At 58.3% G+C, this 57,671-nt stretch carries 46 protein-coding genes and 1 tRNA gene (1 of these 47 running past the window's edge); 31 read left to right on the top strand and 16 right to left on the bottom strand.

Annotated elements, in window-relative coordinates; translation table 11 throughout:
* The 3 genes from K5845_RS02930 to K5845_RS02920 form a co-directional block, all read left to right on the top strand.
* Positions 1 to 604, top strand: partial view of an HpcH/HpaI aldolase family protein gene (locus K5845_RS02930; RefSeq protein ID WP_046477305.1) — the 3' portion only. Its footprint begins 182 nt before the window's first position; 604 of the gene's 786 nt are visible here — the last part of the coding sequence; the start codon falls outside the window, past its left edge; it ends in the stop codon at positions 602 to 604.
* A 276-nt stretch (positions 605 to 880) separates the two neighbouring features.
* Positions 881 to 1,801 carry a LysR family transcriptional regulator gene (locus K5845_RS02925; protein ID WP_280136725.1) on the top strand — a complete coding sequence of 307 codons (921 nt, stop codon included), beginning with the start codon at positions 881 to 883 and terminating at the stop codon, positions 1,799 to 1,801.
* 124 nt (positions 1,802 to 1,925) lie between these two features.
* The gene (locus K5845_RS02920) at positions 1,926 to 3,830 is read left to right on the top strand and encodes a sodium/substrate symporter small subunit (protein WP_287958366.1); all 1,905 of its coding nucleotides are present in this window, start codon (positions 1,926 to 1,928) and stop codon (positions 3,828 to 3,830) included.
* 18 nt (positions 3,831 to 3,848) lie between these two features.
* On the opposite strand, the gene K5845_RS02915 is transcribed toward K5845_RS02920, so the two are convergent.
* The 4 genes from K5845_RS02915 to K5845_RS02900 form a co-directional block, all read right to left on the bottom strand.
* Entirely contained in the window at positions 3,849 to 5,171 is a 1,323-nt protein-coding gene (locus K5845_RS02915; RefSeq protein ID WP_287958365.1) for an extracellular solute-binding protein, read from the bottom strand.
* A 123-nt stretch (positions 5,172 to 5,294) separates the two neighbouring features.
* On the bottom strand, positions 5,295 to 7,157 hold the full coding sequence (locus K5845_RS02910; RefSeq protein WP_287958364.1) for an AsmA family protein: 1,863 nt from the start codon (positions 7,155 to 7,157) through the stop codon (positions 5,295 to 5,297).
* 356 nt (positions 7,158 to 7,513) lie between these two features.
* Positions 7,514 to 9,241, bottom strand: coding sequence for an ABC transporter permease (locus tag K5845_RS02905; RefSeq protein WP_287958363.1), 1,728 nt, complete (start codon positions 9,239 to 9,241; stop codon positions 7,514 to 7,516).
* Between the two features lie 146 nt (positions 9,242 to 9,387).
* Positions 9,388 to 10,182, bottom strand: a complete 795-nt coding sequence (locus K5845_RS02900) for a sensor histidine kinase (RefSeq protein ID WP_287958362.1) — start codon at positions 10,180 to 10,182, stop codon at positions 9,388 to 9,390.
* A gap of 298 nt (positions 10,183 to 10,480) precedes the next feature.
* Between K5845_RS02900 and K5845_RS02895 the strand changes: the two genes are divergently transcribed.
* Positions 10,481 to 10,557: transfer RNA gene (locus K5845_RS02895), tRNA-His, on the top strand.
* A gap of 49 nt (positions 10,558 to 10,606) precedes the next feature.
* The gene (locus tag K5845_RS02890; protein WP_046477310.1) at positions 10,607 to 11,071 is read left to right on the top strand and encodes a nucleoside deaminase; all 465 of its coding nucleotides are present in this window, start codon (positions 10,607 to 10,609) and stop codon (positions 11,069 to 11,071) included.
* Positions 11,072 to 11,139: 68 nt separating this feature from the next.
* On the opposite strand, the gene K5845_RS02885 is transcribed toward K5845_RS02890, so the two are convergent.
* Positions 11,140 to 11,817, bottom strand: coding sequence for an SH3 domain-containing protein (locus K5845_RS02885; protein ID WP_076605287.1), 678 nt, complete (start codon positions 11,815 to 11,817; stop codon positions 11,140 to 11,142).
* Positions 11,818 to 12,074: 257 nt separating this feature from the next.
* Between K5845_RS02885 and K5845_RS02880 the strand changes: the two genes are divergently transcribed.
* The gene (locus tag K5845_RS02880) at positions 12,075 to 12,707 is read left to right on the top strand and encodes a COG3650 family protein (RefSeq protein WP_287958361.1); all 633 of its coding nucleotides are present in this window, start codon (positions 12,075 to 12,077) and stop codon (positions 12,705 to 12,707) included.
* Positions 12,708 to 12,713: 6 nt separating this feature from the next.
* Here K5845_RS02880 and K5845_RS02875 read toward each other — a convergent pair whose 3' ends face one another.
* Entirely contained in the window at positions 12,714 to 13,658 is a 945-nt protein-coding gene (locus K5845_RS02875; RefSeq protein ID WP_287958360.1) for a LysR family transcriptional regulator, read from the bottom strand.
* A gap of 120 nt (positions 13,659 to 13,778) precedes the next feature.
* On the opposite strand from K5845_RS02875, the gene K5845_RS02870 reads away from it, so the two are divergent.
* Complete coding sequence (locus tag K5845_RS02870; protein WP_090226917.1) at positions 13,779 to 14,114, top strand: hypothetical protein; 336 nt, start codon at positions 13,779 to 13,781, stop codon at positions 14,112 to 14,114.
* 564 nt (positions 14,115 to 14,678) lie between these two features.
* Positions 14,679 to 15,923, top strand: coding sequence for a zinc metallochaperone GTPase ZigA (zigA, locus tag K5845_RS02865; RefSeq protein WP_287958359.1), 1,245 nt, complete (start codon positions 14,679 to 14,681; stop codon positions 15,921 to 15,923).
* Between the two features lie 116 nt (positions 15,924 to 16,039).
* On the opposite strand, the gene K5845_RS02860 is transcribed toward zigA, so the two are convergent.
* On the bottom strand, positions 16,040 to 16,426 hold the full coding sequence (locus tag K5845_RS02860; RefSeq protein WP_287958358.1) for a hypothetical protein: 387 nt from the start codon (positions 16,424 to 16,426) through the stop codon (positions 16,040 to 16,042).
* A 180-nt stretch (positions 16,427 to 16,606) separates the two neighbouring features.
* Here K5845_RS02860 and K5845_RS02855 point away from each other — a divergent pair, with 180 nt between their 5' ends.
* Both K5845_RS02855 and K5845_RS02850 read left to right on the top strand, forming a co-directional pair.
* Complete coding sequence (locus tag K5845_RS02855; protein ID WP_287958357.1) at positions 16,607 to 16,999, top strand: hypothetical protein; 393 nt, start codon at positions 16,607 to 16,609, stop codon at positions 16,997 to 16,999.
* Between the two features lie 64 nt (positions 17,000 to 17,063).
* Complete coding sequence (locus K5845_RS02850) at positions 17,064 to 17,660, top strand: AbiU2 domain-containing protein (protein WP_287958356.1); 597 nt, start codon at positions 17,064 to 17,066, stop codon at positions 17,658 to 17,660.
* Between the two features lie 12 nt (positions 17,661 to 17,672).
* Here K5845_RS02850 and K5845_RS02845 read toward each other — a convergent pair whose 3' ends face one another.
* On the bottom strand, positions 17,673 to 19,667 hold the full coding sequence (locus K5845_RS02845) for a PhoX family protein (protein ID WP_287958355.1): 1,995 nt from the start codon (positions 19,665 to 19,667) through the stop codon (positions 17,673 to 17,675).
* Positions 19,668 to 19,874: 207 nt separating this feature from the next.
* Here K5845_RS02845 and K5845_RS02840 point away from each other — a divergent pair, with 207 nt between their 5' ends.
* From K5845_RS02840 to ada, 4 genes are all read left to right on the top strand, one after another.
* Positions 19,875 to 20,354, top strand: coding sequence for a DUF3617 domain-containing protein (locus K5845_RS02840; RefSeq protein ID WP_287958354.1), 480 nt, complete (start codon positions 19,875 to 19,877; stop codon positions 20,352 to 20,354).
* Positions 20,355 to 20,413: 59 nt separating this feature from the next.
* Positions 20,414 to 21,415, top strand: coding sequence for an NADPH-dependent aldehyde reductase Ahr (gene ahr, locus K5845_RS02835; protein ID WP_046477318.1), 1,002 nt, complete (start codon positions 20,414 to 20,416; stop codon positions 21,413 to 21,415).
* A 170-nt stretch (positions 21,416 to 21,585) separates the two neighbouring features.
* Positions 21,586 to 23,016 carry a short-chain fatty acid transporter gene (locus K5845_RS02830; protein WP_046477320.1) on the top strand — a complete coding sequence of 477 codons (1,431 nt, stop codon included), beginning with the start codon at positions 21,586 to 21,588 and terminating at the stop codon, positions 23,014 to 23,016.
* Positions 23,017 to 23,122: 106 nt separating this feature from the next.
* Positions 23,123 to 24,202 (top strand): bifunctional DNA-binding transcriptional regulator/O6-methylguanine-DNA methyltransferase Ada, encoded by a 1,080-nt coding sequence (ada, locus tag K5845_RS02825; protein WP_287958353.1) that lies wholly within the window; start codon positions 23,123 to 23,125, stop codon positions 24,200 to 24,202.
* 55 nt (positions 24,203 to 24,257) lie between these two features.
* Here the strand turns inward: ada and K5845_RS02820 are convergent, their stop codons facing one another.
* Positions 24,258 to 24,563 carry a hypothetical protein gene (locus K5845_RS02820; protein WP_046477321.1) on the bottom strand — a complete coding sequence of 102 codons (306 nt, stop codon included), beginning with the start codon at positions 24,561 to 24,563 and terminating at the stop codon, positions 24,258 to 24,260.
* A gap of 875 nt (positions 24,564 to 25,438) precedes the next feature.
* Between K5845_RS02820 and K5845_RS02815 the strand changes: the two genes are divergently transcribed.
* Positions 25,439 to 26,554 carry a DUF1236 domain-containing protein gene (locus K5845_RS02815; RefSeq protein WP_287958352.1) on the top strand — a complete coding sequence of 372 codons (1,116 nt, stop codon included), beginning with the start codon at positions 25,439 to 25,441 and terminating at the stop codon, positions 26,552 to 26,554.
* A gap of 53 nt (positions 26,555 to 26,607) precedes the next feature.
* Here the strand turns inward: K5845_RS02815 and K5845_RS21185 are convergent, their stop codons facing one another.
* Positions 26,608 to 26,952, bottom strand: a complete 345-nt coding sequence (locus tag K5845_RS21185; RefSeq protein WP_170832406.1) for a PilZ domain-containing protein — start codon at positions 26,950 to 26,952, stop codon at positions 26,608 to 26,610.
* Between the two features lie 484 nt (positions 26,953 to 27,436).
* Here K5845_RS21185 and K5845_RS02810 point away from each other — a divergent pair, with 484 nt between their 5' ends.
* From K5845_RS02810 to K5845_RS02785, 6 genes are all read left to right on the top strand, one after another.
* Positions 27,437 to 28,096 carry a response regulator transcription factor gene (locus K5845_RS02810; RefSeq protein ID WP_046477324.1) on the top strand — a complete coding sequence of 220 codons (660 nt, stop codon included), beginning with the start codon at positions 27,437 to 27,439 and terminating at the stop codon, positions 28,094 to 28,096.
* A gap of 278 nt (positions 28,097 to 28,374) precedes the next feature.
* Positions 28,375 to 28,638, top strand: coding sequence for a hypothetical protein (locus K5845_RS02805; RefSeq protein WP_287958350.1), 264 nt, complete (start codon positions 28,375 to 28,377; stop codon positions 28,636 to 28,638).
* 141 nt (positions 28,639 to 28,779) lie between these two features.
* Positions 28,780 to 29,736, top strand: coding sequence for an HpcH/HpaI aldolase/citrate lyase family protein (locus tag K5845_RS02800; protein WP_090226889.1), 957 nt, complete (start codon positions 28,780 to 28,782; stop codon positions 29,734 to 29,736).
* Positions 29,737 to 29,791: 55 nt separating this feature from the next.
* Positions 29,792 to 30,970: a malate--CoA ligase subunit beta gene (locus K5845_RS02795; protein ID WP_046477327.1), complete on the top strand. Its 1,179-nt coding sequence runs from the start codon at positions 29,792 to 29,794 to the stop codon at positions 30,968 to 30,970.
* Positions 30,971 to 30,986: 16 nt separating this feature from the next.
* The gene (sucD, locus tag K5845_RS02790; RefSeq protein ID WP_046477328.1) at positions 30,987 to 31,886 is read left to right on the top strand and encodes a succinate--CoA ligase subunit alpha; all 900 of its coding nucleotides are present in this window, start codon (positions 30,987 to 30,989) and stop codon (positions 31,884 to 31,886) included.
* Between the two features lie 58 nt (positions 31,887 to 31,944).
* Positions 31,945 to 34,812 carry a phosphoenolpyruvate carboxylase gene (locus K5845_RS02785; protein WP_287958346.1) on the top strand — a complete coding sequence of 956 codons (2,868 nt, stop codon included), beginning with the start codon at positions 31,945 to 31,947 and terminating at the stop codon, positions 34,810 to 34,812.
* 196 nt (positions 34,813 to 35,008) lie between these two features.
* Here K5845_RS02785 and prmB read toward each other — a convergent pair whose 3' ends face one another.
* Both prmB and K5845_RS02775 read right to left on the bottom strand, forming a co-directional pair.
* On the bottom strand, positions 35,009 to 35,926 hold the full coding sequence (prmB, locus tag K5845_RS02780) for a 50S ribosomal protein L3 N(5)-glutamine methyltransferase (protein ID WP_287958344.1): 918 nt from the start codon (positions 35,924 to 35,926) through the stop codon (positions 35,009 to 35,011).
* 112 nt (positions 35,927 to 36,038) lie between these two features.
* Positions 36,039 to 37,262 carry a DUF2541 family protein gene (locus tag K5845_RS02775; protein ID WP_287958343.1) on the bottom strand — a complete coding sequence of 408 codons (1,224 nt, stop codon included), beginning with the start codon at positions 37,260 to 37,262 and terminating at the stop codon, positions 36,039 to 36,041.
* Positions 37,263 to 37,396: 134 nt separating this feature from the next.
* On the opposite strand from K5845_RS02775, the gene K5845_RS02770 reads away from it, so the two are divergent.
* Positions 37,397 to 38,809, top strand: a complete 1,413-nt coding sequence (locus K5845_RS02770; protein ID WP_046477331.1) for an FAD-binding oxidoreductase — start codon at positions 37,397 to 37,399, stop codon at positions 38,807 to 38,809.
* Between the two features lie 234 nt (positions 38,810 to 39,043).
* Positions 39,044 to 39,847, top strand: coding sequence for a phytanoyl-CoA dioxygenase family protein (locus K5845_RS02765; RefSeq protein WP_287958341.1), 804 nt, complete (start codon positions 39,044 to 39,046; stop codon positions 39,845 to 39,847).
* Between the two features lie 52 nt (positions 39,848 to 39,899).
* Here K5845_RS02765 and K5845_RS02760 read toward each other — a convergent pair whose 3' ends face one another.
* Positions 39,900 to 41,321, bottom strand: a complete 1,422-nt coding sequence (locus tag K5845_RS02760) for a thermonuclease family protein (RefSeq protein WP_287958340.1) — start codon at positions 41,319 to 41,321, stop codon at positions 39,900 to 39,902.
* Positions 41,322 to 41,637: 316 nt separating this feature from the next.
* Here K5845_RS02760 and K5845_RS02755 point away from each other — a divergent pair, with 316 nt between their 5' ends.
* Positions 41,638 to 42,168 carry a tetratricopeptide repeat protein gene (locus tag K5845_RS02755; RefSeq protein WP_287958338.1) on the top strand — a complete coding sequence of 177 codons (531 nt, stop codon included), beginning with the start codon at positions 41,638 to 41,640 and terminating at the stop codon, positions 42,166 to 42,168.
* A gap of 120 nt (positions 42,169 to 42,288) precedes the next feature.
* Positions 42,289 to 42,471 (top strand): hypothetical protein, encoded by a 183-nt coding sequence (locus tag K5845_RS02750; protein ID WP_046477334.1) that lies wholly within the window; start codon positions 42,289 to 42,291, stop codon positions 42,469 to 42,471.
* Positions 42,472 to 42,528: 57 nt separating this feature from the next.
* Here K5845_RS02750 and ubiG read toward each other — a convergent pair whose 3' ends face one another.
* Positions 42,529 to 43,293: a bifunctional 2-polyprenyl-6-hydroxyphenol methylase/3-demethylubiquinol 3-O-methyltransferase UbiG gene (ubiG, locus tag K5845_RS02745; RefSeq protein WP_090226873.1), complete on the bottom strand. Its 765-nt coding sequence runs from the start codon at positions 43,291 to 43,293 to the stop codon at positions 42,529 to 42,531.
* Positions 43,294 to 43,574: 281 nt separating this feature from the next.
* Between ubiG and K5845_RS02740 the strand changes: the two genes are divergently transcribed.
* From K5845_RS02740 to K5845_RS21180, 5 genes are all read left to right on the top strand, one after another.
* Entirely contained in the window at positions 43,575 to 44,837 is a 1,263-nt protein-coding gene (locus K5845_RS02740) for an aspartate kinase (protein ID WP_287958335.1), read from the top strand.
* Between the two features lie 231 nt (positions 44,838 to 45,068).
* Positions 45,069 to 47,354 carry a phosphoenolpyruvate--protein phosphotransferase gene (ptsP, locus tag K5845_RS02735; protein ID WP_046477337.1) on the top strand — a complete coding sequence of 762 codons (2,286 nt, stop codon included), beginning with the start codon at positions 45,069 to 45,071 and terminating at the stop codon, positions 47,352 to 47,354.
* Between the two features lie 1,125 nt (positions 47,355 to 48,479).
* The gene (gene prfA / locus K5845_RS02730; RefSeq protein WP_046477339.1) at positions 48,480 to 49,568 is read left to right on the top strand and encodes a peptide chain release factor 1; all 1,089 of its coding nucleotides are present in this window, start codon (positions 48,480 to 48,482) and stop codon (positions 49,566 to 49,568) included.
* Positions 49,561 to 50,454 (top strand): peptide chain release factor N(5)-glutamine methyltransferase, encoded by an 894-nt coding sequence (gene prmC / locus K5845_RS02725; RefSeq protein ID WP_287958333.1) that lies wholly within the window; start codon positions 49,561 to 49,563, stop codon positions 50,452 to 50,454. Before prfA ends, prmC begins: the two co-directional genes overlap by 8 nt.
* 596 nt (positions 50,455 to 51,050) lie before the next feature.
* On the top strand, positions 51,051 to 51,761 hold the full coding sequence (locus K5845_RS21180; RefSeq protein WP_353736529.1) for a DUF4167 domain-containing protein: 711 nt from the start codon (positions 51,051 to 51,053) through the stop codon (positions 51,759 to 51,761).
* Between the two features lie 71 nt (positions 51,762 to 51,832).
* On the opposite strand, the gene K5845_RS02715 is transcribed toward K5845_RS21180, so the two are convergent.
* Positions 51,833 to 52,603 (bottom strand): MOSC domain-containing protein, encoded by a 771-nt coding sequence (locus K5845_RS02715; RefSeq protein ID WP_287958331.1) that lies wholly within the window; start codon positions 52,601 to 52,603, stop codon positions 51,833 to 51,835.
* Between the two features lie 230 nt (positions 52,604 to 52,833).
* On the opposite strand from K5845_RS02715, the gene clpB reads away from it, so the two are divergent.
* Positions 52,834 to 55,431 (top strand): ATP-dependent chaperone ClpB, encoded by a 2,598-nt coding sequence (clpB, locus tag K5845_RS02710; RefSeq protein WP_287958329.1) that lies wholly within the window; start codon positions 52,834 to 52,836, stop codon positions 55,429 to 55,431.
* Between the two features lie 201 nt (positions 55,432 to 55,632).
* On the opposite strand, the gene K5845_RS02705 is transcribed toward clpB, so the two are convergent.
* Positions 55,633 to 57,666, bottom strand: a complete 2,034-nt coding sequence (locus K5845_RS02705) for a M23 family metallopeptidase (RefSeq protein ID WP_052743733.1) — start codon at positions 57,664 to 57,666, stop codon at positions 55,633 to 55,635.
* Positions 57,667 to 57,671: the final 5 nt, after the last annotated feature.

The raw sequence follows: 57,671 nt of genomic DNA, 5'->3' as shown, positions 1-57,671 counted from the left end.
CTCGACAACCGTCGCCGTTCCTTTTGCACGCGTTCCCTCGCACGAGAGCGGCCTGATGATGAAGCTCCTGGACGCTGGCGCTTATGGGCTCATTTGCCCATTGGTAAATACGCGCGCCGACGCTGAGGCGTTTGTCGCCGCGTGCCGGTATCCGCCTATTGGGCAGCGCTCCTATGGCCCGAACCGAGCGACACTTTATGCTCAGGCGGGAGCGAGCGCTGCCTACGCCGCCGCAGCGGATCGGGAGATCGTGTTGCTAGCTCAGATCGAGACCCGGGAAGCTATTGAGAACTTGCCCGATATATTGAGCGTACCGGGGCTCGATGGCGTCTATGTCGGACCTGGCGATTTGTCGCTTTCGTTCGGTTCGCCGCCGTCCATGGCGCCGAAAGATCCCGAGGTCCTCGCCGCCATGGCGCGCGTTGTAACTCAAGCTAAAGCCGCCGGCCTGTTTACCGCCTGCCACACCGATGGTGTTGAGACGGCGTTATGCCGTTTCGAGGATGGCTTCGGCATGTGCACCCTGCCGAACGACGTCAGATTGCTCATTGACGGAGCACGAGGCCAAGTCATGGCCCTAAGGGCACAGATCCCAGCGAAGTGAATCCCAGCGAAGTGACGGGCCTTAGCCCAATTCAGGGTACAATCTTAGATCAGCCTCTCGCCGACGCCGTTTTTTTACGAAGCGTCGTTGTCTGCTCAAGAGATCCGCATCTATAGGGGATTTAATACTATATCAATTTTATCAAAAATTTGAATTGATCCCGAGACGGAGTATCTTGTTAATTAAGCCAAGCCAAAGCCCATAATTTCAAAGAATAAACCGCAATCGAGAAAAGATGTTTTCAGGAATCAGCTACAAAAATTCGAGGGAACTGCTGTGAAGAAGAGAGCAGATCCCCGGCAGGACCTAAATTTGTTTATAGTCTTTGACGCAGTTATGGATGAAGGATCTCTCTCTAAAGCTGGAAAGCGTTTAGGGCTAACCCAACCTGCAGTAAGTCATGCCTTGCGGCGTTTGCGTGTAATGACGGGGGGCGAACGTCTGTTCGAGCGTACAGGGCGCGGCGTCAGACCAACAGCGCGCGCACACGCGATTGCAAACAATGTACGTCCAGCTCTAGACGCGCTCCGCTCGACTTTGCGCCACACAGGCGTGCCGTTTGATCCGAAAACAAGCCGGCAAACTTTTTTGCTCGATTTCCCGTTCGGGATCGACGCAATCCTTGTTCCCGAATTGTCGGCAAGGGTGCGCGACTGTCCCAATATTGAATTTCGAATTGCTGGCGGCCGGGCCCGGGATATGCTTCGCGATCTTCGGTACGGCGAAACATGGCTCGCGCTTGATTATGAACCCATGAACGCGCCGGACTTTCATTCCGAGTTATTATATGAGGATCCGCTTGTTCTGATTTCACGGCGCAATCATCCGCTTTTGAACAAGCCATTGGACCTTGGGGATGTGAAAGCGCTGCCTCACGTAGTCGTTGGCCGTACTGAAGAGGAAGGGAAAGCCGCGACGTCTCTCCATCTCGAAAAGCACGGTGTCTTGCGGCGCATAATGTTTTCTGTGCCCACGATCGCAACGTTGCCCTTCGTCGTCGAGAACCAACACTACGTGGCTACGACAACTCAAAAGGTCGCGCGCTATTTCTCTCGTCTCTGTGAGATCGACATCCACCCTCTGCCGGCAGTTGTTCCCCCGCTGCCGACCTACATGGTCTGGCATCGCTGCTTTGACAGCCACGAGGGGCACGGCTGGCTGCGCAACATGCTGAACGATATCTGCACGGCCTTGTAACAATCAGTCTAGCCGAAGACATGTAACTGCCTTTGCCATAGACCGGCCCACAATTGTTTGCCATGTCCCTCATCTAGCTTGGCAAGCGTCGGCTCCAAGCCGTTCGAGGTCGGGGGACATTTACATGGCCGTGACATCACGCGAGAACGCACCACGATCAAAGCGCGCCCTGTGGATACCACTTTTGATCTGGAGCATTTTCGCATTCGCGTTGCATTTCGCTGCCCCGCTTCTGAATGGCGTGCGTATACTCGGCTTTCCTCTTGCCTATTATTTGGCAGCGCAGGGGGCCCTCATCATTTTTGCGATGCTTGGGTTCTGGGTAGCTCTACCTTGGCGCGGCGCGCCACGCGCAAACATTGCCCCCCTCTTCGTTGGTATGAGTACCGCAGGGTTGTGGATGTCGGGCGCGGCACCGGTTGCGCTCATCGGAGCGCTCTATGCCTACGGCTACGATGGGCTCGCTTTTGCGCTTGGCCTTACGGGAGGCTTCGTGCTCGTCGGCTGTGTGGTTGCGCCAGCGTTCGCCCGCGCGCAATCTGCATCGCTAGAGGATTTTCTGGCGAAACGTACCGGCGGCATTGCTGCGCCTTACGCTGCCACCGCCATGCTTCTGGTTTGTCTGACTCTATTGGTCAGTGCGGAGTTTGAGGTTGTACGCCGGCTTGTGTCCCCGATCTTCGCGAACACGCGCTTTACGGACGCAAGCGGCGCGCTCGGAGAAGCTTGGGTTTTGGTGCTACCCGTCATCATGGCAACAATCATCGCTGTTATCCAAACGAGAGTTACGCTCTCGCTCCAGGCAGTGAGTTATGTCGCGATCCTCTGTCTCGTCGGCGGAGCCGCCGCCCTGATGTCCCTGGTGGCGTTCGACATCGCCATACCTCAGTTGGCGTACGGACACGGGTTGCAAGACCTGGCAGTATTGGAACGCAGTCTAATTCTCGATGGCTTATCCGACCCCGCCGTTGTCCAGCCCTTCGCGAAATCAAACAACAGCTTTTCGGCAGAGAACTTTGCTGCGCTTTCAATATCTTTGATGCTCGGCGCTGCCGTCGCACCCCATCTCTTAACTCGGATAAGCTCATCCGGGCCAGACCCGATTGCACGTCAAGCGAGCGCGTGGAGTCTGTTCTTTGTTGTTCTGCTGGTCATCACGCTGCCAGCGATCGCAACGCTCACCAAGCTGGATATCTACTCGAGTATCGCGCGCGGCATGACAATGAGCTCCGTGCCAAACTGGCTGGAGCAATCTGCGTATTCGACAACTCCTCCCCTCTGCGCGCATGAGTGTGCAGAGCCGGGAGGGCGTCTTCATGTTCAGGATGTCACGATAGATCCCGAAGCGATTTTACCTTCCGTGGCGGCAATCTCCCGCCTGCCCGAGGCGTTAAGCTGGCTGCTGATTGGTGCGCTTGCCGTTGCGGCTTTGCTCTGTGCCGGCAGCATGATTGCGGTGATGGCCGGCGCCTTGCGCTTTGTCCTGTCTGCCCCAGAGACCGAAGGAGGAGAACAGCCCAATCGGAAGTCCGCTCTTGTGAGAGCGGCTCTTACCGTGCCTCTTGCGGTCATCGCCGGCGTTGTAGCGGGACAGCTTCAGGCTGACCTGATAACGCGCATCGCATGGGCGCTTTCGCTGGCCGCATCGGGTCTGTTCCCAATGATACTTCTGGCGGCTATATCGCCGCGCGCAAATTCGATTGCGTTGGCGGTCGGTGGCCTCACCGGGTTTGCCGTGGCTCTTTATTACATCGTCGGCACGCAGAATTTTCCGGTCCAATTCCTTGGTCTCTGGCACGAAGTCTCGAACATGCCCCCCTGGCGTTTGGAAGCCTTTGAGGAAGTTCGTCAAAACTGCCGGGACGCGGTGCCAGGCGCGTGCGCCGAAGCTCAAACAATGGCACGAGAGTTGGCCAACTGGTGGGGCATCGATACACGCGCTGTCGGCATCATCGGAGCCCCGATTGGTTTTGTTGTCGCCTGCCTCGTATCCCTGCCCACTCAGCTTCTCCGCCGCGCAACCGTCTGACGATTCCCAGATCTCAGTTTACTCAGGCTTCCGCACCGGCTTTGGCATCGGCTTGGGGCGCATGGCAGCTTCTCGTTCTTCTACCCATGTGGCGAAGCGTGCATCAATCTGTGTTCCGTTCTCGTCCCACCACGCCGCGTCAAAAGGCACTGCGCGTGCCATATTTTCAGGGCGCGTCGGGAGGTAAGGCGTAAGATCAAGCCCAATACTGACATGTTGCTTCACGAGTGCGGTCGCTGAAACGCGCGCTGGTCCGTAGGCAATCTCCTCCGCGACAGCCGCCAACTGCTTTGGGGCCGTAGCGAACCCAACGAACTCTTTCGCGATGTCTTGTGAAGACCCGTCGGCTGGAATGGCCCAGAAGCTCATAGTGTAAACCTGACCGTCCCAAATAATTCTGATTGGCGCGCCGTAGGCTGCTGCATAAAAGGCCTGCCCGTTGAATGTCTGCGCAAAGACCGCCGAACCGTTCATCAGGTCTTCTTCCGTTTGTTTCGCTGTCTCCTTCCACACGAGATCCTTGCCAAGGCTATCGAGCTTGGCAAATGCACGCTCTAGACCTTCATCGGTCGATAGGTGCTGATAAATAACTTCCGGCGCAACGCCATCGGCGATAAGGGCCATTTCCAAAAGATAGCGCGGCGATTTAATAAGTACCCGCCGACCGGGAAAACGGGTTGTGTCGAACACGTCCTGCAGAACATTCGGTGTACCGGCTTTCAAAGCGTTCTCATTGACCGCGAAGACAGCGGACCAGACCATTGAGGCTGGCCCACAGTCGTGCACACCATCCGCTATAAAGTCTTGTTGCGCCGTGTCGGCTGTATCCGGAGCGGGGGTAAGCAAAGAGGCGTCGACTTTGGCGAGTTCACCGGATTGGCACGCAGCATCGAGGGCTGCCGCGTTGAGTTCGACAACGTCACCTCTGAGCGCTTTGCCGTCTCCATCCGTCAGGACCTCGATGGCGACGTCGTGAGAACGTCCGAAGGGTACGGCAACGGCCTTCTTCTGGGCTTGCCCATAGGCGCCGCCCCACGTGCTCACCGTGAACCTCTTCTCTGGCGCTTCGGCCACCACGGCAGGATCAGCCTTTTGCTGGGAAGATGTCGACGACCCTACGTCCTTCGTGGGCGCGGGAGCCTCTACGTCCGCTGACGGTGTAGCGGCTGTGTCATTCTCGGGTTGAACATCAGAACGCGCCCCTGTCTTCGCTGCGTTCTCTCTATCGCTTGGCGTAGCCTGCTGCGCTGTTTCGTTGCTGGACGGGCTTTGTGCAAAGGTTGGCAGAACGCCAGCGGCAAATAACATCGCGACGGCAATGGAAAAACGAAATCGAAACATTTACGGGGGTTCCTCAACGACTACGAATGAGTATCGGCGGGCAAAAATACTCTACGGCAATCGATCCCGAGCGTCGACGTCGCAGGTTCGAAATTCCGTTAAGTGAGGGATTTTAGTCTGAGTTTAGCCCCGGCCCGGCGTGTCTGCAGGTCGTCCGTCTGGATCCCGTCGGCCGGCCTGTCGGCTCGGCGCACGGGTCACTGAGATTCCCGGCGCGTGCCAATCTCCCCGAAACTGGATGAGATCCCCCATGGGCGTTTCATCATTGGAAGTCGGTGCTTCGGCGCCAATCCAAATATTGGCGTCCAGGTTTTGAGCTGCAACGTCTATTGTGCCGCTTCCGAATACAAGTTGTGATCCCGATTTTGCAGAGAACGTCTCGACAAGGGCTAAACCATCCGTGAACGCCAACCGCATGTCGAACTCGCTCAAGTTCGTCAGGCCGGTCGTCGTGCCCCAACCAACTGGAGCGGCGACGCCGGTACTGTGCTCTGCGACCATCTTGGCGAGGTCGAGCGTAAGTGCAGCACCATCAAGAACACGAACCTCGATCCGACCGGACAGCGTGCTCATGATATCCGAGTACCGGTCGCCTGTGGCCTTGACATTGATGATGGCATCGCCGCGCCCGGTAACGACCGCCCCGCCAAACAAGGCCGTCGCGAGATTGCCGACCTCAAAACCTTCCAGGCGCCCGCGGACCCCCAATTTGGGGTCCGGCTCCGTCGCATCGAGGCTGATTTGTACCGTGCCTTGGCCGCCACCCTCGAACTCCAGTTCGGCAAGGTCGGCCAGCATCTTGCCATCGCGTAGTGAGACTGCAGTGGCGCTGCGTCCGAGAACGAGCGAGCCAATTTGAACGCGTTCAGCCGACAAGCGCAGATCAGCATCAACGTCTCGCAGCAGCGGCATTGTGATGGCTTCTCCGCTGAGCCCGAGCCGCGCTGGCAGCCAGTTCGACGACTTGCGCATCGTCGCTTCGATCAAACTTTCTTCACGCACATCATCTTGAACAAGCAGACCGGTGAGATTTAGTTCGTCAAACGCGAGGGTGCCATCGACTTGTGGACGCGGCGATTGGTAATTGACTGACATCGCGCCGGTTGCACGGTTTCCGTCAAACTTAAAGACCGCGTCTTGGAAAACCAAAATGCCAGCAGACCAATCGATCAGGCCCGTTGCGGAAAATGCTTCAATTGCGGATCGGGCTGGCCAACCGATATTAAGCCATCGAGCGGCCTTGCCGAGATCAGAGAACTTCAGTTCTGAGTTTGGAGCGATCAATCGGGCTCGGTTCCCAACGCTCAGGTGGCCTCGCAATGTGGTATCGATGAGATTGCCGGTTATCTTCGCTTGTATCGGTAGCCGTCGTTCCAGACGTGCGTGATTGCCGATATTCAGCGAGGTCCTGAAGGAAAGCTTTTCGCCGCGCAGCCAGAATGTACCGGTGACAGCAAGCGTGTCCCTGCTGGCAAGCTTGACCAGCGCTTCGACGCCGCGAAGCTCTTGCACGGTTTCCCGATCAGAATGAAGAACGATCGTACAATCGCTAAGCGCCAACGAACTGAACTGCATGCTGGCTAGGGCCGCTGCAAGTGGTGCGAAAAGCGAAGCTGGTGCGGCGTCTGCTGCCTCGGGGCCAACACCTGCGAGATTGACGGCGATACGTCCGTCGCTGAGCGTCAGCTGCGCATCGCCACTCATAATGATTTTGTCAGCTGAACCGGCGCCCTGAGCAGCCCTTTGGCTCCGTTCGCTAAGCGCGATCGTTCCACTCTCTACGACAACGTATGGGCCGCCAAACAGAGCGACGGGTGCCGTCACCCTATAGTGGTGCTGGTCCGCGGCCATGACCGTGGATGTGTTGAGCACGACTTCAGAGCGATCGTGCGAGACGAAATACGGCATCGCCATTGCAAGCAGCGCTAAGCCGAGTACGCCGAAAACTGCGAGGAGATGACGCCGTATTTGCATCAATCGTTTCATAATGACGCCGCCAAGGGAGATGCTAATCCGAGCCACGCGAACATGCGCAAGAGCCTGCCTCCCCAATACCCTTCAGCAGCGACGCTGCTAAACGAACGTCGGCTCTCCTTGTAAGGGAGGGACCGGTATCGCACAAGCGCTGAGACAAAGGCAGTGGGCCGCGGCAGGCTAAAAATTCTGAGCCAAACCGTTGCAGCCAGACTACAGAAATCGCAGCAAAATGCGAGCGTGGTCCGCAGCTTACTCGATAACGACTGTGGGTAAAGCGTTGCTGAATTACCTCCGCAAACGGATGCATTATTGCGCGTTTACATGAGCTTCAGGCGGTAACCGACCTTCCTACCGGAGAATATTGCTCAGGTTCCGGGACGACCACCGGCAACAGCACGGTGCAGGAGAAGGACCGGCACCAGGCCAACGATGACGATTGCAACCGCCGATAGAGAGGCTTCTTCGAATTGCTCCAGTGCCGCGAAGCTATAGACGTGTGTCGCGAGCGTGTCGAAGTTGAATGGTCGCAGCAGGAGTGTCGCCGGCAACTCCTTCATGGCATCTACGAAGACGAGAAGCGCTGCCGTGCCGAGCGCCGGCGTCAACATCGGCAGGTGTACGCGCATGAGCGCTGACATCGGGCTTGAGCCCAGAGCGCGCGCGGCCGCATCCAGATTGGGCGATATGCGTTCAAGCCCCGCCTCGATCGTGCCGAGGCTGACGGCCAGAAACCGGATCGTGTAGGCAAGAACCAAAGCGAAGATCGATCCTGAAAGCAGCAATCCCGTCGAAACCCCAAGGCTCGAGCGCATGAATGCGTCAACCCAATTATCGAAGGCCGCAAGCGGGATAAGCAACCCTAGCGCAAGAACAGTTCCTGGTACCGCGTAGCCGAGTCCAGCCGCCCGTACGGCAGGCCGTACGATGTTGTTGTTGGCGACGCGACGGGCATAGCCAAGGGTAAGTGCGAGTGCTGAAGCGACGATAGCCGAAAGCGCCGCCAGCATAAGACTGTTGGCCGTCGCGCCAAGGAACCCGGCCGCGAGCCCTTCTCCGAGGAAGACAACGGCGTTACGAGCCAGCAGAAGAAACGGCACAGCGAACCCAAGAACGAAGGGAAGGCTGCAGACCGCAGCGGCCAGATAACCGCGGACTCCTTCAATGTCCTGGAACGATATGGAGCGATAGCGTCCGGTTGTGTGGTGTACTTGCGCGCCGCCGCGCGCGAACCGTTCGAGAAGAAAGAGCGCAAAGATGAATAGCAACATGATGCTGGCAAGCTGCGCGGCACCGCCGAGATTGGAGCGTTGCAGCCACGTTGAATAGATGCTCGCCGTCAGCGTCTGAACACCCAGATACTGCACCGCTCCGATGTCATTCAGCACTTCCATAAGAACGAGGGCCGAGCCGGCCGCGATCGCGGGGCGCGCCAAGGGTAGGGCGACGGCCCAGAATGTCCCCATGGGCGACCGTCCCAAGGTCCGTGCCACTTCCAACGCGCAAACGGACTGCTGCACGAAGCTCGCGCGTGCGGTCAGGTAGACGTAGGGGTAAAGAACGGCCGACATCACGAAGATCGCGCCGCCCAACGATCGGATATCGGGAAACCAGTAGTCCCGCGCCGAAGTAAATCCGAACACCGTGCGAAAGGCCGTTTGCACCGGTCCCGCAAAGTCAAGCAGTTCGACGTAAGCGTAAGCGATAATGTACGTCGGTACGGCCAAAGGAATGACCAGCAGACGGTCGAGCAACGCGCGGCCAGGAAAGCGATACATGGTGACAAGCCACGCCGTCCCTGTACCAACGATCAAGGTCAGAAATCCAGTGCCCACCATCAATAAAATCGTGTCTCGCAGTGAGACGGGTAGAACGCTGCTGACCAGGTGTGGCCAGATGTTTTCATGTGGAGACACCGCGAGGACGAAGATCGTCGCGATGGGCATGAGCATGATGGCGAGGATGATCGCGACAGTCGCCGTCCATAGCGGGGATGCGCGCCGTCGCGCGCGCCAGCGACGAACGTGTTGCCCAAGTCCGGCAAGAGATCGCATCGCGTCCTGCAGCGAAGGACGCGTCCGTGTAAGCCAACTCATTGCTGCTGCAATCCCACCCAGTTCTCTGCAACACCGTTGAACGTGGCGAGAACAGTTTCGGGCATTGTGTCGGGTGGCATCACGGTAGGCTCCTAACAAAGGTCCCGCTGCCTTAGCGCATCTCGGTCGTTCTCGCCAGTTCTGCCCTAAGGCGCTCTGCTGGCGGCCCAATGAGTGGCAGGATTGAAGGTGATCGTCGCGCGCGTACCTTGCCCAGGCTGGCTGGCCAGCGAAAATTCCGCACCGTTTGCTTGGCTGAGGGCCTTGACGAGACGCAAGCCGATGCCAGAGCCGCCGCTGCCATCGGTTGGCGGATGAGACCTCACGCCGTCCAGTGCGCGCAGCAACTGGTCCTCGTCCATGCCACCGCCGTTGTCGATGATAGCGATAACCGTACGTCCGGAGGGATCGGGGCGGGCTTCAATTAAAACTTCGCCACCGCGCGGCGTGAACTTCAATGCGTTCGTCAGGAGATTGACGAGAATCTGTCGCACGCTGGTGGGATCAGCAACGAGCGTTGGCAGGCCCGGACCTACCGAAACCTGAAGCTTGAGACCGGCTTGTTCAGCAAGCGGCTGCAGGGCAGAGGCGGTCGCGCGAACCAGGGCCTCCGTATCGATTTCGACGGGCTCCAATTCGTCGCTTGCCTGCTCGAGAATGCGCCGCGCCAGAAGCCGGTCGATCAACTTCAGCATTTGCGCCGCGTTCTCGTGGATATCTCCCACGTAGCCGCGATAGCGCTCGTTCGCTAAAGGCCCCAGTCGCTCGTCGCGCATGATCTCAGCGGCAGCAACTATGGCGCTGATTGGTGTTTTCAGTTCGTGAGCAAGTTCGTGAACGGTGGAGCTGCACAACGACTTCGCCTCTTCACGCGCCACAACGTCACAGCGGCTGTCGGCCGGCCGGTCTTTCTGCTCCAACTGGTAACCGTTGTTCGTCATCGCCAATCTGGCTGACTAGCCCCAAGTCCGCGTGCACGAAGTCCTTGATGGTCCTTGTCAGGTGCCATCAAACCGCTGCGGTGCCCTCCCCCGAGATACACCTGCCCCATCCTACCGATGTATGACACACTTGGAAGCCCGGATACGCATTTCGCGGCAAATTCCCACTGTTTTGGCCGCACCCCCCTTGGCCTCTCTGTGCAGAGCGGCTATTTTCACTTGACGCGAGCACCCTCCGCGATGTTTTTGGGGGTTCTTTTTTGCGAGCGATGCCGTGAAAGACATCGCTACAGCGTGTGCCGCCTTAGCTCAGTTGGTTAGAGCGCTAGATTGTGGATCTAGAGGTCACTTGTTCGAATCAAGTAGGCGGTACCATTTTTCCGAATGACAACTTGAACAGCCCACCATCCGGGGGATCTTGGAGATGGCCGACGCCGTAGTCTGGCTGCGCCAGGCCTTGGAGCTGGCGCGTGAAAACGCTGTGAAGGGCGGCCGCCCCTTTGGTGCGGTTGTCGTCAAGGATGGCAAGGTCATAGCGACCGGCGTCAATGAGATCCTCAAGACGAATGATCCGACAAGCCACGCTGAACTCAACGCCATAAGGCAAGCGAGCACCGTACTAGGGACGCCCCGCCTGAATGGATGTGCCATCTATGCCAGTGGGCAGCCCTGCCCCATGTGCCTGGCGGCCATACACATGTCGGGGATCACGAGTGTCACCTACGCCTATTCCAACGCGGAAGGTGAACCCTTTGGGCTTTCGTCGGCGGCGGTTTATGACCAGTTGGCAAGGCCACTTTCCGAGCAATCGATCTCAGCACGCCATTTGCCCCTGCGGTTCGAAGACGGCGAAGAGCTTTATGCTCTGTGGAAGCGGTCAACCATCTAATCGCCTGACTGCCCAACGAAAAAGCCCCGGCGCAGGCGCCGGGGCTTTCGAATCACATCTTGCACCAATCAGTGGCGATCATGCCGGTGGTCGCGCCGGTCATCCCGACGATCGTCCCGTCTGTTATCCCGCCGATCGCGTCGATCGTCACGGCGATCCTGTCTGTACTCTTGTCTTGCATTGCGGCGATGACGTCGAGCTTCCTGGCGTATCTCGCGGGACGGGCGTTTCCAGCCGTGATGTGGTGGCGGGCGCAGCCCCGAAGGAGCGCGGTAGTTCTTGCGCCACCACCCCGCATTGCGTCTGCCGGAAGGCGGCCGATGCCAGTCGCGGCGTGGGCGGACATGGTGGGCATACCAGCGCGCGCGCTCGCTATACCAGGGACGACCGACATAGTAGCGATCCCAGTAGCTTCGCGCGGCAAAGGTGACGAACGGGACGTGGTAAGCGGCAGGTCCAACGTCGAGAAGCGACACGTAGCCACCGGGGCCATCGAAGGCGAGATATTCGCTGAACACCCACCCCCGATCGCCGTCCCAGAGGACTTCGCACCAGGATTCATCATCCAGACACCCCATGATTTCAACGTCATCCCCCTCGGGGATCACGTCGATGGCGGGAAAGTCGATGTCAGGACCAGTCCTGAGGTTCACGTTAGCCGTAGAAAAGCCCGGTGCCGCCTGGGCTGCGGCGGAAGCAAGCACCATCAGAGCGGCGGCGGCGCCGATCAGCTTCAGTATTCTCATTTTTATTCCCTCGATGGGTCGGGTGAAACGAGCCGTTTTTCCCGCAGATTGGGAAAAAACGAAACCACGCAATCGTGACGCTATCACGACGCAGAGGGAGCCCTGGCCGTGAAGCCGAGGTCGGCTGCGTGCGGACAACCGCGCGACAAAATAAGAACGTAAGACGTGAGGAGTTCCGTCGTTTTATCCCGCTTGAGCCGATGCGACAAAGCGTGTCACGATTTGCCGCGAATAACCTAGCCCAATGAGAGACGCAAATGGCCAAGTCACCTGTCTTTTCCGTTTTCACCGTTTGCGCGCTCATCGTCGCGTGGTCGTGCGACACGGCCTGGGCTTTCGAAAGCTACGAGGTCGCTGGCGTCGCTAAGGGCGACAGCCTCACGGTTCGCGAAGAGCCTTTTGATGACGGCAAGCCGTCGGAGTGGAAAGAGGTCGGACGTATCCCGGCTGATGCAACTGATGTACTTGGAACAGGCCGCTCGAAGCGCGTCGATGAGCAGCGCTGGTTGGAGGTGTCCTTCGGAGCGACACGTGGTTGGGTGAACGCCAAGTTCCTGGAAGGCGCTGATGGATTTCCCGATCTCAGGGGCGAAACGTTTCGCTGTTCGGGAACGGAACCGTTCTGGGGCGTTACGCTGGGCCCTAACGGAGGCGAATATTCCACTCCCGAGTCGCGGACCAAGCTCACCATGGACCGCGTTCAACCCGCCGTGGGGCGCCCATTCCCCTTGCTCTACCGGCTAACCGACGCCAACGGACGAAAGGTCAGAGCTACGGTCTCCCATCAGAATTGGTGCTCCGACGGGATGTCGGATTACGACTACACTTTCCAGGTTCTGCTCTCGGACGACGACAACCTCCACGAAGGCTGCTGCGTGATCGAGAGGTAGGCCCCTCTACCCTGTCAAATCCGCCTCGGCTTCCTGGCTGACTTTCACGATCGTATTCCGCAGCCAGATGTGACCGGGATCGCTGTCATAGGACGCGTGCCACAGCAGCGAAGTCGTCAACACCGGTAACTCAATCGGCGGCGGGCTGAGCGTGAGACCCAATTCCTTCGCGAAATAGCGCGCCAGCCGCGCGTGCATGGTCGTGATCACGGGGGAGCTGGCAACGAGCATCGGCACAGCGACGAAGCGGGGCGTCACCACGGCGATCTTTCGTGAAAGCCCGAGCTTTTCCAGAACATCATCGACGACACCGCGTTCCCCCCGGCGCAAACTCGTCAGGATATGCGGCAGCCGCACATAGTCTTCGAGCGAGATCGGCAGCTTGAGATCGACCTTGTCGGCGTTGAACATGCACAAGTAGGAATCCGTCGCGAGAACGCGCCGTTTGTGGTGGATCTGGCCCTCGGGGAAGGTACCGATCCCGATTCCAAGGTCGATGTGGTCCGCGTCCAGTTCATCCAGAATGCGCCGCTCGTCTGTCGAGTAGAAACGGAAGCGGATGCCGGGTGCTTCTGCGCAGACGTGCGCGAGCAGTTTCGGGCCGACGAGCACCTCCACACTGTCTGGAAGCCCGACGCGAAAGACCCGCTCGGCAGTACGCGGGTCGAAATCTTCCGGCCGATTGACCAGAGACTCGATGTTGGCGAGCACGATCCGCACCGGATCAACCAGGGCGAGCGCGCGCGGCGTCGGCTGCATGCCCTCGGCGCTTCGCGTCAACAGCTCATCGTCGAACAGCCGCCGCAGCCGCGCAAGATTGTGGCTCATGGCCGATTGGCCGAGCCCCACGCGCGTCGCTGCCTTCGTGACGCTCCGCTCCGCCATCAGCGCATCGAAGGCAACCAGCAAATTGAGGTCGATACGACTTAAATTGATGTGATCGATTGCCAATATCAATCCAATCTATTTGATTAATTCAGCCCCTCATACCATTCTCTGGTCCAGACGGAAAGGCGCCAATGCCCTTCCAACAGAACAAGTGCCAACCCAAACCAACCAGGAGAATGGAAGATGAAAAAGTTCACCCTTGCGTTCGCCGCATTCGTCGTTGCTGCAACCTCTGCATTGGCCGCTCAAGCGGATGTCCTCACGCCTGCGTTCGGTCGCACGATCGATCTGGGCGGTGTCAACGGGGTCGCCTACTACACGGTCAAGAAGGAAGGTTTCCACGTCGTTGCGACGTTGGCCAATCCCGAGAGCCAGTCGGTTCGTTTCGAGGCTGTGCTGGCGCCAGGTCAGTCGGTGATCGTGTCTTCGCCGAATGCCTACGGTGAGGCCCCGACCAAGGTGGAGATCAGCCGCCAGAACGACGACGTCCACGTCGAGCGCCTGCCGGTCACGAACTAAGTGCGGAAAGCACCACCAGACAGAGACGCTAAGCCTGAAAGCCCGGGGACGCGACGAACAGTCCCCGGCCTGTTTGGACCGGTTCGGCTCAGTTAAGCGGCCATCTCCGCAAATGACTCGGACCGTTTGCAACGCGCGCCAGAGTGCTTCCGGAAAAGTGGGCATCGGTTTTCCGGTAAGAAGCACGACAATGAGCCCGGCGCGCCGCAAACGCGCGAAGATGGCCCGCCGATGCCTTCGTTCCCCTTGGGCATCGGTTGCGGAGTGGGGGCGCCTCCCTCCCCACTCCGCCTACTTCCTTTAGCCATCTTGATCAGGTGCTGCCCCACGCACGCCGCAAGCCGCTAAGCGTGGCGGTTATCGCGACGCCGCGACCCAAACTTCCCCGCCGCACGCTCCCGCCGCATTACCGCATCCACTCACACCGCGCATCAGCACCCCATTCAAACCAATGGCCCTTGACGGATGTTATAACATCCGTTTAGATAGTGCTCCAGCGATGTCGTGCGCGTCCACATCGAACTCGCGTTGAAAAGAATGAGGGCTGCCTTGGATAAGAAGCTTATGACCCATCTCGACGAAGACGCCGCCACGCCGGACAAGCGCTTGCCCGTCACGGTGCTGTCGGGATTTCTCGGCGCCGGCAAAACGACCCTGCTCAATCATGTGTTGAACAATCGCGAGGGCCTGAAGGTCGCCGTCATCGTCAATGATATGAGCGAGGTCAACATCGACGCGGAACTTGTCTCCAAAGGCGGCGCGAACCTCTCCCGCACGGACGAGACACTCGTCGAGATGTCGAACGGCTGCATTTGCTGCACGTTGCGAGAAGACCTTCTGAGCGAAGTGCGCCGCCTCGCCGATGAAGGGCGTTTCGAGTATCTGCTGATCGAATCCACGGGGATCGCCGAGCCGCTTCCTGTCGCAACGACGTTCGAATTCCGCGACGAAGACGGCGCGAGCTTAGCTGATATCGCCCGGCTGGACACGATGGTGACTGTCGTCGATGCGGCGAACCTGCTGAAGGATTACGCGTCGCAAGACTTTCTCGCCGACCGGGGTGAAACGGCAGGCGAGGACGACGAGCGCCCGCTCGTGAGTCTACTGGTTGAACAGATCGAGTTCGCCGACGTCGTGGTCTTGAACAAAACCGATATCGCTGAGCCGCATGAGATCGAGGCCGCGCGTTCGATCGTGCGGGCGCTCAATGCCGATGCCCGTCTGATCGAAACGAGCCAAGGCCAGGTCGCGTTGGGCGATATCCTCGATACAGGCCTCTTTTCGTTTGAAGCAGCGCACCACCACCCGACCTGGTTCCGGGAGTTGAATGGCTTCCGCGATCATCAGCCCGAAACGGAAGAGTACGGCATATCGAGCTTCGTCTACCGGGCACGAGGTCCCTTCGACCCGGCAAAGCTGCACGCGTTCATGAACAAATCCTGGCCCGGCGTCGTGCGCGCCAAGGGCTTCTTCTGGCTCGCCACGCGCCCCGCTTGGGTCGGCGAGCTATCCCAGGCAGGCGCCCTCGTGCGCCACGAGGCGGTCGGATACTGGTGGGCGGCCGTACCCAAGGAGCGTTGGCCAGCAGACGACGAGCTTGTGGCACGGATCAACAAGGGATGGCACCGCCTCTGGGGAGACCGCCGACAGGAGCTGGTGTTCATTGGCACCCGCGAGATGGACAAGGATGCGCTGACGGCGGAACTCAACGCATGTCTGCTGCCGCTTCCCCGGGAAGGCACCGTCGACACAAATCGCTGGCGCGACCTCGAAGACCCGTTTCCGGTATGGCGCCGCGACGCCGCCTAGAGTGCTTCCGGAAAAGTGGGAACCGGTTTTCGGTGAGAAGTGCCACCACAAAAGAATTTCGGGCTTTCCGCGATTCAACGAAAAGCGGAAAGTCTCTGGGGACGGTCTGTCGGCACTCAGAGCCAGCCAAACCCATAGCCCGCGAGATACAACCCCAGAACAACGGACACGAGGCCGCCGATGGCATAGCCCGTTGGGTTTCTTAGGGCGCGCAGAAATTTCGCGAACATTGCGTCTGGCAGGAACAGGTACGTCGTCGCTTCGATAACGGCGAGCCACCCGCAAACCGTGATGAGGATGGCGGGCGGCGACGACCAGTCATTGTGCGAGACGACGAGAAACAGGCCGGCCAAGAGCTCGACCATCGACAACACGAACCGTGTCAGGCGCTGTTCGATGAAGGTATCGATCACCGAAATGAAATAGTGCCTGCGCACAACGACGGCGGCGCCGACGATGATCATGAATATGCCGAGAACCTTGGCGAGAAGAACGGTAAGCATAGCAACTTATAACTGGGTATTGGCCCCGTCCGCGTCAAATTCGAAGGGCTGTTCATCGCATCATTTCTCCACTCGCCCACCATAACCCAGATGCGATATGAACGAGCCACGCCGACCGTGGCGGCCCAGACCGGAACGCACGGGGGACGGTGGCAGAAGGCTGTAGGGAGAGTGGGAAAAATGCGTGGGTTCGGGAAAGCGTTTTTTGCAACGGCGTTAGTCTACGGTGTGCTCGGAATTTTGCTGGGCCTTCACATGGCCATGTCCAAAAACCACGGCCAGTTACCAACACATGCTCATATTCTCGTCATTGGATGGGTGAGCTTCGCGATTTTTGGTTTGTTTTATTGCGCTCACGGCCACGCAGTTCCAAAGCTTCTGGCGACCCTTCACTTCTGGCTGGCCGAAATCTCATTCGCAGCCCTCGTCGTCGGCCTCTGGCTTCTTTACGAAGGGTACGGGCAATACGAGCCCATCGCAGCCGTCTCCTCCCTCGGCTACGCCGCCTCGTTCCTGATTTTCGTCATCGCCGCGATCTGCGGGATGCGAACGTCACCTACCGAAGTGGCTTAAGATTAAGCGTCGGAGTTTATTCGCTAACGCGGCGCCCGTGCCGAGCAACTAGCAGAGTGACCCGATGAATGACGAGCTTCAGAAGGCTGCCGTTCGGCGCTGCGCGTCCGAGCTTTCGCGTGCCATTTGGTATTACCGTGCGTGGAAGGCACTGCAGGAGGTTGAGCGCGATAATTCAGCGAACTTTATTCGGTTGGCTGAACTCGCGATGTGGGACCAAATGATTGCCCATGTGGTCAAAATACTGAGCTTAAATCCTAAAACTGGCCGAGGAGAAAAGGCAGGATTTTGGGCGTTGTGTGAATGTCGCGCAACCGAAGTTGAAGCAATCTGCGAACGGCAAGGATGTGATCTCGATCCAATACGAAAGGTCGGCGTAGGCTTAAAACATATCCGGGACAAGACGCATTTTCACTTGGACGCTGACGGAGTTTCGGAACCGACGGAAGTATGGAAGAAGGCCGACATTACACACGACCAGCTCAACGCAGCTCTGTCGTCGAGTTTCACTATCATCAATGAGCTACATGCAATTGTATTCGGAGCTAGCCATCCGATTTGGAATTATGACGGATCGGATGCCAAGGTGATTGCTGAGCACGCCAATACATACAACCTCCTCTACGGTGGAGGCTGTGGCGAGACCACACGTGAGGACTAGCAAGTAGCCCCCTCACCCCGCAATCTTCCCGCCGCCCCTCTTCGTGATGGCCACGATGGAGGGACGCGGCGGCAGGTTGGGATCGAAGTCGGGCCAGCGCGTCGCCGGATCGTCGAAGGTGGACGCGCGTCCGAACGCCTTCCAGCTTTCACCGTCTTCGCCGGGGTGCTGAACCGCGACGAAAAAGGTCTCGACGTCGGGCGTCGCTTCCGGACCGCATAGCTCGGCGCCGACGGGGCAGCGGAAGAACAATTTCGACGTGCCGCGCAACGCGCCCTCGGTCTCAACCGCATAAAGACCGTCGGTCCGGCCGGTGCTGTCCTCGGCCTGGCCGTCCGTACCAACCCACAGGCGCCCCTTGGCATCCACGCATACGGTGTCCGGCATACCGAGCCAGCCGTCGCGCGTGGTCGCCGGATTGAAGGTGGCGCCAATCTCAGCAATCGCGGGATCCCCACATTTGATGAGGATCTCCCATTTGAACGTCGTGGACGTGTGGTCATCGCCGTCCGGGTGCATTTCGATGATATGCCCGAAGGCGTTCTTCGCGCGCGGGTTCGCGGCGTTGACGTCTTCGGGCTTCCGCCGCGTGTTGTTCGTCAACATCACGTAGACTTTTTGGGTCTGCGGATTGACGTCCGTCCCTTCCGGCCGGTCCATTTTCGTGGCGCCCAGCAGATCCGCCGCACGCCGCGTTTCGATCAGCACGTCCGCCTGCGAGGCAAAGCCGTTGGTGTCCGTCAGCGGGCCCTCGCCATGAACGAGCGGCAGCCACTCACCCGTGCCATCCGCATCATAGCGCGCAACGTAGAGCGTGCCTGCGTCGAGCAGGTCCATATTCGCCGCACGGTCATCGCTGTTGACGGCACCCTGCGTGACGAACTTGTAGACGTAGTCAAAGCGCTGGTCGTCACCCTGATAGATTGCGAGGCGGCCATCCTTGTTGACGACGCTGGCGGCACCCTCATGCTTGAAGCGTCCGATGGCCGTGCGCTTCTTCGGCACCGAATTGGGATCAAGCGGATCAATCTCGACGACCCAGCCGAAGCGGTTCGGCTCGTTGGGCTCTTTGCTCACGTCGAAACGGTCGTAGTACTGGCCCCAGTTATACCAGCGACCCGCAACGCCATAGCGTTTGGCATTCCGGGCTTCCGGGTGATCGTCCGAGTAGTCGCCCCAGAAGTAGCCGTTGAAATTCTCTTCGCACGTCAGCCATGTGCCCCACGGCGTAACGCCGCCCGCACAGTTGTTCAGCATGCCGCGAACCTTGCGGCCTTCCGCGTCGTAGGATGTCTTCATCCGGTCCGAACCGGCTGCGGGACCACTGATGGTCATCTCGGTTTCCGGGGTGATACGCCGCGCGTATTTTGAATCCGGCACGACCGACCATGTGCCGTTCTCTTTGCGGATTTCGAGGACCGAGCCACCGTGCGCCATCATTTCGATGTCGACCAGCTCTTTCGTCATCTGGCCGAAAGCAGCTTCTTTGTCCTGCTTGGGCAGGCCCGGAAACATCAGCTCTTCGTTGGAGAACTCGTGGTTGACCACGAGGAGGCCGTGCGTCGAAGGGTTCTCGGCGTCGGGCAGCGGAATGTAGCCGAGGTAGTCGTTATTGTAGCCGAACTGCTTTGCCTGAGCGTCGGCGGATTGTTTCTGCGGATCGAAATCCGGTGCACCGGAAAGCACGGGGTCGCCCCAGCGGATCAGGATCTGCGCGTCGTAGCCGTTAGCGACGTGATGCTTGTCGTCGACACCGGCGGTGACTTCCGGGAAGTCGAACACTGGCGCTGCGCCTTCCGCGCGTGCTGCCGAGGCCGCCGCGAGAGCCAATGGCGAAACCGTAGCCGTAATCGCGGTGACGGCGAGCGCCCCGCGCATGATGTCGCGACGGCTGTAGCGCTGGGCGATCACGTCACCCAGCGTCGGGTTCGCGCTTTCGTTGCGTCCGACGTTCTCTGCTTCTTCGTAAGCCTGTGAACGCGTCATCGCAGGATCAATCTCGCCCATGGTCTCGCCCGTCCTCAACACTGATGGCATGAGCGCATTTCTAGAAAGCTTCTATGACAGTGCGACAACAGCCGCTCTACGCCGGAGACAAAGCCTGGGGAAGTTTCCTAACATACAAGCAAGGCGGACTTTGAAAGCAAGAAACAGGTTGCCGTTTCTGAGGGCTGGCGCACCAGTTCCTTGAAATGAACCAACAGGGCAGCAGGTATGAAAACGCGGTACAAGTTGGTGCAATCCGTCTTCTGGATGACGTTGATCTTGGAGGCGTTCCTGTTCGGTCCGGCCTGCGCATTGGACCTGGGTCTTGCATCAGGCTCTTATGACGTGACCGTGCGTCTTGAGTTGCCGCATCTGGATACCGGCGCCGCGACCAAGGTCACGCGGTTGTGCGTTGAGGCAGCGGGCGAGAACCTCACTCTTGGCCTGGGCGTCTTGAGCGATAATAATCCGCTGGCCAAATGTCCGCACACGAAAATAAATTCAAGCGACAGTGGCGCCTTACGGTTCGACATCGTCTGTCCGGGCACAAACAGAGGACAAGCTTCTGCAACGTTTGACCTTCGCGGAGACCGGTTCGAGGGGCGTATCACCATGAAGATGGGCGGCAAGAACATGACAATGACCGAGGTTCAGAGCGGCCATCGCGTTGGTCCGTGCCCTGCCGCTGCTCAGGAACTTTCAAAATAACTGACCGTTGAGCCTGCGGCGAACACGGGCAGCGCGACCACATCTATGGAGTATTTCGCATGATCAAGGCTTGGGCTGTAAGCGCGCCGAAGGAGAAGCTCGTACCCTACGAATACGATCCAGGCGAACTCGGGCCCGAAGAAGTCGAAATCGCCGTCGAGCACTGTGGCATCTGCCATTCCGATCTGTCGATGATGCACAATGAGTGGGGCATCTCCAGTTATCCCGTCGTGCCGGGCCATGAAGTCATCGGCAAAATCACGAATATGGGCCCACTCGCGAAAGGCCTGTCCGTAGGGCAACGCGTCGGTGTCGGCTGGATGGCGGGAAGTTGCATGCATTGCAATCCCTGTATCGGCGGAGATCAAAATCTCTGCCCAACCGGTGAAGGCACGATTGTCGGCCGTCATGGAGGCTTCGCGGATCGCGTCCGCGTACAATGGCCTTGGGCGATCCCGTTGCCGGCCGGGCTCGATCCGGCCGAGGCAGGTCCGCTCATGTGCGGCGGCGTCACCGTCTACACGCCGTTTGAGCAATTCGAGATCATGTCTCGCGATCGCGTCGGTGTCGTCGGCATCGGCGGCCTGGGGCATCTTGCCGTGAAGTTCGCGAATGCATGGGGATGCGAAGTCACCGCCTTCACCTCAACGGACTCGAAGGCGGATGAAGCGCGCGCATTCGGCGCCCATAACGTCGTCAATTCTCGCGATGATGCGGCTCTGGCGTCCGTCGCCAATTCGCTCGACCTGCTCATCGTGACGGTGAACGTACCGCTCAACTGGCGGGCGATGATCAACACGTTGGGCCCCAAGGGTCGCCTGCACGTGGTCGGCGCAGTCCTGAAGCCGATCCCGGTTATCGCGATGGAACTCATTATGCAGCAACGCAGCGTGTCGGGCTCGCCAAACGGGTCTCCAATCACGATGCGCAACATGGTCGATTTCGCTGCCCGCCATAACGTCCTGCCAAAGACGGAACACTTCCCGATCGCGAAGGTCAACGAGGCCATGGCGCACCTCGAAGCCGGCAAAGCGCGCTATCGGATTGTGCTGGATATGTGAGGCGATCAGTCCTGACGATTCATCCGGACGACGTCCACATCCTGATACCCAAGCCCGATACTATGGCGTAATATACAACGCTACCCGACACGGGGCATGCTGCGCGCGGAATCGAACGCCGCGCCAGCGCATTCATTCCAATCGGATCTGCCTCTCGAAAGAAGCTCTCCATGGCCGTGACTGATGACGCCTCGCCGCGCGAGGACGGTTGGCTTGCGCGGACTGCGCTGAAATTTACCGCATGGGCCGAACGCTGGTTTCCAGATGCCTTTGTGTTTGTCGGTCTCGCCGTTGCCATCGTTGCGCTTGCCGCTTTGCTCAATGGGGCGCCCCCGCTCGTCGTCGCGAAGTCGTTCGGGGACGGGTTCTGGAGCCTCGTTCTCTTCACGATGCAGTTGGCCGTGATGATGATCGGCGGCTACGTGCTCGCCGTCGCGCCGCCGGTGGAACGGGGTATCGAATGGCTCGCCAGCATCCCGAGGACAGGACGCGGGGCGGTGGTGTTTATCGGCGCCGTCGCGATGCTGGTCTCCATGCTGAATTGGGCGATGAGTTTGATCTTCGGCGCATTGCTGGCGCGTGCCTGCGCGCGGCGAACAGACATTCATATGGATTACAGGGCTGCCGGCGCGGCAGCATACCTCGGCGTTGGCGCCACCTGGGCATTCGGTATCGGTTCGGCCGCTGCACAGTTTCAAGCAAATCCCACAGGTCTGCCGGCCTCGATCCTGAACGTCACGGGCATCATCCCGCTGACGCAAACGATCTTCCTCTGGCAGTCGCTCCTCACCGGTGCACTCTTCTTCATTATGTCGATTGCGATTGCCTGGTGGTCGGTGCCCTCCAGAGGATCGACGCTGAGGGCGCAAGATATGGGCGTTGATGTCTCGCTCGACGCGCGCGATCTGGACCCGCCGTCGCGCCCCGGTGAGTGGTTGGAGTATTCGCCGATCCTGACGATAGCGCTCGTTGCACTGGGCGGGATGTGGCTCGTTCAGGAATTCGCGACGCGCGGCCTCATCGGCGGGATTTCGAACCTCAATACCTATAACTTCATTTTCATCATGATGGGCCTGCTGCTGCACTGGCGTCCGCGTAGCTTTTTAGCAGCCGTTCAAAAGTCGGTGCCGTCAGTCGGTGGCGTCCTCGTTCAGTTCCCTTTCTATGGTGGCATTGCCGCCATTCTGACGAACGCGACGAATGCGGCAGGTGTCAGCGTAACCGATCAGATGGCGCATGCATTCGCCAGTCTGGCGACACAGTCGACGTACACCATCGTCATGGGACTTTATTCCATCATTCTTGGCCTCTTCATTCCGGCAGGCGGAGCGAGATGGATCTTAGCTGCCTCCCACGTCATGCAGGCTGCGAACGATTTGAAGGTGCACCTCGGCTGGGCGGTTCAGGCCTTTAATGCGGTCACCATGTCAAATCTGATAAACCCATTCTTCATGCTGCCGCTGCTCGGCGTTCTCCGGCTGAAACCGCGCGATATCGTGGGCTACACATTTCTGCAGTTTCTCTGGCACGTCCCCATCGGACTCTTCCTATTTTGGCTGTTCGCTCACACGCTGACATACATGCCGCCCGTAATGCCGTAGAGGCGCTTCTGGATTTGAAAGCAAGGATCGGGGTGCGTGGTCGTTGGCGCGGGACTAAGTTTCACGCAAGAGTGCAACTGAACCGATGGACTTTCAGGCTGTTTCTATGCCCCGGACCCGTACTAGGAATGATGCCGCACGCGCGGCCCAAGACGCCCAACGCTGGGCATCCGTGGTCGCGAAGGACAAGACAGCGGATGGCCAGTTCTATACCGCCGTGGCGACGACCGGCATTTATTGTCGGCCGTCGTGCGCCGCCCGCCGCCCCAAACGTGAGAACGTCACGTTCTACGATACGTGCGCTGAGGCAGAAGCCGCGGGATACCGGCCGTGCAAGCGTTGCAAGCCGAATGAGTTGGTGCCGGGCGCACAACACGCGGCGAAGGTTGCCGAAGCCTGTCGTTTGATCATGGAAGCTGAAGTCGTGCCAAAGCTGGATGACCTGGCGCGTGCGGTCGGGCTAAGCCCCTTTCATTTTCATCGGCTGTTCAAGTCCATCGTCGGCGTTACGCCCAAGGCCTACGCCACGGCAACGCGTCAGCAGCGGGTCCGTGAGAAGTTGGGAAGGAGCACGAGCGTGACGGAAGCGATTTACGATGCAGGCTACAACTCTAATGGTCGTTTCTATGCAACGGCGACAGACATCCTGGGCATGACCCCAACGGACTACCGGGGCGGTGGAGCGAACGCCGAGATTAAATTTGCAGTGGCCCAATGCTCTCTCGGGGCGATCCTCGTTGCTGCGAGTGGCGAAGGAGTATGCGCGATCTTCCTAGGTGATGATCCTAACGAACTCGTACACGAGGTGCAGGATCTCTTTCCGAACGCAAGCCTGATCGGAGGGGACAGAGAGTTTGAAAAGCTCGTCGCACACGTCGTCGGCTTCGTCGAGACGCCTCATGCCGAATGGGATTTGCCGCTGGATGTTCGCGGAACTGCTTTTCAGCATCGTGTCTGGCAAGCATTGCGCGCGATACCACCCGGTGAAACGGTCAGCTATGCGGAACTCGCCCGGCGCATGGGAGCGCCCAAAGCCGTACGCGCGGTCGCAGGCGCGTGCGCAGCTAACCACGTCGCGGTGGCGATACCCTGTCACCGCGTTGTGCGGACGGATGGGAACCTATCGGGATACCGATGGGGTGTAGAACGCAAACGTACCCTCATCGAACGAGAAAAGATTAAGTAGCGTGTTCGCGCATGAATGGCGACTTAGGCGCACACGCTACTCAAAATCCGATCGATCACCAGCGAGGCCCCGTGTCAGGCGGATCCTCACGGGCGTCGAGGCACCGAGCGCCATCCCAATAATGGTATTCGCCGCAGCTCGCAGGCCGCGCGGCTACCCAGCCATAAACGCGGGTTGGACCCGGGCCGGGAACCTCGACGACGGCAGCTGGCGGGGGAGGTGGAACTTCGACGATTTCGTAAGGGGGAGGATAATCGTCGTACGCGTCATAAACGATGGCATCTTGCGCACTCGCTGCGCTTGCGGTGAGCGCCAGACCGAATGCTGCCGCTGCGATGGGACTGAATAGTGTATTTCGCATCTACGCCTCCTACTGGTGCGGATGCGATTAACGTGCCCGGCTAATGTTTTGTTCCGTAAGCCACTTTTATTATTCCGAGGGCTGCATGGGAAAAGAATGTAATATGAGAAAATAATCCCAACGTTTTTTTTAAAATCAGGTCTTCGGGCGATGATATGCGTCGTCAGCGCACGAATGTAAGTTGCCTGTTGTTGTACGCCATAGCACCGAAAGAATCTGACGTGTTTGTACGGAGGCCGCACAAGAAGCGCGCAGCCTCCAGAAAAAAATTAATCCGCTACCCCTGGATTCGGGGGATCGACGCGAGCGTCTAGGCAGCGAGAGCCATTCCAATACTGGTATTCTCCACAACCAGGAGCAGGGCCTCTCGAAACCCAGCCATAAACACGTGTTCCTGGCAAAGGAGCTGGGTACTCAACGTACCCAGAATAGCCCGTGCCCGCTGGGGGCACATTGGCGACGTCGCCTTGTCCAGTTGTCGGTGGATCTCGTGGTGTATCCCTGCCGTAATCGTAAATCGTATCGCTGTCGTAGTAAGTATCGTTGATAATAACGCCTTGTGCTTTTGCGCTTGAAATTGCCGCCATGAGTGCGATGACCGCCACGGCCGCAGACTTAAATCCAAAACGTATCATGTACGCCTCCATTGGATTGCGACCCCCTCACGGAACGCGGTTTGGCGGGTTATGTTCCTTCTTATTTGTCAATTTATTTCATGGAATTACGTGGCGAAGTGAACATCAGCGCACGCACTACTATTTCGCGGAACTCGGCCATTCGAAGTGAATTAATTGAAGCGAGGGGCCCGCATAAAAAAAATATGCGAAGCCCTTTTTAATTCCGATCAAATGGAAACGAATCCAAGGAGATGTTTCATGAAACCAGTACATATAGCGTTATCAGCCGTGCTGATGCTTGGTGGCATGAGTGCTGCCTATGCGCAGGAAGGGCCAGCACAGAACAAGGAGCGGCCAGCGCAAGAGCAAAGAAGCCAAGCACAAGAACGCGGTGCGGAGCGTGGCAATGCCCCGGAGAGGGCTGAACGAGGACAGTCAGAGTTTAAAGGTCGCCGTGCCGCCGACGAGAGTTCATCGCGCAAGGACCGCGAAGATTCGAAGCAAGCGAAGCAGCGTCAATCGAAAGACGAGGATTCGGCGGATAACCGCAGAAACGATGATCGAGCGTCCAAGAAGAGCGCATCGGACAACGACAAGTCTCGTGAAAAAACGCGATCAAGCTCCAAGGAAGACAACGACAAGTCTGAACGAAAATCAGCGGATCGTTCGGACGAAAAGGCTGATCGCGACGATAGCAAACGCGCGTCGAAGAAAAATGATGACAGTGAGCGTCGCGCCCAGAAACAAGACGACGATAAAGCCGACAAGGGTGAGAAACGCGCTGACACCAAGTCTGACCGCGGCGAAAAAAAGGCTGCAAACGTTGAGCTTCAGGGTGAGAAGAAAGACCGCGTGCGCACGGCCTTCCGCGACCGCTCTGATGTAAAGGAGCATACTGACGTCGACATCGATATCTCGATCGGCCGACAGATGCCGCGCGACTGGCACTACTATCCGGTCCCCACAGCGGTTGTTGCCATCGTTCCTGAGTACCGGGGCTACGAGTACGTCTACGTGGACGATCGCTATGTCATCGTAGAGCCGGATACCTATGACGTTGTGGCTGTCATCGACTCGTCTGGCAACCGCACCTATGCAAGCGGTGGTGGTTCGGGTCGCTGTTCGCAAGACATTACTCTGAGTGCCGATGACCGAGCCTATCTGCTGAGGTCGGTGCAAATGCGTAATGAGGTGAATGTGGGAGGCGTATCTATCGGTTGGGACGTTCCGTCCTCCGTTGAGCTGAGAACGTTTCCCGATCCGGTCCTTAAGCGCGTGTCGCGATTAGGGTCCTGCCGCTATTTCATCGTCGATGACCAGATTGCAATTGTAGATCCGAATGAGCATCAGGTTGTCGTGTTGATTCAGGACTAACAGATATATGATGCCGAGGAGCGAGCCGGCGGCAGTCGGCTCGCTTTTTTCTCTCAGTCGAGAACGAAATTGAGCTGAGACAGGCGGGATCGATTGCGAAACCACGATAATCGTCGTGGCGATCCGACGAACTCAATTCCCAGATGTGCGTCTTCGCGCCGAACGACTGCGCAGCGAACGCTGAAATCATCTGCCTCAATCATGAGGCCGAACCTATCGGGTACACTTGAGGGATTGCTAAGTTTTAAGCGAGCGCCATTGTCCGAAATATCGACGACAAAGCATGCCGTCTGCACACCGTCTTCAGTAACGATGGTGGCGCGTTTGAGCGTCGAGCGCCTACCGAACCTTCGGCGCTCTGCGGATCGGCCAGCATCCCGTCCGTCTGAGTTCCCCAAGTTGGCGCCCTTTGCTTCGTTCCTGAGCAGTCCTGATAGCTCGTATATTAATGATAAAAAAGAACGTAACGCATGACATAAGTAGCGAGGATCTCATGATAATCCTTATCTTATGCCGTGGGCGCACCACCTCGTCAGGCATTTATGTACGCTGACGAGGAATAGGCTACCCCCAACCGCGACGAGATCCGGACAGAGCCTCTGAAAATCAGAACTATGGTAAGAGAAGTATGAACTTTCCGTTGGGCGTGTCGCATCAGGAAAGGTTCAATCTCTACCTATAACCTAATACACTGGTTAAGGCCGCAGCCCTCCGAGTGCCCCAGTATTGCCTGGAGGGAGATAGCAAGTTCGATCATCTTCAACCAGGAAACTTGGCAGCGGGTAAGTCCAACGGCCAATGTTGAAGCGCAGGGAGCGGCGAAGTCACGATGGAAAAGCGGTTCGATGAAGAAGGCGAGCTGTCGACAAAGGAACGGCGTGTATGAATGAAGTGGCCCCACTAGCCGGTCCGAATGTCACCGCTGGTGGCGAAAACCCGATATGCGTGCTGATTGCCGACAAAAATCCCGTCGTTCGTGCCGGCCTTCGTGATTACATCGCCAAGGATGGTCGCTTCCAAGTGACGGAGATTGTCAGCGGCGGTAATGCTTTTCTTGCCAGCTGCGAAACGAAACCAGCCACGATCGGCGTCATTGGCTGGGGACTTCCCGACATGTCCGGAGCTGACGTGCTTCGGGCCGTGCGGCGCCGTAAACTGCCGATCCGGTGTGTGGTGTATACGGGGGACAGCAATCCGTCAGTGCTGCGTCAAGCTGTAATGCTTGGCGCTTGGGGGTTCATATCAAAGTCCGAAGACCCCTCGGTTTTGCTAGATACGCTAGCCAGTGTTGCTCGAGGACGTTTGAGCCTGCCCTATGTCGATATCGGCGCTCTGTCTGATGATCCGCTTGAGGGGCTCACCACGCGCGAGCATGAACTTCTGCGTGCCCTGGCGAACGGGCTGACGAATGAACAGATCGCAAGTCGCATTGGCATCTCGCAGAACACCGTCAAATATCATCTCAAGAACCTGTACGATAAGCTGGGCGTCAAGAACCGTGCGATGGCGGTGGCCCTATCGTTGTCGAATCCGGAGCGCTGACCTACCCGTTCGAGTAGGTGGAAAACCACCCATATGGGTCAAAAAAAGCGTCGCCAACCGGCGGTGCTTTTTTGCCCGCCCGGGTGTTGCAGCCGTACAAGCGAACGCCGATAGTGACTGCGCCGACTAATAACCGTTAGGGAAACGCGACCTCGTATCTTCGGCAGGTGCGAGTAGAGTCGCGATATAAATGATAAGCAGACCTGCCCTTCTTGGCACTCCGCGAAAATCAACAAAACCCTGACAACGTACGGAAACCAGCTGGGAGGAAACGGCTGATGCTTATCCAACCGCACCTGTTCATTTCTGATCGGGTTTGGCTCGCGATGGACATCCGCCAGGAGGACATGCGTTCACATCTCAGCACTTTGGACAAAAACATATCTGGCGGCGCGCGGTGCGCCGTGGAAATGACTTTGCGCGCTCGCGGCGTTAAGATTGAGCCTGGCTCGGGAACAGGCGCCGCGGCAGATCACTTCCGCGAAATCGCAGTGAAATCGGCTGCAAGCCGCGATCAGGTTAGCCTAATGCTGGCAAGCTGACCCAAAAGCCAATAGCCCAGCCTGATTAGGCCGGGCAGAATAACAAGCGTTGTTGCAAACGGCGCGGCCCTTGCCCCGGGATAGAAACCCCAGGGCAGGGACGGTGAAGTCGTGCCTAAAACGTGAGGAAACCAAACACCTATGAGTCATACGCTATACAATCTGCGCAAAGCCCGCCTGCACCGTAGTGAATTGGCCGTGCCTGGCTCCAACCCTTCAATGATCGAAAAGGCCGCGCAAAGCGAAGCCGACTACATCTTCTTGGACCTTGAAGACGCCGTCGCTCCGCCAGAAAAGATCAAAGCGCGCGCCAACGTCATCCAGGCTCTTAACGACATCGACTGGCGCGGCGCCGGAAAGACCGTTTCCGTCCGCATCAATGGCCTTGATACGCACTACATGTATCGCGACGTCGTCGAAGTGGTTGAGCAAGCCGGCGAAAAGGTCGACACGCTGTTGGTTCCAAAGGTCGGCGTACCCGCAGACCTTTATATGGTCGACGCGATGGTCTCGCAGATCGAGCAAGGCAAAGGTTTCAAGAACCGTATTGGTCTTGAGGCATTGATTGAAACCTCGCTCGGCATGGCCAACGTTGAAGCCATCGCACAATATCCCAACCGCATGGAGGCATTACACTTCGGCGTTGCCGACTATGCCGCCAGCCTGCGCTCGCGCACGGTTGTGATCGGTGGTCTCAACCCAGACTATCCTGGTGACCAGTGGCACGCCTCGCTGACCCGTATGCTGGTTGCATGCCGCGCCTATGGTCTGCGTGCAATCGACGGTCCGTTCGGCGGCATTGACGATCCGGAAGGCTACAAGGACTCGGCACGTCGTGCTGCTGCCCTGGGCTACGAAGGCAAGTGGGCAATCCACCCATCTCAGATCACGCTCGCCAATGAGATCTTCTCGCCAACCGAGAAGGAAGTCGAAAAGGCGGAACGCACTGTCGTGGCTCTGAAAGAAGCCGAAGAGCAAGGCAAGGGCGCCGCTTCACTCGACGGCAAGATGATCGACGCTGCGTCAGAACGCATGGCACGAAACATCCTCGTGACCCGCGATGCCATTAAGGCCGCTGCCGACGCCCGTAAATCCTGATCTTTTGCGATGGGGCGTACCGGGCACTCCCGGGCGCCCCGAAAGGGAGGAATACATGGACATACACGAATATCAGGCCAAAGAACTTCTGGCGAAGTTTGGCGTTCCCATCGCGCGCGGTGGGTTGGCTTATTCGCCTGAGCAGGCAACCTACCGCGCTAACGAAATCGGTGGCTCGGTTTGGGTCGTTAAGGCTCAGATCCATTCCGGTGCCCGTGGCAAGGCCGGCGGCATCAAAATCTGCCGGACGGACGACGAAATTTGGGAAGCCGCCGATTCCCTGCTCGGCAAGCGATTGGTAACGAACCAGACCGGCCCCCAAGGCAAGCTTGTCTCGCGCCTCTATATTGAAGAAGGCACGAACATCGCCAAAGAATACTATTTGAGTTTTATCATGGATCGCGGCCAGGAGCGCATCGTTGTCGTCGCTTCTTCGTCCGGCGGCATGGACATTGAAGAGATTAGCGAAAAGCAGCCTGACTCTATTCTGCGCGTCGTTGTCGACCCTGCCGTCGGCATGCAGGGCTTTCAGGCACGCGAGCTGACCTTTGGCCTCGGTATCGAGCCCGATCTCGTAAATAAATTCGAACGCACGATTCTCGGCTGCTACCGCGCCTTCCGTGATCTCGACGCGACCCTTCTTGAGATTAACCCCCTCGTTGTGACGGGTGAACGCTCTCTCATCGCTCTAGATGCGAAGATGTCGTTTGACGCAAACGCTCTGTTCCGCCGCCCACAGATCTCCGAGCTGCGCGACAAGAGCCAGGAAGATCCACGAGAAACTTACGCATCCGACCGCGGCCTGTCTTACGTCGGCCTCGACGGTGATATCGGTTGTGTCGTGAACGGCGCGGGTCTCGCCATGGCAACGCTCGACATGATCAAGCTTGCCGGCGGTGAACCTGCCAACTTCCTCGACATCGGCGGTGGCGCCAGTCCCGAGCGCGTCCAGAAATCGTTCCGCGCGGTTCTGAAGGACTCGAACGTCAAGGCGCTGCTCGTCAACGTGTTCGCAGGCATCAATCGCTGCGACTGGGTTGCGAAGGGTGTAGTCGATGCCATCACTGAGCTCGATATCAAGTTGCCCGTCGTCGTTCGCCTAGCTGGAACGAACGTCGAAGAGGGTCGCAAGATCATTTCTGAAAGCGGGCTTTCCGTGATCAATGCCGACAGCCTGCGCGACGCTGCCGAAAAGGCCGTGGCTGCCGCACGGCAGTCTTCCGCAGCAGCGTGAGACGAGGAGATAGAACATGGCAATCTTCATCAACGAGAATACGCCGATCCTCATCCAGGGCTTCACCGGACGCATCGGCACCTTCCACGCACAGGAAATGATCGACTACGGCACCAATGTTGTGGGTGGTGTGACTCCAGGTAAGGGTGGAACAACCCACCTCGGCCGTCCGGTCTTCAACACCGTCAAAGGTGCAGTCGAAGAAACTGGTGCCGAAGCTTCGATCGTCTTCGTGCCACCGCCCTTTGCGGCTGACGCCATCATGGAAGCTGCTGATGCAGGCATCAAATACTGCACCTGCATCACAGACGGCATTCCGGCCCAGGACATGATCCGCGTGAAGCGCTACATGCGCCGCTACAAAAAAGAAAACCGTATGCGTCTGACAGGCCCTAACTGCGCTGGCACCATCTCGCCGGGCCGTGCGATGCTGGGCATTATGCCGGGCCACATCTACATGCAGGGCCGCGTAGGCATTATCGGTCGCTCCGGTACGTTGGGTTACGAAGCGGCCTCGCAGCTGAAGGCGTTGGATATCGGCGTCTCGACCGCAGTCGGGATCGGTGGTGATCCAATCAACGGCTCGTCGTTTAAGGACATTCTGGAAGAGTTCGAGAAGGACCCGGAAACGGACGCCGTCCTGATGATCGGTGAAATCGGCGGTCCGCAGGAAGCGGAAGCCGGCGCATTTGCCCGCGATCACATGAAGAAGCCTGTGATTGCGTATATTGCAGGTCTTTCGGCACCAAAAGGCCGGACGATGGGCCACGCTGGCGCGATCGTGACCTCTTACGGTGAAGCCGCCGAGGAGAAGGTGGCAATCTTGAAAGAATGTGGTGTAACCATCGCGCAAACTCCAGGCGATATGGGCACGACAGTTGCTGAAGTCCTTTCCCGCATTAAGAAGGTGGCTTAAGCCTCGAAAAAGGTCCCCGATGGGTCTAGGAGAAGGCAATCGGAACGGGAGGATAAATATGCTACAGGGCTCTAGGAATTCGGCGGAGCAACCGATCAATGAATTCGTGTTGCGCGATCGCCTACGCGCACTCCGCGCAGAAATTCCTGATGCCCCGTGGCTAAACCCAATCGTTGCGGTTGCCTTCGACCTGTCTCGCCAATTGGAAAGCGGAGAGATCAGCTTCGAACATCTGCGAGCACTGGCCGGTCGCTTAATGGACCGGGCATGCGTTAATCGGGCTGCTCAATTGCGCGAGCGGATCGGTTTTGTAGACTCTGCATCGACGCAGCGTGATTTCACGGAACTTGTCGAGAAAAGCATCGTCAACGGACCAGACGGACCGGATCTGGAAGCCTTTCGCACCCATTGGTCACGCGCCCGTTCTGGGATCGTGCTAACGGCTCACCCCACCTTCGGTGTTTCAGAAGCGCTTTCCGAGCGCATGGTCGATTTGGCCGTCTCCGATAACAAGGTTCCAGATGTTTCGATCGGGCTACCGCATCGTCCTGATGATACGATTGATCTAGCGTACGAGCATCGCCTTGATCAGGTGGCCATTCGTAATTTGCGTGACTCTCTCGAAGGCCTTCTCAACGATTTTGTGCGCGTCGCGCAAACCAAATTCGGTGACGACGCCTACGCTATGCGGCCACAGTTGGCGACGATCGCCTCATGGGTCGGCTATGACCTCGACGGCCGCACGGACATTTCCTGGCTCAACTCGTTCAAGCTCAAGCTTGACGAGAAATTGGACGCACTCAACGATATCCGCGAACGTTTTCTGACGCTGCGTCACCGGTTGGATGAGTCACCAGAAGTCCAGCGCCTTGAACGCCAGATGACTGGCAAGCTTGATCTCGCCATAGCTGCTGTCATCGATCAGAAAAAAGCGATGGATGAGGTCGGTCCAGGCGGTAAGAACCTCGCCAAGGCGGCCAACCAGATCACTGTGGATGCCGGCTACAACCTGACGTCAGTCGAGCCGCTCACCGAACTTCTCGACCAACTGATCCGTGTCGTGGAGCCGGCCCAGCACAAACGCGCGCTGGCCGCGCTGCGTGGCCTCATTGAAACGACCGGCCTTGGCATGTCGCACATCCATGTGCGCATCAATGCCGCGCAGCTCACAAACGCCTTGCGCGCCTACGTCCATGAGCCGTGGACACGCGACCTTACTGAACGTCAGGCTCTTTCGCGGCTCGCTGAAATGATCGCGTCCGCCAAGGAAGAGACGGTCAACTTCGGCACGCTGGAACTGGAAACAGCCACGGCGATCCGGCAATTTGCGCTAATCGCTCAAATCAAGAAGTACGTCGACAAAGAAACGCCGATCCGCTTCCTGATTGCCGAATGTGAAAGCCCCGCCACGGTTCTCATCGCGGTATTTTTTGCCAAGCTCTTTGGCGTTTCAGACATCGTAGACATCTCGCCGTTGTTCGAGACCCCGTCTGGCCTTGAGCGTGGTCCCCGCTTGATGGCTCGCCTTCTCGACGAGCCGGGCTACCGCGAATACATCAAACTCCGCGGACGTATGGCCATTCAAACCGGTTTCTCGGACGCAGGGCGCTTCATAGGTCAGGTCGCTGCGACGCTAGCGATCGAGCGATTGCATCACTCTCTCGCCGAGTTAATGCAGGCGGCCGACCTCGAAGACGTCGAACTGCTCATCTTCTCCACGCATGGCGAGTCGATGGGCCGTGGGGCGCATCCCGGTGATCTGCATCGCCGTCTGCGGTACGTGTTGCCTCATGAGGCACGACGCCGTTTCGCCAAACGCGGCGTTTCTCTCAAACATGAAACCAGCTTCCAAGGCGGTGACGGCTTCATGTTCTTCGCGAACCGGGAGCTCACACGCAAGGCCGTCGCAACAATCATCTCAGACGCTTTCGAGGTCGAAAGCCAACCCGATCCGTTCTATGCCGACGAGAACCAGTCTCTGGATTTCTTCTTGAGGCTGCGCGCTTATCAGCAGGATTTGTTTGCACATCCAGGCTATCGCGCGTTGTTAGGCGCCTTTGGCCCCAACCTGCTTTTCAAGACCGGCTCTCGTGCCGTTAAGCGGCAAAGCGATGTCGGCACGCCGGTCGATCGTGGCGACCCTTCGCGAATGCGCGCGATCCCAAACAACGCGATTCTTCAGCAATTCGGATACTTGGCGAACGTCGTTGCCGGCCTCGGTGCCGCAACCGATCTCGATCGCGACCGTTTCATCGCGCTTTCCAAGCGTTCGCCGCGGCTGACGACGCTGTTCGAAATGGTGGCGCGGGGTAAGCAATTATCGAGTCTCAATGCCATGGGCGCGAATGCTTACATATTTGATGCGGGCTTCTGGGCGTCGCGGGCGTCTTGGGGACGCGAGCAGCATTTGGACACAGCCTTCCGTGTGCTCTCGACGACGTTGCTGTCGGACCCGCGCGCATCCGAGATTAATCGCCTGATCCATCACATGCGAATCGATGCGATCGATCTGCACGCTATCCTTGAAGAGCTGGGCCTGGAGGCGGGTAAGGTGCCCGACGACCGGCGCCTCGAACTGGATCTGCTGCAGGCCGTGCGTTTGGCGATCATTATGCGCATCTTCATCCTGGCGGCGCAGTTGCCGCGCTTTGCTGCGCGTAACGAGATGTCTCACGAGCGGATCGTCAATATGGCGTTGGCGCTTGATATTCCCGAAGTGTTGGACTTCATGCGCCAGGCATTTCCCTATGCAGCTGCCGAAGCTGCTAATGGAGCCGACTATGCGGAAAGGGCGACGTATCGCCCACACGGCGTCGATGACTACGCACGACTGGAAAAAGAAATTCTAGCGCCAATGGAAGAGGCGTATGAGGTCGTGCGGGAAATCGGCACCGGCATCTCCCACCACTTCGGTGCGTTCGGCTAAGCTCGAGAGGGCTTGTGCCTGCGTTGTGTCGCGCAGATCTAGCGCGACACGCGCCGCACGAGACGAAAAACGCGTCGGGCGCGTTGCGCCTCCTCCGGCCGTAGACAAACACAACAACAGCAGAAACGACGGCGGCGCGCGAGTTCCATGGCTTGCCGAAAGGGCCGGGTCGGAGGGGCGGGTGTCTCGGACATGCTCATCGCGATAGGTCCATCAGTTGCGAGGCCTGTACTGCAAAAACTTCGCCCTCGCTGGCTTCCGTGTCGAGCCAATCTAACGCCAGATCAGGGTAGATCGTTTCAAAGGTGTCGCGACCGGTCCCGATCTCGACGATCATAAGACCATCCGGCTCGAGATGGTCGGCGGCATTCTCCATGATCCGGCGTACGGTGTTGAGACCATCAGTGCCTCCGGCATGCGCCAGCACAGGCTCAGCTTGATATTCCGGTGGAAAGTCAGCGACGGCGCCATCGGTAACATAGGGCGGATTCGCGATGATCAGGTCATAGCGCTGCCCCTCCAGGGCACTGAAGACATCGGACTCAACAAGGCGAACACGGTCGGCCAAGCCATAGTCCGTGACGTTCCTGGCAGCCACAGCCAAAGCGTCAGCAGAGATATCAACCGCGTCTACGTAAGCGTCTTCAAATTCCAACGCTGCGACGATCGCGAGGCAGGCCGATCCTGTGCATAGATCTAGAACGCTCCGGACTTCTCCGAGCTGCGGCACGGATGCCTCAAGCCCATTGATCAAAAGTTCTCCGATATAGGATCGGGGGACAATAACGCGTTCATCGATAGTAAATCGGTAAGGACCGAGCCATGCTTCGCCGGTGAGATATGCGGCAGGTTTTCGCGTTGTGATGCGTTGTTCAAACAGGTCCGCGATCGTTTCGCGCTCGCGCATCGTCAAACGCGTATCGAGCCAGGGTTCCAGCTGATCTATCGGCAGCGACAGAGCATGCAGGATCAGATAAGCAGCCTCATCCAGCGCATTGGATGTGCCGTGACCGAAGACGACACCAGAGCGTGTAAACTCGCTTACGCCGTAACGTAACCAGTCCCGAACGGTAAAGAGGGTTTTGCAGGCATCGAGAACGGAATCTTTTGTCATCTAGGGATCAAGCTATGAGAGGGGCCGGCACAATTGCGCTAACGCGATCAATGCGTGCGTCGGCCACGCCCGTCAAGGCGCACCGGCCGCTATGGCCGTTCGTTCCCCCGAACTAGCGCCGCGCCCAAACCTCCACGACGGCCGCGCCCTTGCCGCGTGCAGCCTGGTCGATGAACCGTGATCGGTAGCGCGCCTGGATCTCCTTGATACGTCGAGGAGCATGACGCAAGTCGACTGGACCGAACGCGCCCCCGGCATCGATGCGTGTGCGCACCGGAATGATGTCCTCGTCACCGTTGCCGTAAACAACACGGAGCTGATTGAGGGTGATGGCCCTGTCACGCACCACGACACGAATCTCTTTGAAACCGCTGACATGTTCGCCAACGGGAATGATATCGGTATCGAAGCCAACAAAGCCAGCCGATTGTGCTCCGAGCAAAATCCATCCGTCGTTGAATTTACCACCCTCGCCCGTCTCGCTAAGCCACCCTTCGGCGTGCTCGCCCATGACCTCAATCCGGGCATGGCCCTCGAAGCCAGGCTTCTTTCGGTAGCTGAGCTCAAGGTGATCTATAAAACGTGCGCCGTCGATATCGACCCAGTCGGTTGTGCGGCCTTCCGGGATATGCAGGTCGATTTTGTGCGTGTTCTCGGTTCCGTCCGCATACACAATCTTGAAGCTGTTGAGATAGACATCTTCGTCACGCACCTGAATGCGAACGCGTCCGAATTTTCCCATCTCTTTGGCGACTTTTATCTTGTCATGATCGCCATGGAACGTGACGTACTTGGAGGCGACCAGAAGCCCACCTGTTGCCTGCGGAAGAACTTGCGTCGTGCTGGTGGGCAGCGGTGGCGCCTCGTCTGACTTTACGTATTGCTCTCCTGCCGGACGTTGAGCCCGGCGCCCTCGCCAGCTTTGCAACCCGTGAATCTGGACCCTTGGTTCCGTACCTTGAACGACCACGTAGCTGAGCCTGACGGAATTGATGAAACGGCCGCGCCGGAAAAAATCCAGCACCTTCGTGCTTTCTCCGTTGCGCAACTCGAACGCTTGATCGGCCGCGTAGAACGAGCCATCCGAATAGTTCAGCTTCAATTCGTTGAACTTCACCGTCCCCCCGACGACACGCATGCGAAAGGCCATGAAGGAGCCCGACAATGCACGCAGGTCGATGAGCGTGCTGGATTGTGAAGTATCGAGCGGGACTTCGCTAACTTGCGTCCAACGGTCTCCACGCGCGGCCCAAGCTTGCGGATTGAGCGAAAGCGCAACGAGGCAAAAGGCGAAGACATAAAAACAAATGCGTGCGAGCATTACATTAAGGCCCATGGTTTTCTTGATCTTGAAAAAGCTCTGGAGGAAACATCGTAAGGTGAAGCTTAGCGTGGATGTGTTTCGTTGCAATGCTGCGAACCAATCACATTGAGCCCTATGGGCGGCGGCGAACAGTGAGCTGACGAATTATGAGCGCAATAGGGCACCAGAAAGACTATGCCACGCCGGATCAGCGAGCCGATGCTATTGAGGCGTTGAAACAGCGCTTTGGGCCCCATGTTGAGACCGGCACAGGAATTCGGCGTCAGCACGCCAATACACTGACGTGGATCGCCAGCGAGCCGCCCGACGCCGTCGTTTTCGCAACGAGTACAGAAGATGTGCGCGATGCGGTGGTGCTCGCAGGACGACACCACGTGCCGATCATTCCTTTCGGTGCGGGAACCTCGCTCGAGGGGCATGTCAACGCCCCGGCTGGAGGCATATCTTTGGATCTATCGCGGATGGACCGAATTCTGAGTGTCTATGACCAAGACCTTGATTGTGTCGTTGAGGCCGGTGTCACCCGCGGACAGCTCAACCGGCATTTGCGCGATACGGGACTTTTCTTCCCGGTGGATCCAGGCACAGAAGAAGCAACCCTTGGCGGCATGGCCGCGACACGCGCCTCCGGCACCTGCGCCGTTCGCTATGGAACGATGCGCGAGAATGTTCTGAATCTGACCGCGGTGATGGCCGACGGCAGCATCATCAAAACAGCGCAGCGCGCGCGAAAATCGTCTGCCGGATATGACCTCACGCATCTGCTCGTGGGGTCGGAGGGCACACTCGGTGTCATTACGGAGCTCACACTCCGCCTGTACGGGCAGCCTGAATCCATACGGGCGGCGGTTGCCCCCTTCGCGACGCTCGACGGAGCCTGCAACGCGACCATGGAAGCCATTCAACTCGGGCTCGGTCTTGCTCGGATTGAGTTGCTCGATGCTTTGCAGATCAGGGCCATCAACTTGCACGCGAAGCTCGAGTTGGCCGAGACGCCAACGTTGTTTCTAGAGTTTCACGGGACGGAGGCGGCAACGCGCGAACAGGTCGCTGTGTTCGAAGACCTAGCGCGTTCGCATGGAGCCACATCCTTTGAAGTCGCCTCCAGCGAAGAAGATCGTCGACGTCTCTGGAAAGCCCGGCATGAAGCCTTGTGGGCCTGTAGGGAGGCATGGCCAGGACGCGTTTCATTCGTGACCGACGTCTGCGTTCCAATCTCGCGCTTGGCGGAATGTGTGGCAGAGACGGAAGCTGACATTGCAGAGAACGGCCTTACGGCTCCGATTGTGGGACATGTCGGTGATGGGAACTTCCATGTGCTGGTGATGTTCGATGCAGACAATTCGTCTGAGTTGAAGGCCGCGAAGTCTTTCGCGAACCGGCTTGCCCATCGTGCGATCGCAATGGGGGGCACCTGCACGGGCGAACATGGAGTGGGCCAAGGCAAAATGGACGTGTTGGAAGCCGAGCACGGTGCCGCGATCGCAACCATGCGGACCCTGAAGCAGGCGCTCGACCCCTTAGGTATCCTTAATCCCGGCAAGATTGTACGGCTCTAGTAACCTGCAGATCCACAAACGTTCGTTGCTTCCAGCGTTTACGGATCATATTCAAGGAGCCATGATGATTCAGATCTTCAATATCGCAGCAGCGTTCTTCGAACTGCAGTAAGCGCCGAGCCCGTTGCGCAATCGGGCTTCGACCCGGGCGTTTCACGTCCGGATGCTACTTTGCGCCCGGCCTCCAGATCGAAATACGCGACGGAGTGACGGGCTGATATTGAAAGATCCATAATGCCATTGAATAAGCACACGCCCGCTCTGAGCGGCGCGCAAATCCAACAGTTTATTGAAGATGGGTTCGTCAGGCTGGATGGTGCCTTCCCGCGCGATTTGGCCAACGAGGCCCGGTCCATACTGTGGAAGGATACGGGGTGCGATCCAGACGATCCGTCCACATGGACAAAACCGGTAATCCGGCTCAACCACTATACTCAGGAGCCTTTCGTAAAGGCAGCGAACACGGCCACGTTGCACAAAGCGTTTGATGCCTTGGTAGGCCAGGAGCGATGGTTGCAGCCTGCCGCAATGGGTACATTTCCGGTGCGGTTTGCGTCGACTGAAGATCCTGGGGACGCGGGTTGGCACATCGACGTCAGTTTCGGGACTGAAAATCCAGACTTCATGTCCTGGCGTGCGAACATCACGTCGCGAGGACGGGTTCTCTTGATGCTGTTCCTGTTCTCAGATGTGGGGGATGCGGACGCTCCCACGCGTATCAGGATCGGATCGCATAAACAGATCGCTCGTACGTTGGCGCCCGCAGGTGAAGCGGGTCTCACCTTGGGTGAACTCGTCGTGAGCGGCATCCCAGAGACAGAGGGGCTACCCGAAGCGACTGCAACGGGAGCGGCTGGGACAGTCTATCTTTGCCATCCCTTCCTCGTACATTCGGCCCAGCCGCATCGAGGAACGCGACCGCGCTTTCTGGCGCAGCCACCGCTTCTGCCAAGGCGACCTCTGAGTTTGCAACGCTCGGAGTCGAGCTATGCGCCCGTTGAGACAGCGATCCGCAATGCGCTGGGAACAATTGGATAGAGAGATGATATGGCCCGGCTGCACTCACGCTGCCGGGCGTTTTCCCTCCCCATCAGCTATCCAGGGATTTCCAGCCGTCGCTGATAGCTTCGTCCTCGCTACAAAACCACCGATCGCCGCGACCGTCGCGAACGCTGTATTTATCGTAGCTGCGAGACCACGGCAGGATATAGACCTTGCCGCCCGACAGCACGCGACCCTTTATCGGACACCCATCGGGAGCTGCGCGACTTGCTGCTTCCCAGCGTTCATCGCGATAATCCTGCGGGCTCTTCGAAGAGCCGCTCCAAAGTCCGGCTTTTGCAGACTGGGCTTCCGCTTGCTGGCTTCCATAAGTTGGAAAGAGGGTCCCCGTCGCGAAGATATGACCGCTGCGCACCATTTCGGCGGCCAAGTCCGTATCCCCGTTGCGGCACGTTGAAACTTTGCGACCGGAGCTATCCGTGTAGTGCACGTCGCACGAGATGGTGGCGCGTCCGGTCAGCCTGCGCAGTGCATCAAGCGCTGATTGTCCGCAATTCCAGCTTCTGGAATCTTCGCGATCGCAAGTCTGCGTTAGCTCCGGCGCTTCGACATCCGCCAACCGGACCACATGTCCCTCGATCCTCATGGAGTCACCCGTGAGCGATACCGCATAGCCAGAGACAACCTCCGGGGGCGAGCTGAAATCGGGAAGGATGTCGGCGACGCCAACCGGCGAGCGCAGTGACACCCAGCCCATCAACAACGACGCAATTAACCCGACAATCGCGATGGCCGCAGCACCCAGGGCCCACGTGGCGGGTTGTCGGGGAAGCGTAGACCACTTGGGCGCAGGGAGCCATGAAGGCCACTCGATTTTCCCGGTGCTGATAAGTGGAAAGGCGGCGAGCCCGAGGAGCATGATCCCGATGAGCGCGGCGATAAGCGTTGTCGCGTCAAAACCATGCAGAGGAATCCGCGCTACCGCGCCAAGTACGGCCGCACCTCCAGCGATGGCCAGCGGCATGGCGGTTTGCGGCGTGGAAATCGTTCGCAAGGAGGGGCCGAGCTTTGCTGCGCCGCGAGCGAGAACAGGAGCGGCCTTGGCACCACTGCTGCGTGCGGCGTGGCCAAGGTAGCGGCCTCCTTTGATAGCGGCGCGACCGGCGCGCTGTCCGGCTGCGACACTCGCCCGCCCTGCAGCCTGCGCCGCTGATTTTCCCATAGGAACCAGCGTAGCCGCAGCTCGGCGAAAGTTGCCGCGTGCCCAATGCGCTGCGAAAATGCTGAAGTGGCCGGCCCGGCGTCCGGCCTGTCCAAGCCCGCGCTGAGCCGCAGCCGCGCCGTGACGACCGGCTGCAGCACCGCGCCGTCCCGCTTCAGCCAAACCGTCAATGGCGGCCTTCCCGGCCTCCTCGATGCGCTCACGTCGCTTTTTTCGACGTACCAGAATCGTCGTGCGCACGTATTCGCGCCATTCGAAACCGTCGCGACGTTTGCGCCAGCCGAACATGTTCAAAGTGCCCCCGCATGCTTGATCGGGACGATCTACCGATGAAGTGTGTAGACGATCCACGAGTCGTTCAATTTGCGTTGAAAAAATGGCGCTGCTTTGTCAATTATTTTGCAGCAATATCAAAGGTGTGCATTGTTTGGGCTCGGGAAGCCGGGCCGTGGACGGATATCTATTTGCTTGAGGGCTGTCCCAGCAGCCGCAATTTGCGATTTGCCCGCGTCGCGGCGATGTGGTTTTCCTCTGTCCAGCGGCACACGGTGATTTGGGGCGGGTGGAGCCGCAGTCACGACGAAAAACCAGAAAGGCGAAACGGATGGCACGGCGATATTGGGCTCTTGCGCTTTTGGGCTTCCTCCTGGGCGCGCTTCCCACAGGTTCAGTCTTAGCCAAGGACATAGGCCCAGCCAATCCGGCCTGCGACTCTTTCGCTAAAGCGTCGCCCGAATGGCGCGCCTGCGCAGCCCGAATTGCGGCCACCGACGGTGAACTGTTCTACGCCGGGTATTGGCTGGCACGGAACGGGCGCTACGAAGAAGCCCTGACGTACCTCAATGAGGCGGAGCCGCGGACCACACGCGTTCTCACCTATATCGGCTTTGCGACTCGCAAGCTCGGAAACGTCGACAAGGCACTCGGCTACTATGCTGAAGCGCTGGCGATGAATCCCGACAATACCGTAGCCCGCGCGTATCTTGGCGAGGCGCATCTGCAACGCGGGGAGCTTCTCAAAGCCGAAACAGAGCTGAAAGAAATTGCCGTTCGCTGTGGCACATCCTGTGTCGAGTACGGTGAACTCGCCACGCATATTGCGGATTTCAAGAAAGGCAGCCACCTCCCGGGATAATCCTGCCGGTATGATTTTCCGCAGTGGCAGGCGCGGCTGCGCTAATTCTGAACCGTCGGGGGTGGATCGCGTTCTTTCAGGTCCTATCTTGAGGAGAGGCCAGAATGAACGGAGGACCCCATGAGAGCAATGGACGTTCAGGAACGCGCCCGCCAGATGCGTGAGGCGCTGGGAGATAAGGCAATCGCCGAGGCAGCGCAGAAGGCTGCTGAACTTGAGCGCGGCGGCAAAGAAGATGATGCCGCCGAGTGGCGCCAAATCGAAAAAGCGCTGCTGCAAATGCGTGGGCCGCACGCAAGCTGACAAAAAAAGTCTCGGACTGACTGGATCTCTTCGCTTTAAGGGCAGGGTTCGGTCGCGTTAGGTGGCGTGCGGCTTTAGAGCCGCCGCCATATAGTTGACGTCTGTATCCGCCGCCGTTGACCAGCGATCCTCCAACGGATTGTAGACGACCCCTTCAAAGCGGACATCGGTCAAACCCGCGTTTTCAAGCGCGGATTGCAGCTCATCAGGTGTTACGAACCGATCCCAGCGGTGCGTGCCGCGATCAACCCATCCAAGGACGTACTCGGCGGCAACGATAGCCAGCGCAAACGACTTCAAAGTCCGATTTAATGTGGATGCGATCATAAGCCCGCCCGGCTTCAATGCTGTGGCACAGAGGCTGATGAATGCGGCTGGGTCCGGCACATGCTCGACCACTTCCAGGCACATCACGGCATCAAACCGTTCTTCGCTCGACGCGATTTGTTCAATGCGCGCTGCGCGATAATCAATATCCAGCCCGTTGATGTTGGCGTGGACCTCTGCGGCGCTGATGCTTTCTTCCGCGGGATCAATGCCTGTTACCTGCGCACCAAGCCTAGCGAGCGGTTCACAAATAAGACCACCGCCGCAACCCACATCCAAAATCTTCAGTCCATCTAGGATGCGAACGCCGCCCGAGTCGCGCTGATAGTGCCGGGCGAGTGCGTTGCGAATAAAGCTGAGCCGCGCGGGACCAATCTTGTGCAAAGGCCGGAAGGGACCATTCGGATCCCACCAGGTTTCGGCAATCTCGGCAAACCGTTGAACTTCGCGTGGATCGACGTTGCCGTCGGAATGGCCCTGCGTCGATACTGTCATGGAAAACGGAGCCTTGTTTCGTGTGGATGCTGAATGGTCTGCGATAATACAGGCATTCGTCGCGCGCGCTCAGACCATAGTCAAGGTGCCTGATCCTGTTGCTCTGTGTTCACCAAGCCGCTATGACATGCCCCAATCCGTCGGGACGGCAATGAATTTGTAACGCGGTGCTGGATAAAACCGGTGAGCCGTAGAAGCGGTCTTTTGCCGCGCGAGAGTGTTCTCGTGTTCTCCCAGGTCTTTAACCGGCTATTTACTCTAGATGCCACGCGGGATTCGCCATGGCTTTGGTTGTTATGAAGTTTGGCGGTACGTCCGTCGCCAACATCGAACGTATCCGGAATGTGGCGCAGCACGTCAAACGCGAAGTCGATGCTGGCAACCAGGTTGCGGTCGTCGTTTCGGCGATGGCGGGAGCTACAAACCAGCTTGTTGGATTTGTCCGCGAGGTCTCGCCGTTGCATGACGCGCGGGAATACGATGCCATCGTCGCGTCGGGCGAACAGGTAACCGCAGGCTTGTTGGCAATCGCACTACAGACGATTGGTATCCGGGCGCGGTCCTGGCAGGGCTGGCAAATTCCGTTGGAAACCGACACGGCCCACGGCGCCGCACGCATCACTAAGGTTGATGCAGGCCGTTTGGTTGAGCGCGTCGCAGGCGGTGAGGTCGCGGTTGTCACTGGATTTCAGGGAATCGAGCCGACGCACGGACGCATCGCGACGTTGGGACGCGGCGGGTCCGACACGAGCGCGGTCGCTGTTGCCGTCGCACTGAATGCCGATGTCTGTGATATCTACACCGACGTAGACGGAGTATATACGACCGATCCGCGAATTGTGCCTGAGGCCCGTCGCCTGTCGCGGATTTCATATGAAGAAATGCTGGAAATGGCCTCTCTCGGTTCCAAGGTCCTGCAAACGCGGTCCGTGGAGCTGGCTATGGTTTATGGCATCAAGCTGAGGGTGCTTTCCAGCTTTGCTGCACCGGACTCGATTAAACCGGTCAGCATTGGAAATCTACAGGACTTGGGTACGACCGTTTGCAGCGAGGAAGAGATTATGGAAGGCCAGGTCGTTAGTGGAATCGCCTACGCCAAGGATGAGGCGAAAGTCACGATCCTCAAGGTCCAGGACAAACCGGGTATCGCCGCGCGAATCTTCGGGCCACTCGCGGAGGCTGGCATAAACGTCGACATGATCGTCCAGAATGTCACGCCAGACGGTGCACACACCGACATGACGTTTACCGTCGGGGCCAACGAGTTGCCGCGCGCCTTGCAGGTTCTGGAAAAGGTTAAGGAAGACCTTGGCTATCTCGACGTGCGTAGTTCTGCCGATGTGGTAAAGGTGTCGATCATTGGTATTGGCATGCGAAGCCATGCGGGCGTTGCTGCAAAAATGTTTCAAATCCTTTCGGATAAAGGCATCAACATTCTCGCAATCTCAACATCTGAGATTAAGGTCAGCGTGCTGATAAACTCCGACTATGCTGAACTTGCTGTGCGCACCCTTCACGAGGGATTTGGTCTGGACGCAACCTGAAGCGAGCGGTGTTGCGGCGCAAACGAGCGCCAAACATCGCGTACCTTTCGCGGCCTTATTTGACCTCTAGGAAGCAGGCCACGGCGGCGCAATTGCCAGTGCAATAAGGCAAGTCGGTTGCGTCCCTCTGGCGTGGCTGTAATTTCTACCTACGGTCGGGCAAAGATTTCCTTCTGAGCGGGTCGGACTAGCTATAGTTCGGAACTTTGAAGCGGCGGTGGGCCTGTTGAAATGAGACGAGGCGGTGACGAACCCCGCATATCGGCGTCCGAGCCAGCACTGCGTGTCATCATGCGGCGCTTGCGCGAGATTCTGGCCGAGCCTGGCGATGGTCAATCACGCCTGGACAAGATCGTGCGCCAGATTGCCGGCGTCATGGTTGCCGAGGTCTGCTCTATCTATCTCAAACGCCGCGACCATTCTCTAGAGCTATTTGCTACGGAAGGTCTCCACCGGGAAGCAGTGCACAATACGCGACTGAATCGCGGCGAAGGCCTCGTTGGGCGCTGCGCCGAACTCGCGGTGCCCATCAACGAGCCCGACGCGCAATCCCATCCGGCGTTCTCTTATCGTCCTGAGACGGGCGAAGAAGCTTATCACTCACTGCTTGCGGTGCCGATCCAGCGTTCCGGACAAGTCATTGGGGTTCTGGTCGTACAGAACCACACGGCAAAGCATTACTCCGAGGACGACACCGAGGTGCTCCAGGCCACGGCGATGGTGATCGCCGAGCTTTTGGTTTCCGGTGCCGTCTCGGGAACCGAGGCCGACATTGAGATCTCAAAATCTCTCTCAGCAGTCATCAAAGGCGAGGTTATCTCCGACGGCATCGCACTTGGACATGCCGTGCTCCACGAACCGAGGGTCGTCGTCAGCACCTTGATGGCCGACGATCCGGCCGTGGAACTTGGGCGTCTCGAGGCGGCGTTGGCGGCCTTGCACACCTCTCTCGACGAGATGTTTGAGCACGACCGGCTACTGGCAGATGGCGAACACCGCGACGTTCTCGAAGCGTATCGGATGTTTGCAAAGGATCGTGGCTGGCAACGTCGGCTGGGTGAGGCTGTTAAGGGAGGGCTGACCGCCGAAGCTGCTGTCGAGCGCGTTCAAAACAGCACGCGCGCTCAGATGTTGCGCCATGCCGATCCTTACTGGCGTGAACGTGTCCGCGATCTGGATGATTTGTCTGATCGGCTGCTGCGGATTTTAACGGGCCACACGGGCGAGGATCGGCCAGTCGAATTACCACCCGACGCAATTCTCATTGCGCGCACGATGGGGCCGGCCGAATTGCTGGACTACGACCGGACTCGGTTGCGTGGCCTGATTGTTGAGGATGGCAGTCGGCAAAGTCACGTCGCGATCGTCGCCAAGGCACTCGGAATTGCAGCGATCGGCCAAGCGCGTCGCATCGTGGAGCATGTCGCGAACGGGGACGCGGTTATCGTTGACGGGGAAACCGGCGAAGTCCACGTCAGGCCGTCCGCCGACCTCGTTAAATCATACTCCGACAAGGTTCGCTTTCGCGCAAAGCGGCAGGAGCGTTACCACAAGCTGCGAGACGTTCCTGCAGTCACAGTCGATGGCATCCCTATTCGACTTTCTATGAATGCCGGCCTAATTGCTGATATGCCTCATCTTGAGGAATCGGGCGCCGAAGGCGTGGGGCTGTTCCGCACCGAAATTCAATTCATGCTGTCTGAGAAAATGCCGCGCCTCATGCAGCAGGCCGAGGCTTATCGCGCGGTGCTCGCCGAAGCCGCCGGTAAGCCGGTCGTGTTCCGAACACTCGATATCGGCGGCGATAAGATGCTCCCTTATTTAAGCGCGTTGCCCGAAGAGAACCCCGCGATGGGTTGGCGCGCTACGCGCATGGTTCTGGATCGTCCAGCGCTCTTCCGGGCGCAGGTTCGCGCGCTTCTGCGTGCGGCGAATGGTCGACGCCTAGACATGATGGTTCCGATGTTGAGCATGTCATCGGAGATGGATGAGCTGCGCAGCCTGCTCGACAAGGAGCTCGTGCATGCCAAACGTCATGGTTACCCGTTGCCGAGTACGTTGAACGTTGGCGCAATGCTTGAGGTGCCGAGTCTTCTGTACGAATTGGACGCACTGCTGCCGAAGGTGGATTTCATCTCGGTGGGATCCAACGACTTATTGCAGTTCCTGTTTGCGGCCGATCGCACCAACGCCCAGGTGGCGAGCCGCTATGATCCGTTGTCCATCGCACCGATGCGTGCGCTTAAACACCTCATCACGAAGGCTAGTGAGCAATCTGTCCCACTAACCGTTTGCGGTGAAATGGCTGGAAGTCCTCTGAGTGCGATGGCCTTGATCGGTCTCGGGTGCCGTTCGCTGTCAATGGCGGCTTCCTCAATCGGTCCGATTAAAGCGATGGTCTTGTCGCTGAATGCGGGTCAGTTGGCGGAACGGCTGGATATCCTCCTGGGAAAAACGGACATTGATTTGCATGCAAATCTGCTGAATTTTGCTGAACGCCACGGTGTCGAGTTGTGATGCAACAACTCTGAATAAGGCGCACTCGGCCATATGGCCGTCCAGAATTCATCGCAACAAGGAAGCGCAACCGTTCCACGAGCTCTGATGCCCGGCCGCTCCGGGCTAAAGGCGTGTGAAGGACGATTAGGGGATTTCGGCCTCCCGGAGGCCGCAACAGTTCGACGAGTAAAGGGTTTTCCACCTCCAGTGGCCGCGAAATGGAACGATGGCAGTTTTGGGATTGGTCCAGGGCCCTCCACCGCGATCGTTGAGGCGGCTCAGCTCTTTGCTGGGTTGCGAAAGGTGCTTAACCTATCGCTGGACGCAGCCGCAGACTTGCTCGCTACGGAACCGAACGTTATCGCTGCGCTCGAAACAGGCCAGATCGACGCGCTTCCACCCTGGCCCGAAACGCAACGGCTCGTCAGCGCCTACACCGGGCTCGCCGGGTGCGATCCCGGGCCGGTTCTCTCAATTTTACGGGCCGAACTCGATAGGCGGCATAACGACAGCTCAAGAGCTACCGGAGCCACTGTTTCCGAGTTCTCGGACAGGGCTGCGCCCCCGACGTTTTTGACACGCCAACCTGGGCCGTCCCCCAATGCCCCTGAAGATCCGGTCGAGATACAACAGGCCGGTCCCCGTTGGCGAAAAGGTAGGGGCGGGCGTCCTGTTCCTGTCGGGAGCGCTTTAGTAGACCAAGCGGAAAATGCACGCCCACGCCTCAAGTACAGGTTAAGTACAGCAGGGATAGGTGCAGGTCTCGTAAGAGGTGTGTCGACAGTTGTTCTTAATCGCGGCGTATATATCGGGATTTTGAGCGTGGGACTGGTTGCGGCAATTGTTTTTGCATTATGTCAGCCTACCGTTGTCAGCATCTTGTCTTCGAGATTGCCCGATCCCATGTCTCGAGGACTAAGGTCTGTGCATGATTATTTGCTTATTCGCTTTGCGCCGGAGCGCGAAGGTTTACGCTGGATCGAGGTCGATGATCCCCGGGCAAGACGCACCGACAAATTGCACAATGTCCGTCAAACCGATTAGATGCGCGCCTTCGAACCTCTAGAGACGGAATGCCTCCGCTAATGGACCGCGTGGACGAAAGCGCGCCCCTAACCCTTTCGACGGATTGAAAGACGGACGATGAACGCCATCCCCGAGGAAAAACTCGATCGATTGATAGAGCGCTGGGAAAATGTGCAGGCCGAACTGAATTCCGGCGTAGGACAGGCGACGTTTGCCAAGCTGTCTAAGGAGTTCTCAGACCTCGACCCGCTCATTGCAGCGATTCGCAAATTGCGCGCGGCTGAGCAGGAGCAGCGTGATTTACAGGAACTTGCGCAGGACGCCTCTGCTGATCGCGAGATGAAGGCAATGGCCGCGGAAGAGCTTGATGCTTTGCGCCCTCGCATTGCGACCCTGGAGCATGAACTCAAAATTTTACTCCTGCCCAAGGATGAAGCCGATGAGCGCAGTGCGATTCTTGAAGTGCGCGCCGGTACTGGCGGGGATGAAGCGGCTCTTTTCGCAGCAGACCTATTCCGCATGTACACCCGATATGCCGAATTGAAGGGCTGGCGCACGGAGATTATCTCGCTCTCCGAGAACGACCTCGGCGGTTATAAAGAAGTCATCGCCTCCGTCACCGGCCAGGGTGTGTTTGCCAGATTGAAGTTTGAATCCGGCGTCCACCGCGTGCAGCGGGTTCCTGAGACAGAGGCCAGCGGTCGTATTCATACGTCCGCAGCGACGGTCGCCGTACTCCCCGAGGCGGAAGACGTCGACATCGATATCCACCCTGACGATATTCGAATCGACACGATGCGCGCCGGTGGGGCCGGCGGTCAGCACGTAAATAAAACCGAGAGCGCCGTGCGCATGGTGCATATTCCGACCGGTATCACAGTGGTCTCTGCGGAAAAATCCCAACATCAGAACCGGAGATTGGCAATGCAGGTGCTCCGGTCCCGTGTCTATGAGCAGCAAAGGATGCGCGCAGCCGACGAACGTTCTGAAGCGCGGCGGTCTCAAGTCGGTAGCGGTGACCGCTCGCAGCGCATTCGCACATACAATTTTCCGCAAGGCCGGGTCACGGACCACCGGATCAATCTAACCTTGCACAAGCTGGATCAGATCATCGAGGGCAATGGTCTCGACGAGTTGTTTGACGCTCTCATCACGGATCATCAGGCTCAGCAATTGGCAGACATGGAAAATCGCGCCGATGCCTGAAGCTTCAATGCGTAGCGGTCATAAATTCGCGGCTGAGGACAGCTTAGCCGACGCGGTCGTGCGCAGTGCTGCCATGCTCGCGGGCTTCGATGAGCCGCGCCGTGAAGCACGAAGACTGGTTGCGGCCGCCGCGGAAATGGACGCCGCGCAGCTCATTGCTGCCCCAGATTCAAAGCTGGGCGCCCCGGCGGCCCTCCGTCTCGATGAAATTTTGGTCCGGCGTCTCGCCCATGAGCCTTTGTCCCGAATTCTCGGTAGTAGAGAGTTCTTCGGTCGCGAATTTGCATTGTCGTCTGAAACGCTCGACCCACGGCCGGACACGGAAGTACTGATCGAAGCCGCAAAGGAATTGGCGCACGAAGAAGGTTGGTATGACCGACCGTTTCACCTGATCGATGTTGGAACCGGGACCGGCATTCTCGCGATCACCATGCTCGCAGAGTTTTCCAACGCGACAGCGTTGGCGACTGATATCAGCGCCCAGGCGCTGGCTACCGCGCAGTCAAACGCAGAGCGCCTTGGGGTTGCCGACCGTATTCGTTTCCTCGAAGCGCGGAGTCTAAAGGGTGTCGAGGGTTCCTTCGACCTTCTGATGTCGAATCCCCCCTACATCGTATCGGCTGACATCGGCACTCTGGACGCGGAAGTCCGCCTTTACGATCCTCTAGCCGCCCTTGACGGAGGCCCCGACGGCCTCCAAGTATATCGTGAAATCGTTGCTGACCTCAGCCATTCCGTGCCCCAAGGGTGGGCCCTTTTCGAGGTCGGAGCGGACCAAGCCTCGGACGTTGCTGGATTGTTGAAAGGCCAGGAGGTTCGGGAGTTACGGATGTGGAAGGACCTCGGAAACCACACCCGGTGTGTTGCGGGTCGGACACAATTCTAACGGCCCAGCGAAAAAAGCTTGGATTTATCCAGCTTACGCGATACTCTCATGTTAGGCGAAACTTGTGACACGCGCAGGCCCGGATCAGATAGCATAGATAGATCTGTAGGGACGCACAGTGCACGCTGCGAAGTGATTGGCGAGGACGCGCATAGCGTTTTCAGCTTTTGAGGCCCATCAAGATTGGTGGCTTCGTCGCTCGCGGTACGCTTTTCCGACAGGTTGGATGATTACCAAGAGCAAGACGGGATAAGGGTTGTTTGAGCGCGCAGCTGCCCCATGGGAGTGCGCCGCGCTGTTGGCTTTGGCTCAGACTCGAGCGATCACGGCTTCCGCGCAACAATTGCGCAGAAGAGCGAGGGTGGGCGTGCTGTTTCACGCACCAGACCCGCTTCACGGCTTTGGTTTTAGATGCCAGTAGGGACTGGATTAGCACCGAACAAAATTCGGACAGGCCGCGACTGATGGCTTTGTCCAAAGAATATGGTCATTGCGGCTGCAGTGATGCCGGTTACCGAGCCGGGCGGGCACCGACTTTGATTGGGATCTGCAATAATCTTTTTGGAACGTTAAGTTAATATAGAGAACGGGAGCCCATGAGGCAGGGACAACAGCAAAACCGTCGTGGTCGCGGCCGCAATCGTAAAGGCCAAAGCCCTCTCACGCGCAGCTTTGAAAGCAACGGGCCGGATGTGAAGATCCGAGGCACCCCTGCGCATATCGCTGAAAAGTATATGGCGCTTGCCCGCGACTCGATGTCATCCGGCGATCCGGTTCTTGCCGAAAATTATCTGCAACACGCCGAACACTACAATCGCATCATCATGGCGTTCCGTGAGCAGCAGTCTCCAAACGCGAACGACGTCGTGAATGGAAATAATCGGTTCCGCTCCCCCGTTCCGGACCAATATGACAACGATGACGTCGGCGACGAAGACGGTGAAGACAATCCCGTTGAGGCTAATCAGCAGGCAGTCGTCCAGCCGAATGATCCTCAGCCGGCGATTGCAGGCGTAACGCGCAATGAGCGCCCTGAGCGTGCGGAACGGTCTGAACGGACCGGAGAGCAACGCCCGCAGCGCGACCGGCGCAATGGCTCCAACGGTCCACGGCAGCGGTCCGATCGGTCCGATCGGGAACCACGCCGTCGGGAACGGCAGCGGTTTGGTGAGTCCGGCGATCAGCCTGACTTCCTGCGTCGGCCCGTTCGCCGCACGCGCCGGGAAGATACGGCTGATGACGCAGAGACGACAGCCGCAACTCCGCCGGCAGAGACCGTTGCTGCGGTCGAGGAAAGCCAGGAATAAATCCACAAATTGGTTCGTAAGGCGTGTGCGACGATAGGTGGAGCTGATCCCTTTGTGTCGCCCGAGCTTCCTTAGCCGATTGTGACAGGATCCCCGAGCGTGACCACGCCACCATCTCGAACGGTGGCGTAGATCCCGAAATTGGCGTGTCCCCATGTTCGTTGCAGAACGGCTGGGATCGATGTATCGCGCCGACCGTTTTCTGGATCGACGTTCGTCGCGGCACACCGGTCCGTCGGCGCAAATGGGATAAGCAAGGCCGAGCCGATACGAATTTCCTTGCCGACGAGGTCGAGTTCCTGCCACGGCGCTAATCCGTCTATGACGACGTTGGGCCGAAAGCGCAGCGGCGAAAGCTCTCGCCCCATCACCCTTTCCAGCTCCGCCAGCGTTGCAAGATTGATGACGTGCACGCATTTTTCGGCAACGTCAGAGAAGCTATGGTCTTCGGCTGAGATGATCTTGGGTGGCCCAATCAGAGAAGCCTTGAGATAGGCCGCGAAGAATTGCTCAAGCAACTGGCGCCCCAGCGGGGTTGCCAGCGCTCCACGTGCAACCTGACGCCCATCGCGAAGCAAGGTCAGCGTCTGACGGTCTTCCTCGAACACCGATTGTAGCGTTGCCAGGCGCTCGTCGCGCATCAGCATCAGAAACGAGGTCTTCGGCAACCATTTGGGATCCTCCGGATCAAAGCGTCCGCGGCCGTTCTCAATGGCCCAAGCTCGATCAAAAGGCAGGGTATGTCCCGGTTCAAGCTGAACGCGCTCTAGCGCAGCCGCGGACAGTCCTTTGACTGGGTAGCGGTAAAGCGCGGTGACGCGGCCTGCTTGTCTCTCATCCATCCGTAAACTCCTCGCCAGCTAGGACTGGCCTGTGCAACCCGTAAAATGCCGCGTAATTACCGTAGTTAATGACCCTTTTTCTCGTCCGGGTTGAACCTATATCTGCTGAGGGACGTACCTATGCCTCGCTGAGGATAGGCGTCACGAACCTGTCAACCCATTCTACGACGACGTGCTGACCGCGCTTCCCAGGTAAGGCGATGAGTTACGTGCTGAGGAGGGAATAACCTATGAATTTCGATCGATATACAGATCGGGCTAAAGGATTCGTCCAGGCTGCCCAAAGTCTCGCATTGCGCGAAGGCCATCAGCAGTTCTCGCCCGAACATGTCCTCAAGGTGCTGCTCGACGATCCCGAGGGGCTCGCGGCAGGATTGATTGCACGGGCTGGCGGCGACCAAGCCGGAGCGTTGCGTGCGGTTGAAGAGGCTCTGTCGCGCAGACCCAAGGTTTCGGGTGGCGGTTCGGGGCAGCTTTATATGGCCTCTGAGCTTGCGCGCGTTTTCGATACCGCTGAAAAGATCGCCGAAAAGGCGGGAGACAAGTACGTCACTGCCGAGCGTCTGCTTTTGGCGCTTGCCACGGAGCAGTCCGAAGCGTCCAAAATCCTGTCAAACGCAGGGGGCACGGCGCAGACCCTGAATCAGGCGATCAACGAACTCCGCAAAGGCCGGACAGCCGATACGGCATCAGCCGAGGAAGGCTATGATGCGTTGAAGCGTTATGCACGTGACCTCACGGAAGTTGCTGCGTCGGGTAAGCTTGACCCGGTTATCGGTCGCGATGAGGAGATCCGCCGCACCATCCAGGTGTTGTCGCGGCGTACCAAGAACAACCCCGTTCTGATCGGGGAGCCCGGCGTTGGCAAGACCGCCATCGCTGAAGGATTGGCGTTGCGTATCGTAAAGGGCGATGTCCCCGACAGCCTGCGCGATAAAAAGCTGTTGGCGCTGGACATGGGCGCACTCATCGCCGGTGCGAAATACCGCGGGGAGTTCGAGGAGCGCTTAAAGGCCGTCCTTCAGGAAGTCACGGCGGAGAGCGGACGTATCATCCTGTTCATCGATGAGCTGCATACCATCGTCGGAGCAGGCAAAGCAGATGGCGCAATGGATGCGTCGAACCTGCTGAAGCCGGCCCTGGCGCGTGGTGAGCTGCACTGCGTCGGTGCTACGACACTCGATGAATATCGCAAACACATCGAGAAGGATGCGGCGCTGGCCCGTCGCTTCCAGCCGATCTTCATTAGCGAACCGACAGTCGTCGATACGATCTCGATTCTTCGTGGTCTCAAGGAGAAGTACGAGCTGCATCACGGCGTGCGCATCACGGACAATGCCTTGGTCGCGGCGGCGACGCTGTCGAATCGTTACATCACGGATCGATTCCTGCCGGATAAGGCGATCGACCTCGTCGACGAGGCCGCGTCCCGGCTCAAGATGGAGATCGATTCCAAACCCGAAGAGCTTGACCGCATCGACCGCGATCTCATGCAGATGAAGATCGAGCGTGAGGCTCTGCGCAAAGAAACCGATCAAGCCTCCAAGGACCGCCTGGAAAAACTCGATTCTCTGATTGCCGAATTGGAGGAAGAGAGCCGCGTGCTGACGCAGCGGTGGGAAGCGGAGCGTGAGAAGCTGGGATCTGAACAGAAGATCAAGGAACAGCTCGATCAGGCACGCACCGAACTGGAGCAGGCGCAACGTCGCGGCGACCTCGCCCGCGCGGGTGAACTTCAATATGGCGTCATTCCGCAGCTCACCAAACAGCTTGAGAAAGCGGAAGGCCAGGATGGACGCGATAACGTGATGGTCGAGGAGGCGGTTACAGCCGACCAAATCGCCGGCGTCGTATCGCGTTGGACGGGCATTCCCGTTGACAAGATGCTCGAAGGCGAACGCGAGAAGCTGCTCAGTATGGAAGACGCTTTGGGGCAGCGGGTGATCGGTCAGCGCGAAGCGGTGGCCGCAGTGTCGACGGCGGTCCGGCGTGCGCGTGCGGGGCTTCAGGATCCGAACCGGCCAATTGGCTCGTTCATGTTCCTTGGTCCCACGGGTGTCGGTAAAACCGAGCTGACGAAAGCCCTGGCGACCTTCCTGTTCGACGACGAGCATGCGCTGCTGCGCATCGACATGTCCGAGTACATGGAGAAGCACTCCGTCGCGCGGCTGATCGGTGCCCCTCCGGGCTACGTCGGCTATGAAGAAGGCGGTGCGCTAACCGAAGCGGTACGTCGCCGGCCGTATCAGGTCATTCTCTTCGATGAAATCGAGAAGGCACATCCGGACGTCTTCAACGTGCTTCTGCAGGTTTTGGACGACGGTCGCCTGACCGATGGGCAGGGCCGCACGGTCGACTTCAAGAACACACTGATTATCCTGACGTCGAACATCGGTGCGGAGTATCTCGTTAATCAGAAGGAAGGCGAGGATACTGACGCCGTGCGCGATTTGGTGATGGCGGAGGTTCGGGCGAAGTTCCGGCCAGAGTTCCTGAACCGGCTCGATGACATCATCCTGTTCCATCGCCTGCGTCGCGAGGAAATGGGGGCCATCGTCGATATCCAGGTTGAGCGTTTGCAGAAACTACTGGCCGATCGCAAGATCACCATCGACCTGGATGACGGCGCGCGCACGTGGCTCGCCAATCGCGGTTACGATCCCGCCTATGGTGCGCGGCCTTTGAAGCGTGTGATTCAAAAGCACGTTCAAGATCCGCTCGCCGAGCAGATCCTGGCCGGTGGCGTGAAGGATGGGGATACCGTTCGTGTTTCGGTACGTGACGGTAATCTCACCATCAATGATTGGCCGGTCAATTTCGCCGCTTAAAGTCAATCGCAAATACTGCAAATCAAAACCGCCGAGGTTCCAAATCTCGGCGGTTTTTGAGTTTCGCGCTGCATTCCGAACATTATGCAACGAATAGAGGGCGCGCTTATTTCAAAATTTCGAACGGTCGAATTTTCGTTTGAGAGGGACATTCCAAAATTGCGTTGAGACGGGCGTCTCAAGGAGATGAGAAGTCGAACACTACCTGCTCGACGTCATCACGGGGGCACGGCGGATGAGTTCATCAATGCGTGCGCGTTCACGTTGGAACTCGGCCAGTTCGCGGCCGGTCAACTGACGTTCCTGCGGCACCTGGATCGACATCGGGTCGACGCGACGCTTGTTGACGAGAACCTCAAAGTGCAAGTGCGGTCCCGACGAGAGACCCGTGGTTCCGATGTACCCGATCACCTGTCCCTGGCGGACTTGCACGCCCTCCTTCACCCCGCGCGCGAACTTCTGCATGTGCGCATACGACGTGTGATAACCGTTCGCGTGCCGGATGCGGACGTAGTTGCCGTATTGGCCGTTGCGCGCGGCAAACTCAATGGTGCCGCGGCCGGCGGCCAGGATTGGCGTGCCCGGTGGCGAGGCCCAGTCCACGCCGCTGTGCATACGCTGGCGGTTGAGCAGAGGATGGTGGCGCATGCCGAAACCGGAGGTCAGGCGCACGTCCGAGCCGCGCACAGGTCTACGCATGAGGAACTTTTTCGAGTTGTTCCCTTGATCGTCGTAATAATCGATTTCGCCATCACTGGTGCGAAAACGATAGAAACGCGAGACCTCCCCGCCGCTCGTGATTTGCGTAAATAGCAATTCACCCGGCGGCCCGTCGGTGACGTTTTCGTCGGGAAAATCGAAAAAGAACTCGACCGAGTCGCCCGCCCTCACGCGTTGTCCGAAGTCGACCTCATAGGCGTGAATACGCATGATTTCTGAGAGCGTTTCAGGAAGGACATGCTGCAATAAACCGGCGTGATAAACGCTGCCATAAAGACTCGACGCGCGGCTGCTCTTACTGCCGCTTTTGTCATCGTCACTCGTCACGATACGCAAATTAACGCCGCCCGCCGTCGGTTCCTTCGAGGCAACAAATTCACCCGTAGCGTTACGCTGAACACTCACCAGATGCTCGTGCCCTTCGGTAAAGAGGCTGAAGCTTGTTGGTTCGACTTCGCCCGGCGTCGTTAGAGACGGCAGGAGCGTGATATGGATTTCCTGGCCTTCCGAGAGAGCATTCCCGGAAAATACTGGTCGAGCAGCTTCCATCATGGCATCGACAAGCCAATTGTCCGCTCCGTTACGCGCCAAAAGGCCTGCGAGGGTTTCCTGCTTGCCCACTTTGACGACGATGTGCTTCGCACCTTCTAAATCGTCTTGCGCGTAGTCTTTTTCGATCACGCTCTTCGCCAGCACGGTAGTGTAAGCCGCTGGCGTGGACCCGGCGGAATTCAGGTCGTTATCTGCCTGAGCTATGTCTGCGTTGATCTCGGCGTCAGCCTTTTCCAAGGCTTCCTCGGATTGCACGCGCCGAACGAGGTCGACGACCTCGCGAGCCTCAAGCTCTTGCTTATCTTCGTCAGGCAGGACGCCGCCGATAAGTTCGACCACCTTGATTTTGACGTCCTTGCGCACCGTTTCGCCATGTGCGCCTTCTCGGCTTGAGCCAATCGGGTTGGAGTCGGCGTAAAGCTTGAACGGATTGAAGGGCGGCACGACGTCCAGATACTGTTCCGGCACTGGCGCCAGTCGCGCAACGACCCGGAGAAACGGTTTGGCCTGAATGTAGACCCGACCCTCACGTCGCTGTTTGACGCTTTCATGGATCACATAGCGCGTTGACGTTGTGCCGGAGGAAATCTGCAGCTTGTCGGCCTTGGGCACGGCCCAGTTGAGACCGGCGGTCTTCTTCATCTGCGGTATTAGCAGTGGCGTCGAGGCGCCTTCTTGCAGCCGCTTGAGGGCTGGCACCAAACCGTCCGCGCTGTCGTCTTGTTCCGTTGAGCCCGCGATGATGACGAAGATGGCGAATGCACCAACGGCGCCGGCAAGGCACGTCGAGAGCAACCAGCGAAACTTGCCCCCAGTTCCGCCGTCGGCATGATCGGCGTCGTAAAGATCGCGCAAGGCATGGCGAACGCCGCCCCGGTAAACCTGCGGCAATCCCCGCGGGCGATCCTTCAGAGGAACTGAGCCTCTGATCGTGTTTGCTGGATAGCGGCGCCTGTCGACCACGCTTG

The organism is Filomicrobium sp. (assembly GCF_025698805.1).
GTDB classification, from domain to species: Bacteria; Pseudomonadota; Alphaproteobacteria; order Rhizobiales; family Hyphomicrobiaceae; genus Filomicrobium; species Filomicrobium insigne.
The sequence above is the reverse complement of the archived record's forward strand: the minus strand, read 5'-3'. Positions and strand labels throughout refer to the sequence as shown.

What these genes read in the sequence shown, in the direction of transcription:
- K5845_RS02920 (WP_287958366.1), top strand. Translation starts at nt 1,926, where the DNA reads ATGGCCGTGACATCACGCGAGAACGCACCACGATCAAAGCGCGCCCTG.
- K5845_RS02915 (WP_287958365.1), bottom strand. Translation starts at nt 5,171, where the DNA reads ATGTTTCGATTTCGTTTTTCCATTGCCGTCGCGATGTTATTTGCCGCT.
- K5845_RS02910 (WP_287958364.1), bottom strand. Translation starts at nt 7,157, where the DNA reads ATGAAACGATTGATGCAAATACGGCGTCATCTCCTCGCAGTTTTCGGC.
- K5845_RS02905 (WP_287958363.1), bottom strand. Translation starts at nt 9,241, where the DNA reads ATGAGTTGGCTTACACGGACGCGTCCTTCGCTGCAGGACGCGATGCGA.
- K5845_RS02900 (WP_287958362.1), bottom strand. Translation starts at nt 10,182, where the DNA reads ATGACGAACAACGGTTACCAGTTGGAGCAGAAAGACCGGCCGGCCGAC.
- K5845_RS02890 (WP_046477310.1), top strand. Translation starts at nt 10,607, where the DNA reads ATGGCCGACGCCGTAGTCTGGCTGCGCCAGGCCTTGGAGCTGGCGCGT.
- K5845_RS02885 (WP_076605287.1), bottom strand. Translation starts at nt 11,817, where the DNA reads ATGAGAATACTGAAGCTGATCGGCGCCGCCGCCGCTCTGATGGTGCTT.
- K5845_RS02880 (WP_287958361.1), top strand. Translation starts at nt 12,075, where the DNA reads ATGGCCAAGTCACCTGTCTTTTCCGTTTTCACCGTTTGCGCGCTCATC.
- K5845_RS02870 (WP_090226917.1), top strand. Translation starts at nt 13,779, where the DNA reads ATGAAAAAGTTCACCCTTGCGTTCGCCGCATTCGTCGTTGCTGCAACC.
- zigA (WP_287958359.1), top strand. Translation starts at nt 14,679, where the DNA reads ATGACCCATCTCGACGAAGACGCCGCCACGCCGGACAAGCGCTTGCCC.
- K5845_RS02860 (WP_287958358.1), bottom strand. Translation starts at nt 16,426, where the DNA reads ATGCTTACCGTTCTTCTCGCCAAGGTTCTCGGCATATTCATGATCATC.
- K5845_RS02855 (WP_287958357.1), top strand. Translation starts at nt 16,607, where the DNA reads ATGCGTGGGTTCGGGAAAGCGTTTTTTGCAACGGCGTTAGTCTACGGT.
- K5845_RS02850 (WP_287958356.1), top strand. Translation starts at nt 17,064, where the DNA reads ATGAATGACGAGCTTCAGAAGGCTGCCGTTCGGCGCTGCGCGTCCGAG.
- K5845_RS02845 (WP_287958355.1), bottom strand. Translation starts at nt 19,667, where the DNA reads ATGGGCGAGATTGATCCTGCGATGACGCGTTCACAGGCTTACGAAGAA.
- K5845_RS02840 (WP_287958354.1), top strand. Translation starts at nt 19,875, where the DNA reads ATGAAAACGCGGTACAAGTTGGTGCAATCCGTCTTCTGGATGACGTTG.
- ahr (WP_046477318.1), top strand. Translation starts at nt 20,414, where the DNA reads ATGATCAAGGCTTGGGCTGTAAGCGCGCCGAAGGAGAAGCTCGTACCC.
- K5845_RS02830 (WP_046477320.1), top strand. Translation starts at nt 21,586, where the DNA reads ATGGCCGTGACTGATGACGCCTCGCCGCGCGAGGACGGTTGGCTTGCG.
- ada (WP_287958353.1), top strand. Translation starts at nt 23,123, where the DNA reads ATGCCCCGGACCCGTACTAGGAATGATGCCGCACGCGCGGCCCAAGAC.
- K5845_RS02820 (WP_046477321.1), bottom strand. Translation starts at nt 24,563, where the DNA reads ATGCGAAATACACTATTCAGTCCCATCGCAGCGGCAGCATTCGGTCTG.
- K5845_RS02815 (WP_287958352.1), top strand. Translation starts at nt 25,439, where the DNA reads ATGAAACCAGTACATATAGCGTTATCAGCCGTGCTGATGCTTGGTGGC.
- K5845_RS02810 (WP_046477324.1), top strand. Translation starts at nt 27,437, where the DNA reads ATGAATGAAGTGGCCCCACTAGCCGGTCCGAATGTCACCGCTGGTGGC.
- K5845_RS02805 (WP_287958350.1), top strand. Translation starts at nt 28,375, where the DNA reads ATGCTTATCCAACCGCACCTGTTCATTTCTGATCGGGTTTGGCTCGCG.
- K5845_RS02800 (WP_090226889.1), top strand. Translation starts at nt 28,780, where the DNA reads ATGAGTCATACGCTATACAATCTGCGCAAAGCCCGCCTGCACCGTAGT.
- K5845_RS02795 (WP_046477327.1), top strand. Translation starts at nt 29,792, where the DNA reads ATGGACATACACGAATATCAGGCCAAAGAACTTCTGGCGAAGTTTGGC.
- sucD (WP_046477328.1), top strand. Translation starts at nt 30,987, where the DNA reads ATGGCAATCTTCATCAACGAGAATACGCCGATCCTCATCCAGGGCTTC.
- K5845_RS02785 (WP_287958346.1), top strand. Translation starts at nt 31,945, where the DNA reads ATGCTACAGGGCTCTAGGAATTCGGCGGAGCAACCGATCAATGAATTC.
- prmB (WP_287958344.1), bottom strand. Translation starts at nt 35,926, where the DNA reads ATGACAAAAGATTCCGTTCTCGATGCCTGCAAAACCCTCTTTACCGTT.
- K5845_RS02775 (WP_287958343.1), bottom strand. Translation starts at nt 37,262, where the DNA reads ATGGGCCTTAATGTAATGCTCGCACGCATTTGTTTTTATGTCTTCGCC.
- K5845_RS02770 (WP_046477331.1), top strand. Translation starts at nt 37,397, where the DNA reads ATGAGCGCAATAGGGCACCAGAAAGACTATGCCACGCCGGATCAGCGA.
- K5845_RS02765 (WP_287958341.1), top strand. Translation starts at nt 39,044, where the DNA reads ATGCCATTGAATAAGCACACGCCCGCTCTGAGCGGCGCGCAAATCCAA.
- K5845_RS02760 (WP_287958340.1), bottom strand. Translation starts at nt 41,321, where the DNA reads ATGTTCGGCTGGCGCAAACGTCGCGACGGTTTCGAATGGCGCGAATAC.
- K5845_RS02755 (WP_287958338.1), top strand. Translation starts at nt 41,638, where the DNA reads ATGGCACGGCGATATTGGGCTCTTGCGCTTTTGGGCTTCCTCCTGGGC.
- K5845_RS02750 (WP_046477334.1), top strand. Translation starts at nt 42,289, where the DNA reads ATGAGAGCAATGGACGTTCAGGAACGCGCCCGCCAGATGCGTGAGGCG.
- ubiG (WP_090226873.1), bottom strand. Translation starts at nt 43,293, where the DNA reads ATGACAGTATCGACGCAGGGCCATTCCGACGGCAACGTCGATCCACGC.
- K5845_RS02740 (WP_287958335.1), top strand. Translation starts at nt 43,575, where the DNA reads ATGGCTTTGGTTGTTATGAAGTTTGGCGGTACGTCCGTCGCCAACATC.
- ptsP (WP_046477337.1), top strand. Translation starts at nt 45,069, where the DNA reads ATGAGACGAGGCGGTGACGAACCCCGCATATCGGCGTCCGAGCCAGCA.
- prfA (WP_046477339.1), top strand. Translation starts at nt 48,480, where the DNA reads ATGAACGCCATCCCCGAGGAAAAACTCGATCGATTGATAGAGCGCTGG.
- prmC (WP_287958333.1), top strand. Translation starts at nt 49,561, where the DNA reads ATGCCTGAAGCTTCAATGCGTAGCGGTCATAAATTCGCGGCTGAGGAC.
- K5845_RS21180 (WP_353736529.1), top strand. Translation starts at nt 51,051, where the DNA reads ATGAGGCAGGGACAACAGCAAAACCGTCGTGGTCGCGGCCGCAATCGT.
- K5845_RS02715 (WP_287958331.1), bottom strand. Translation starts at nt 52,603, where the DNA reads ATGGATGAGAGACAAGCAGGCCGCGTCACCGCGCTTTACCGCTACCCA.
- clpB (WP_287958329.1), top strand. Translation starts at nt 52,834, where the DNA reads ATGAATTTCGATCGATATACAGATCGGGCTAAAGGATTCGTCCAGGCT.